Source organism: Flavobacterium sp., assembly GCF_043778725.1.
Taxonomy (GTDB): Bacteria; Bacteroidota; Bacteroidia; order Flavobacteriales; family Flavobacteriaceae; genus Flavobacterium.
This window is the reverse complement of the sequence record NZ_JAYWFT010000178.1, coordinates 1-57,671: the sequence shown is the minus strand read 5'-3', so window position 1 is coordinate 57,671 and position 57,671 is coordinate 1. Positions and strand designations below refer to the sequence as shown.

Below are 57,671 nucleotides of genomic sequence, written 5' to 3'. Positions count from 1 at the left end.
AATCTATGTGAATTTAAAAAAAGCCATTCAGTATATTATTTCCATTCACATTCCTATCATTTTGGTGGTGTTTATTCCGTTGGCTTTGGGCTGGATATTTCCAAATATTTTTACGCCAGTTCATATAATCTTTTTAGAAATAATTATGGGTCCAACATGTTCTATTATTTATGAAAACGAACCTATGGAAAGTAATTTAATGCTAGAAAAACCAAGACCTTTAACGAATACTTTTTTCAATTTGAAAGAAATTACCATTAGCATTATTCAAGGATTGGTAATTACTTTGGGATTGCTGTTTATGTATCAATATTGTGTTGAAAATAATTTTTCGGAAACCTATACACGAACTTCAATTTTTCTGACGTTGATTGCTTCAAACATCTTTCTTACATTGGAAAATCGTTCGTTTTATTATTCGATTTTTACTACAATTCGTTATAAAAACAATTTGGTTTTATTGATTATTGGGGTTACAATTGCCGTTACTTCGCTCCTACTGTTTGTTCCTGTATTCTCTAAATTCTTTTTGTTTGAAATGGTTGATTATACTCAAATTGGATTGAGTATTTTAATTGCATTTATATCTGTGATGTGGATTGAAATTTACAAGATATTTAAAAGACGTTGATTTTTTTTGGACACGTATTTTTTTTGCCACTAATTTCACGAATTTGCACGAATTAGATTGCTTTAAGATTACACGAATTTTAAAAACTTAGCTTTGAATATTTTACACGAATTTCACGAATTTGCACGAATTAATTTGCTTTAAGATTACACGAATTTTACTTACTGAACACTAATTACTAAACACTGAACACTAATTTCTAAAGACTGAACATTCATTACTAAACACTGATCACTACTAAATAGCCCAGATAGCAATGGAAAGCATTTTATTAAAGAATTCTATTTTTTGTTGTGCTAAAAAAGCGACCAACGGAAGCTCTTTTTAGTGCTTGCAAAAAAAGAATTGTTGATAAAATCTTGGAATGGATAGCTGGAAATAGCTCTTAGTGAAACTCTCCAAACAAGCGAGAAGCCACATTATAAGCGCTTTCAAAACTCATTGGACTTGTGTTGGTATTGGCTTTTTGTTGGGTGAAATAAGACAGCATTTTTTCGGTTGGCATGTTGCCTGTTAAATCGTCTTTTGCCATTGGACAACCGCCAAAACCCTGAATGGCACCATCATAACGACGGCAACCAGCTTTGTAAGCGGCATCGATTTTTTCATGCCATTTGTCGGGCGTTGTGTGAAGATGTGCTCCGAATTCGACGTTCGGGTATTTCGGAATTAAATTCGAAAATAGATAGTCAATTACTTCTGGAGTTGAACTTCCAACAGTATCCGAAAGTGACAGAATTTTAACACCCATATTCGCCAATTTTTCGGTCCATTCACCCACAATTTCTACGTTCCACGGATCGCCATACGGATTTCCGAAACCCATTGAAATATAGGTTACGACTTCTTTATTGGACTTATCTGCAATGTTTAAAATCTCTTGTAAAGTGATTAAACTCTCGGCAATGGTTTTGTGGGTATTTCGCATTTGGAAATTCTCTGAAATAGAAAATGGAAAACCCAAATATTGAATTTCCTTATGTACTGAAGCCAATTCTGCACCTTGTGTATTAGCAATAATTGCAAGTAATTTACTGGAAGTTTGCGACAAATCGAGTTGTGCTAAAACCTCAGCAGTATCGACCATTTGCGGAATCGCTTTGGGCGAAACAAAACTCCCGAAATCAATGGTATCAAAACCTACGCGAAGTAACGATTGAATATAATCTACTTTTCGGTCGGTTGGAATAAACGGCTTGATGCCTTGCATGGCATCGCGCGGACATTCTATGATTTTGATTTTTTCCATTGGAAGCCAAAGATACTAAAGAAATCGTTTTCGTAAAACTTATTTTACAATTTTAGCTTTTAATATTTCCTGATTAATTTCCTTCACTAATTGTGGTCCTTCGTAAATAAAACCTGTGTAAAGCTGAATCAAACTTGCTCCTGCTTCCAATTTTTCAATGGCATCTTGAGCAGAATGGATTCCGCCAACACCAATAATTGGGAACGATTTATTACTTTTTTCAGATAAAAATCGGATGACTTCTGTAGAACGATTGGCTAATGGTTTGCCTGATAATCCGCCCATTTCTGACTTGTTTTCTGATTGTAAATCTTCTCTTGAAAGTGTTGTATTGGTTGCAATTACACCTGCAATTTTGGTTTCGTTTACAATATCTATAATGTCTAAAAGTTGTGAATCGGTTAAATCTGGTGCTATTTTAAGAAGAATTGGTTTCTTAGTTGCGTGTTTCGAGTTTCGGGTTTCGAGTGTTGTTAAAAGTTCGGTTAACGGCTTTTTATCTTGAAGTTCTCGAAGATTTGGTGTGTTTGGCGAACTTACATTTACTACAAAATAATCGACATAATCAAAAAGTGCTTCGAAGCAAATTTCATAATCTTGCGTGGCATTTTCATTTGGCGTAAGCTTATTTTTTCCAATGTTTCCGCCGATTAAAACATTTTTATTTTTCTTTAAACGTTCGACAGCAGCTTGAACACCTTCGTTATTGAATCCCATTCTGTTGATGATTGCAGAATCTTCTTTTAATCGGAACAATCGTTTTTTGGGATTTCCATCTTGACCAACTGGCGTTAGTGTTCCGATTTCAATAAAACCAAAACCGAAGTTGGAAAGTTCTTTATATAAAACGGCATTTTTATCGAAACCCGCAGCTAATCCAACTGGATTTGGGAATTTTAATCCGAAAACTTCTGTTTCTAATCGTTTGTCATTTACCAAATATAGTGATTTGAAAAGTGATGAAAACCCAGGTATTTTGGATAAAAAACGAATTAATGAAAAGGTAAAATAATGCACTTTTTCTGGATCAAACCAAAAAAGTATCGGACGAATTAGTAATTTGTACATAGTAGTTGTGTTGTTGTGCAAAAATAGAAAATACTTTGGAGTTGGAAGTTGGAAGTTGGAAGAAAATAGAAATCAATTTGTAAATTTGCCTCATTATATAAACTAAAAATGAACATTCGACTTCTAGCTATTGGTAAAACCGATAATAAATCGTTACAAATATTAATTGATGATTACACAAAACGATTGTCCTTTTATATAAAATTTGATTTGGAACTAATTCCAGATATTAAAAATGTAAAAAACTTATCGGAAGCGCAACAAAAAGAAAAAGAAGGCGAATTAATTTTATCAAAGTTATCGCCAACCGATCAATTGATTTTATTGGACGAAAACGGAAGTACTTTTTCGAGCGTAGGATTTTCGGATTATCTTCAAAAGAAAATGAATGCAGGCATCAAAACATTGGTTTTTGTAATTGGCGGACCTTATGGTTTTAGCGAAGAAGTTTATAAAAAATCACAAGGCAAAATTTCACTTTCGGCAATGACTTTTTCGCATCAAATGGTACGATTGTTTGTAATTGAACAATTGTATCGTGGGTTTACTATTTTAAGAAACGAACCTTATCATCATCAATAGAAGGTACGAGGTTGGAAATACGAAGTATGAGGTTGGAAATACGAGGTACGAGGTTGGAAATACGAGGTACGAGGTTGGAAATACGAAGTACGAAGTTTGGAATACCAATTATGAAGTTTGGAAGTTTTAGTAGATAAATTCTTCTGGTTGTATTACTTCAATTTCTAAACTTCTAATTGAAATTATATTTTTAATGTATCTATCATATGTATCATTTTTATCAAAACAAAAGTTGATAGTATGAAGTTTTACTTCTGACATTTTATTAAGATAATCTTCCAAAGAATCTCTTTTTACTTCAATATTATCTACCAGAATTTTATTGTTTTTAGAAAAATAAACAATTGTGCCTGATTTTGGCTTTCCAATAACATATTTCACTTTTGTAAACGGTAAAAAAGCCATAGTTTTCTTCACATCATTAGCATACGAAAAATAGTTTTCGGCAGCTTCGTTTTTGTGCATGCTTTTATCTTTTTTGGCTTGTAACTTTATTATTTCTGGAACAATCAATTTAAGTGGTAAACGCTTATCAATATTGAAAATCCAATTGGTTGATACTATCGAATTTTTTCTGTTTACATCGGCAATAGTATCTTTTCCTTCCACTTTGAAAAATATGTAAATTGGTGAATGTTCTTGCACATCGGCAATTATTGTTGAAGCAGCTTTTGGGAGTTCAATTTCTTTTTTGCCTTCGCAAGAAAATAAAACTAAAGCTAGTAGGAATCCTAAATATTTTTTCATGTTAATTGATTGTATAATTTCACACATTCTACGGCTTCTTTTACATCGTGAACACGCAAGATTTTTGCGCCTTTAAGTAATGAAATAGTATTCAATGAAGTAGTTCCGTTTAATGCAAATTCAGCTGTTGTTTCTAAAGTTTTATATATCATTGATTTTCTTGAAACTCCAGCAAGTAATGGCAATTCCAACATTTGAAATAACTCAAATTTACTTAAAACTTCAAAATTTTGTTCCAAAGTTTTTGCAAAGCCAAATCCTGGATCGATGATTAAATCGTTAATTCCTAAACTTCTTGCATGTGCTACTTTTTCTGAAAAATAAAACACCATTTCTTTTACAATATTTTCATACTGTGCGAGCGTTTGCATGGTTTGTGGCGTTCCTTTCATGTGCATCATAATATAAGTAACTTGCAGTTGTGCAATTGTTTGCAACATTTTATCATCTAAATTTCCTGCCGAAATATCATTGATTATTGCTGCTCCATTTTCGATAGTTTCTTTGGCTACTTTACTTCTAAAAGTATCTATTGAAATAATTGCTTCTGGAAATTCTTGAACTACTTTTTGAACCACAGGAAGTAGTCGTTGTAATTCTTCCTCTTCCGAAACAAATTCGGCACTTGGTTTGCTTGAATAACCACCAATATCTATGAAGGTTGCTCCATCTAAAAGCATTTTTTCAACCTGTATTAAAATTGCTTTTTCATCAGAATGTTTTCCTCCATCAAAAAAAGAATTGGGCGTTACATTAAGTATACCCATCACTTTAGGCGAAGATAAATCGATAAGTTTTCCGTTGCAATTGATTGTCATAATTTAGCTTTAAGCTTTAGGCAATATCCTTTAAGCGAAACCAGCATAAGGCTTATTGCTTATTGCTTATTTTTTATTTACTTTTGAAAAAAATTCATACAAAGATACCATTAATGAAGAATACTTCACAAGAATACGACAAAGTAATTGGCATTTGCCGTGATTTATTTAGTAAAAAAATGACCGATTATGGAAGTGCATGGCGCATTTTACGTTTGCCATCGCTAACCGATCAAATTTTTATTAAAGCGCAACGCATTAGAAGTTTGCAAGAAAATGAAGTTAGAAAAGTTGACGAAGACGAAACTGGCGAATTTATAGGAATCATCAATTATTGTATTATGGCATTGATTCAGTTGGAGTTAGGCGTTGTTGATCAACCTGATTTGAATACAGAACAAGCTGTGAAATTTTATGATGAAAAAATTGCAGTAACCAAAGAATTAATGGAAAACAAAAACCATGATTATGGTGAAGCTTGGCGCGAAATGCGTGTAAGTTCGTTAACCGATTTAATTCTTCAAAAGTTACTTCGTGTAAAACAAATTGAAGATAATAAAGGAAAAACATTAGTGTCTGAAGGTATTGATGCTAATTATCAAGACATGATAAACTATTCGGTTTTTGCCCTAATATTGATGAAATTCGGACAATAACAATTCGTTAACAACTCACTACAAAAAGCCTTTTTACATTTGTAAAAACAAAAATATGGAATCTAAAAAAAACTATATCGGTTGGACAATTAGAATAATAATTTCTTTCTTATTTATTATTTCTGCTATTGCCAAAATGTATCCGTCGCCTTATTTTGCTATTTCAACTTTTGAAGTGAAACAACTTTATACATTAGGTTTTTCTGAACATATAGCGCCTTATTTTTCAAGAACACTTATTGGCATTGAGCTTGCATTAGGCTTTTTATTATTGCAAAACAATTGGTTAAAACGCTTTATAATACCAATGACTATTTTGCTTTTGGCAGTTTTTGTTGGCCATTTAACTTATGTTACTTTTTTAAGTGGCGGAAATTCTGGAAACTGTGGTTGTTTTGGTGAGTTGCTTCCAATGACACCTATTGAGGCTATTATCAAAAATATTGTAGCAATCGGATTGCTTGGTTATTTGTATTATTTGCTTCCAAAAGAAACTCAAAAACACAATTTTTGGATTTTAACAACCGTACTTTTTGCTACAATTTTAGGAATTTATATGATTGCTCCAATTCAGCCAGCAGCAGCAAATTTTGTAAATGCTCCAATTGAAGAAATCCAACAAGATACTATTACTGAAGCTACCACTTCTATTGACACCATAAAATCTGAAACTCCAGTTATTGAAGTCAAAAAAGATTCTATCAAAAAAGTTAAAGTTGAAGCAGAAAATCCAAACGAACCTAAAAAAATAAAATCGGGTAATGCCGCATTTTTTCCAAGTATTGATAAAGGTAAAAAACTACTTTGTTTTTTTGTTCCTGGTTGCGATCATTGTAGATTAGCTGCAAAAGAATTGACCGAAATGAGAAAAAAAGATGCAAGTTTACCACCACTTTCTATCATTTTCATGAACGAAGAAGCCGATTTGATTCCAGCGTTTTTCAAAGAAGCTGGCGCAACTTATCCTTATAAAATTATTGAAATTATTCCGTTTTGGACAACTCTTGGAAGCGGAAAAGATACGCCAGGAGTAAAATATTTATGGAATGGAAACGAAATAAAATACTATTGGGGAATTGATGGTAATAAATTTAATGGAGAAGATTTAAATGTTTATTTGCATAAATCTTATGAAGATTTGAAAAAATAATTGCTTGATTAAAAATAGTTAATTCATTTTTATCATTAAAATAGATTTACATTTAAACACTAAAAAAATCATAATTTCAACTTAAAAACTCATTTTATATGTAAAACAAAGATGTGCTTTGTTTAACTTTGTTAAAAAAAATAAATTTATGAAAAAAATAATAATGTTATTTGCAGTAATCATGGCTTCTATATCTTGCAGCAATGCACAAAAAAAAGAATTTTCTAAAGAAGCACTTGAAGGAAAATTGACAACTATAGAAGGTAGCGAAATTAGCTTTAAAGAAGTTCTTGAAAAGTACAAAGGAAAAACTATTGTTGTAGAAATTTGGGCTTCATGGTGCGGCGATTGTGTAAAAGCAATGCCAAAAGTAAAAGAGCTACAAGCAGCAAATCCTGATGTTGTTTATGTTTTTATTTCTATGGATAAAGCAATGGACAAATGGAAAACTGGTATAGAAAAACACGAATTAAAAGGAGATCATTATTGGGTAAATGATGAGAAAGGAATGAAAGGTGCTTTTGGAAAATCTATAGATTTAGATTGGATTCCAAGATATATTGTAGTTGACAAAAAAGGAAAAGTAGCACTTTACAGAGCCATTGAAACTGATTTTGAAAAAATAGATAAAGAATTAAAACGATAAATATGAGAACAAAGATTGTTGCAGGTAACTGGAAAATGAATAAAAACAGTGAAGAAACAGAAGATTTATTAAACGATTTAATAGATAAATTGCCAGAAGACAAGGATGTTCAAGTAATTGTAGCTCCTACTTTTGTAAATTTAGCTTCTGCAGTTGATCACTTAGAGTTTACAAAAATTACAGTTGCAGCACAAAACATGCATCAATCAGAAAGTGGTGCTTACACTGGAGAAATTTCGGCTGATATGTTAAAAAGTATTGGTGTAAATACAGTAATCTTGGGACACTCGGAGCGTCGTGCTATTTTTAAAGAAACAGATGCAATCATTGCTAATAAAGTTGACACTGCTTTAAAGCATGATATGACCGTTATTTTTTGCTTTGGTGAAGAATTAAAAGACCGTCAAAATGAGCAACACTTTAATGTAGTTGAAAACCAATTGCGCGATGGATTATTTCATTTAGATAAACAAGCTTGGGAAGATATTATTTTGGCTTACGAGCCAGTTTGGGCAATTGGAACAGGAGAAACTGCTAGTCCTGACCAAGCACAAGAAATGCATGCTTTTATTAGAGAAACAGTAAGACATACCTACGGAAGTGACGTTGCCGAAGATGTTTCTATCCTTTATGGAGGAAGTGTAAAGCCAGATAACGCAAAAGAAATATTTGGAAAACCAGATGTTGATGGCGGATTAATTGGTGGTGCTGCGCTAAAAGCAGATGATTTTGTAGCCATAATAAACGGAATATAAATTTCTGATTTAAATAATAAAATCCCCAATTGTAAAAACAGTTAGGGATTTTTTTTAGTAAATAAAAAGTTATAAAACATAAAATTATAATTCATCTGGGAAAATTTTTCCTGGATTTAGAATATTGTTGGGATCAAAAACATATTTAATACGTTCCATCAATTCTAAATGTACTTTTGAAAAAGCTATATTCATAAAGTTTTTCTGCACAAACCCTATTCCATGTTCACCAGAGAGCGTTCCTTTTAAAGCAACTGTTAATTCAAATATTTCACGAATTCCTTTTGGTACTTCACGTTCCCAATTGTCATCACTCATTTCTCCTTTTATAATATTTACATGAAGATTTCCATCGCCTGCATGTCCATAACAAATTGATTTAAAACCATATTTAGAACCAATTTTTTTAATACCATTTAGTAATTCTGGCAAAACATATCTTGGTACAACCGTATCTTCTTCTTTATAAATTGAGTTAGATTTTACTGCTTCGGCAACCGAACGTCTCATTTTCCATAAAGCATTTTTTTGATCATCGGTATCAGCAAATAAAACCTCATCAATTTCAAATTGCTCAATAACTGACATTATTTTCTCGGCTTCAAGCATCAAAATTTCAGGATAATTTCCATCAACTTCAATTAGTAAATGCGCTTGCACTTTGTCATTAACATTGATATTGATGTTGTCATTGTACTTTAAAGTCCAATCTATAGCATCACGTTCCATAAACTCTAAAGCACTTGGAATAATTCCAGCTCTAAAAATAGCAGAAACAGCTTCGCAAGCCTGACTGGCTTTATAAAACGGAACCAACATTAAAACATTATGTGTGTTTATTGGCAAAAGTTTTAAAACTACTTTGGTAATTACACCCAATGTACCTTCGCTACCAACCATTAATTGTGTCAAATTATAACCTGTTGAATTTTTTAAGGTATTGGCACCAGTCCAAATAATCTCACCATTGGGTAAAACCACTTCTAAATTCAATACATAATCTTTGGTAACACCATATTTTACAGCTCTTGCACCACCAGAATTTTCGGCTACATTACCTCCAATCCAGCAACTTCCTTGACTGCTTGGATCTACTGGATAAAACAATCCTTTATCGGCAACAGCTTCTCTCAAGACTTGAGTAATAACTGCTGGTTCAACAGTTACTTGAAGATTTTGCTCGTCAATGTCTAAAATTTTATTGAGCCGTTCCAATGAAAGTCCGATACCTTGATAAATACTTAATGCACCACCACTCAAACCTGTCCTTGCTCCTATTGGTGTCGTGGGAATTTTAAACTCATTGGCAACTTTTAAAATTTCGGAAATTTCTAAAGCATTTGCTGGTTTTAAAACTACGCTTGGAGGAAAAACATAATCCTCAGTTTCGTCATGACCATAATGATTTCTTGTTTCTTGGTCTAAAAAAATAAACGACTGTCCAACTATTTTTTCTAGTTGAGCAATCGCTTCATGTGATATTTGATTTTGTGACATAGCTTTTTGAAATAGATTTAGTTTTAAAACTATGCTTCAAAAATACTATTTATTTGGTTGCGGATTCATTCTTAAACACTTTTTATTAATTGAAATTAAAATAGTATTACAAACTTAAAACTTACTACCAAATTAAAATAATTCATTCTAAAAAAATAAATAGAAAGGTTTAGAAATTATTTAAGAATAAAATACCAAATTGTTGTAGTTATTAATGAAACTGGAATTCCAATACCAACCATCATGCTACTCAATTTAGGTTTTAATCCATAATTACTTGCTAAAATTGCACCTGTAATCATTGGTGCCATTGCCGATTCCATTATAGAAACATCAATATTTAAACCTTTTGCTCCTAAAATTATTCTGTAAAACAAGAAGAAAAAAGCTGGCATTAAAAATAACTTAAAAAATAATCCTAAAGTTAAAAAAGACCAATGCCTACTCTTGGTGTCAATTTTTAATTGCAAGCCAACAGCAACAAGTGCAACTGGTGTTACTGTATTTCCTATTCGTAAGAAAGCATTTTGTAACGCATTTGGAAATTGAAAAGAAGAAAAAGTGCACAACAAAGCTATTGCAAAAGCAATAAAAGGTGGAAATTTTATAATTTTCATAGCAATTTCGGAAACACTTAAATTACCTCTCGAAAAACTTGCAGCAACCAAAATTCCTAATGTTGTCACCACTACAAACGAACCTGGTTGATCAACTATAATTGCGGTTTTCAATCCTTCCGAACCATATAATGCTTCAATAATTGGAAATCCTACAAAAGAAGTATTTCCCAATCCGCTAGTTAAAACCAAGCATCCAATTAATTTTTTAGACCATTTTAAATAACTACCTAAAGCATAAAAAAATATAAAAGACAAACCAAAACCAAGCCAAGCAATTCCAATCGGATACAATAATGAAAGTGATAATGTAATTTTAGGAATGTAATACAATGCCAATGCTGGTAGTGAAACATAAATTACATATTGGTTTAAACTCTGATGTGCATTTACAGGAAATTGCTTTACTTTTTGCAATAAAACACCCAAAAGTAAACACAGAAATAAAAGAATTATATTTTCCATACCATAAAAATAGAGTACAAAAATACCGCTATAAACTTTCAAAGATAACTTTTAACATATTTTTTTATGTTTGAATTAAAAAACATTATAAATTTGTAATATATTTTATTACAGTATGATTTCAGGTAAATTTGCTATTACAACTCACATTCTAACCTTGCTTTCTAAATTTCCTGGAGAATTTTTATCTTCAGAATTTATTGCGAGTAGTATGAATTTACATCCGGTTTTGGTAAGAAAAGAAATAGCAAACTTGAAAAAAAAATTTATTGTAGAAAGTAAAGAAGGAAAAAATGGAGGAACAAGATTGTTAAAATCACCATCAGAAATATCGCTAGATGACATTTTTAAATTGACTTTTGACGAAGTAACATTGGGGTATTCAAAGAATGAACCCAATCCAAAATGTCCTGTTGGGAAACAAATGAATGCTAATTTAGAAGCACTTTATAAAGATGTGAATTCTACTATTAGTAAGCAATTGCAAGCTATTACATTGGAAGATTTTTCAAATAAATTCTAACTATTTTTTTAAATTAAACTGTAACATTTTTTATTACTTTTAAATATTTATATTATGAAAATTGCAATTATTGGCGCCACTGGATTTGTTGGCACAAACATTTTGAATGAATTATCAAATCGTAATCACGAAATTACTGCGATTGCTAGAAATCCGAAAGACCAAGTAAAATCTAACATCAATTGGGTAAAAGCCGACATTAATAATGTTGAAGAATTATCTAAAATTCTATCAGGAAATGATGTTGTTATTAGCGCTTTCAATCCGGGTTGGACAAACCCAAACATCTATGAGGAATTTTTAGCTGGCGCAAAGAAAATTCAAGAAGCTGTAAAACTTTCTGGCGTAAAAAGATACATCACTATTGGTGGTGGTGGAAGTTTATTCGTAGCTCCAAATTTACAAGCTGTTGATACGCCAGATTTTCCAAAAGAAATTTATCCTGGTGCATCCGCAGCTAGAGATTATCTAAACCTTATTAAAGAAGAAAAAGAATTGGATTGGGCATTTTTCAGTCCGGCGTTTGAAATGCATCAAGGAATTACAACTGGAAGAACAGGAAAATACAGATTGGGGTTAGAAAATCCAGTATTTGATGAAAATCAAAGAAGTATTCTTTCTGGAGAAGATTTGGCAGTAGTTATTGCCGATGAAGCTGAAAATCCGAAACACCACCAAGTGCGATTTACAGCGGCTTACTAATTATTGAAAAAATAATTATTGAAAATGTTCAGTAATCAGTACACAAAGAAGTATTGAAAACTGAACATTTTTATTTAATTTTACTACATCAAATTGTAAAAGTGAAGCCATCCAAAATTTCAATTTCTGCACTTCATGAAAAAGAAGGTATTGAACAACCTGATATTTTCAGTAAAACTTCTGTGGAACAAATTGTTCTTAAACGAAAAATTCAACCGTCTGCAAATGATTTAATTACAAGAATATTAAACCAAGACAAAGTTGCTTTGAGCCGAGCAATAACTTTGGTAGAAAGTACTAATCCAGATCATTTATCTAAAGCTAGTGAAGTTATAAATGGTTGTTTACCGTTTGCAAATAAATCTATTAGAATAGGAATTACTGGTGTTCCAGGCGTTGGAAAAAGTACGTTTATTGAAGCATTTGGTAAGCACTTAACTTCTTTAGGTAAAAAAGTTGCTGTTTTAGCTGTTGATCCAAGCAGTACTATTTCTCACGGAAGTATTCTTGGTGATAAAACTAGAATGGAAGAATTGGTAAAAGACGAAAATGCCTTTATTAGACCATCAGCATCTGGTGAAACTCTTGGTGGCGTTGCAAGAAAAACGCGAGAAACAATAATACTTTGCGAGGCTTGCGGATTTGACACCATTATTATAGAAACGGTTGGCGTTGGGCAAAGCGAAACTGCCGTTCACAGTATGGTAGATTTCTTTTTATTGCTTAAAATTTCTGGTGCTGGCGATGAATTGCAAGGCATAAAACGAGGCATTATGGAAATGGCAGATGCAATAGTAATTAATAAAGCTGATGGCGATAACATCAATAAAGCTAAATTAGCCAAAACCGAATTTAACCGAGCGTTGCATTTATTTCCTGCTAAAAAATCGGGTTGGATTCCTACTGCTTTTACTTGTAGTTCTTATACTAAAGAAGGAATAGACGATGTTTGGAAAACAATTTCAGATTATTTAGAATTGGTTAAAAGCAACCATTATTTTGAAGAAAAAAGAAAAGATCAAAACCAATTTTGGATGATGGAAACCATCAATGAACAATTGAAAAATAATTTCTACAATCATCCTGAAATTATAAAGCAATTGGAAACAAACAAAAAAGCAGTGCAAAACGATGAAATTTCACCTTTTGCAGCTGCTATGAATTTGTTAGGAAACTATTTTAAATAAATTATTCTTCGTAAAGTTTTATTTCTTTGTCATAAAATTCTCCAGCGATGGTAATTAAATGTTCCATTTCTGCTTCTAGTTCGGTTTCATCTTCACCTTCTAGGTCTTCTAGAAACTCAACTTCATCGTCTTTTAGGTTGATTATAAATCTAGGAAAGTCTAAATGGATAATAAAAATATCATCTGGAAAATCAGAATTGTCTGCTAGAACGAATTTTGGTAATTGCATAGTTTTTTTGTTTTTACCACTTATTAAGCAGCAATTTTTATTTAATTATTAAACTTTAATATGACCCCAATTTTCACCGGTTCTTATTCGGTATAATTGTTGGGTTGTAATATTGAATTGCTTGGCAATCATTACCAAACGTGTTTTATTGTCTGGTCTTTGCAGCATTTTTTTAATTCTAATAACTTGGGTCGACGTTAATTTACGACCATCGGCTTTGATATTTATTTCAATAATTTTTGCTTTTCCAGCAATAACTAAAGGATTTTTAGAATGGTGTTCGGTTAATTCTTTTTGATTGGCCCATTTTAAATTTTCTAATCTGTCGTTTACCTTATCAAAATCTAGATGTAAAACAAAATTTCTATCGTCACCATCTTTTGCAAGAAAATATTCGGCAACCAGTCTATAGAATAAAAAATGTTTACATTTTCGTTTGCCATCAACATTTACATTGTATTTAAAAACCTTGTATCCTTCAACCATTCCGCCTCTAAGTTCGTTTCCTTCCTTAAAGTTTTCTTTATAACTTATCAATCTTCCTTGATTGGAAATTGCATAGTTTAACTGCAAAGATTCATCAATACGTATTTGTTTAAACTCTTCGCCTCTATTAAATTGTATCATTGTGAGTTCTATTTGTTCTATTATTCAAAATTAATGATTTTGTAATGAAATGAAAGCGAATATACAAAAATAATGCTGCTGCTGATAATCCTGCGAGTAATCCTATCCAAACACCCACAGCTTTTAGTGCTGTATATTCGCCAAGATAATAAGAAATGGGAAATCCAATAATCCAATAGGCTACAAAAGTTATGTACATTGGAATTTTAACGTCTTGCAATCCGCGCAAAGCACCAAGAACAACGACTTGAATACCGTCAGAGATTTGAAAAACTGCTGCAACCAACAATAATTTTCCAGCAATTATAACGACTTCTTTATTGTCTAATAGTTGTGCTTCATTGTTCATGTCTAAAAATAATGGTGGTACTATTTGATGTAAAACAACAAACAAGACAGCAAACACTATTTCGATTATAATGGCTAATAAAAAGATAGATCGAGCAACTACAACCAATTGTTTATAATCGTTTAATCCTTTTTGGTGGCTTATTCTAATCATTGAAACAACACTCAATCCCATGGCAAACATAAAAGTCATTGATGCCAAGCTAAGAGCAATTTGATTGGCTGCTTGACTGGTTTTTCCTATGTTTCCGCAAAGCCAAATTGCAGCTGTAAACAATACTACTTCGAACAGCATTTGCATTGCAGAGGGAAATCCTAAGTTAACAATTTTTTTAATTGTGGCTTTTTTAATTTCATCAAAACTAAAATTCTTGAAATATGGTCGCAACTTTTTATGATTAATTAGAATAAAATGCATAAAAATTACCATTGCAATTCTTGAAATTACAGTTCCCAATCCGGCTCCAAGAATTCCCATTTTAGGAAAAATCCAAAAACCATAAATTAAACAATAGTTTATTATTACATGAAGAATATTTGCCATGATTATAGCATACATAGAGTATTTAGTCATAGAAAGTCCATCGGCAAACTGTTTGTAAACCTTGATAAATAATTAAAGGTACAAGTGAAAAAGCAACCCAGTCTAAATAGGGTTTTGCTAGCGAGATTACTTCTTGTGGCTGGTGAAGCAATTCCATTATAGGCTTAGCAAGCACCACGGCTAGAAACAATAGAAAGCCAAGAATAATACACAAAAACAAACCATGGTGAAAAGCCGAACGAATTTTATCGTTATCAGCCTCAGCATCTGCTTCTGCAACTATTGGTGTTAGTGCAGTAGAAAACCCAATTCCTATAGACATTGCGATAAATATAATACTGTTTCCAAGTGATACAGCTGCAAGTTCAGTAGAACCCAGTTTTCCTACCATGATATTATCTACAATTCCTATCAATGTATGACCAAGCATGCCTAGAATTACTGGATATGCCAATTGTAGATTGTATTGAAACTCCTTAGTATATTGTGATAAATTCAATTTTTCTTTTTTTAAGTTAACAAAGATAATTAGAACCTTTAGATTGCCTTGCAATTATTAAATAATTATCGATTTTTTTTTAAGATCTATAATTATGTAACAATTATCAAAAAAACTATAACATCGCCAATTCATTGACCTTCTATCTTTGTAAAAGTTATTTGAAAGGAAAAATAACGATCAATATTAATTTAAAAAAACTAATTATGTCTAGTACAAAAAAAATCAAATTTGCAATCGCATTACTTGTTGTATCATTTTTTTCAACAACCGCAATTGCACAAGAAGTAAAAACGCAAGATAAAAACACTAATTATGACCAAGGATTTAAACTAGGATTTGGAATAAATGGTGGATTACCAACAGACAATGCCTACGATTTCTCTCTTGGTGCCGATGTAAGACTTCAATATGATTTATCTCAAAGAACATCTGTAACATTAACAACTGGTTTTACCAATTTATTTATTGGTGACAATGCTAAAGATTTAGGATTTATTCCAGCAAAAGCAGGATTCAAAGCCTTTGTGTGGGAAAACAGATTTTATGTTCTTGGTGAGGTTGGAGCTGGATTTGCAGTTACAAACGGATACAATGACACCACTTTTTTATGGGCACCGGGAGTTGGCTATGCCAATAAATATTTTGACGTAAGTTTACGCTACGAAGATTATGACAAGTTTAAAACCAACCAAGTTGCATTGCGATTGGCTTACGGCTTTAAACTATAACAATAGAGGTTAAATAAATTGGTTAAAAAGGCACAAAAGAGTAAAATCTTCTTGTGCCTTTTTTAATTATCCTTTTAACTGTTGCCTGTATACATCAAGATTAGCCTTTACCTTTTCATCCAATTCGGGTTCTTTTATATCCGTTAATTTTTGAATTTCTTCCCATATTATTTTAGCAACAATATAACGAGACATTTCTTTATCATCGGCCGGAATTACATACCACGGTGCATTTTCTGTAGAAGTTTTTTCAATTGCCTCTTCATAATACTTCATGTATTCATCCCAATGCTCACGCTCTTTTAAATCGCCAACAGAAAATTTCCAGTTGTCCTCACCATTTTCCAATCTATTCAGCAACCGCTTGCGTTGCTCCTCTTTACTCATGTGCAAATAAAATTTTAAAACAATTGTGCCATTAGCCACAATATGCTTCTCAAAGTTATTTATTTGCTCAAATCTTTTCTCCCAAAAATCTGGTGTAATATCCTCTACTTTAGTTATTGCTGGTAGATTCTCGAACAAAATATATTCAGGATGAACACGCGTAACAAGCACGTTTTCATAATGCGTTCTATTAAAAACACCAAACTTTCCTTTCTCTGGCAAAGCCAAATAATGACGCCATAAATAATCGTGCTCCAACTCACTAGAATTTGGAGTTTTAAAACTATGCACCACAACACCACGCGTATTAAATTCCTTAAAAACCTCTCTAATCAAGCTGTCTTTACCGCTAGTATCCATGCCTTGCAAACAAATTAAAAAAGCATATTTATTATGAGCATACATCTCATCTTGCTTTTTACTCAGTTTTTTTTGCACCTTTAGTAACTTCTTCTCCTTTGTTTCATCATCAGCCTTAACGTCCAACAATGTCTTGATTTTAGACAAATTAATGCTTCCAATCACTTTAAAATCATCTGGATTAATTGAGTTCATAGTAAATATTTTATATTTGTAAAAATAATAATTTGAAGCTATTTCCAGCTATTCGTTGCAATCTTTTCCTTTTTAAAGAAAAAAGAAAAAGGATTTTCACTACTATCTGGGCTAAACTTACCTGCTAACTTATGGAAAAATTTCAACTTTCGCTACTCTTTAAAATCATCGGTCTTGGCTCGGCATCAGGATTAATATACAACGACAATACAATAATAGCCATTGGCGACAACAGCTCTTACCTATATGAATATCAACTTCAAACCAATACACTAGAACGTCACGCCTTGGCAGAAAATGCGCAAGAAAATAGTCCTAAAAAATTAAAACCCGATTTTGAAGCCATAACCCAATACCAAGACAGTCTCTACATTTTTGGTTCAGGATCTACAGAAAATCGTAATGTGATGGTTCAAGTTAATGCCAAAACTAAAACTGTAATTGCTAGCAACGATTTGTCCAATTTGTATCTTGCCATGCAATCATTTGGCGAAATAAAGCCAGAAGATTTCAATCTAGAAGGCGCAATTTTTAACGGCGAAACCTGGTTTCTATTCAATAGAGGAAACGGAAAAACCAATAAAAATATAGTTTTTACCATTGATGCAAAAAATTTAACCAACGAATTCAGAATTTTATCCAACGCATTCAAACTTCCCAAAATAAAAGGAATTCGCACCAGTTTTACCGATGCAATTCTTGTTGACGATAAAATATATTTCCTTGCAACTGCCGAAAAAACAGAATCTACCTATGATGATGGTGAAATTCTAGGAAGTATTATTGGCAGAATTGATGTTACAAAAATGAAAATCGATTTCACTCAGAAAATTACCGACACCCATAAATTTGAAGGAATAACACTTTTCAAAAAATCAGAAAAAGAAATAGAATTCCTTTTGTGTGAAGATAATGATACCGAAATTCTAGAATCGAATATATTTAAGTTGAAATTAGATTTAGAAATTAAGAATTAGGATATAAATAAAGCTTCTTTCTATTATCCGAAAACTTTTTTCAAATCGTTCCCAACCTTTTTAATAAAAAAGTCCTCTTTACAATAAAGACATTAATTGTGATAAACGAAACTATACTAATAGCGTGCAGAAAAATGCAGCGAGAAGCGCAAAGGCAAGTGTATGACTACATGTCGCCTAAGTTGTATCGCACCTGCAAACGCTACCTAAAAAAAGAAGAAGAAATAGAAGAAGTGTTGGCAGATGCTTTCTATACTATTTTCACCAAACTGGAACAACTCAAAGAACTCGGAGCTTTTGAAGCTTGGGCTCGAAAAATTACTGTAAATCAATGCCTTCATCAATTAAAACGTAAGGTAAACTTCAATCTATATTTAGAAGACACAAGTCATTATTTACAACCAGAAACTTTGCCCGAAACCAATCTTGAAGAAGAAGATTTGCTCAACTTGCTCAATTTTATTCCAGAAGGATGCAAAACTATTTTTAACCTCTTTGTGATTGAAGGTTACGCTCACAAAGAAATAGCTAGCATGCTTCAAATATCGGAAGGAACGTCTAAATCACAATTGAATGTGGCTAAAACCAAATTAAAAGAACTAGTCAACAATCATTATTATCAAAAAGTAAAATAAGTCATGGACAATCAAGATAAATTATTTAATCAAATCAAATCGGCTGCCCAAAATGCCGAAACCAAAGACTTCGCGTCAATGGACAAAGTTTGGAACAGAGTTGAAGAGAAACTAGACAAAAAAGTTTTAAAAAAAGAAACCAAACTCTGGAAGAAAATTGCCGTTGCAGCATCTGTTTTATTAGTAGTTTCTTTAGGATATCAATTATTTAAAGACACTAAAACTATAACTAATCAAGAAAACGAAATTGTATCAAACGATTCCTTAAAAATTGTAACACCTAACCAATTTGAAAAACAAAATGCTATTGTAGAAAGTGAAAATGTAAATACGTACATCAAGAAAGATGCTGCAGCAATTTTAGAAAAACAAATTACAACTCAAACTCAAATTGTAAGCAACGAATACAGCTTAACTACTTCAGAATCTATCATTACCGATTCTATTACAGAAAAGCAAAAAGGTTCTTTCAATGTCACTTCAGCTAAAAAAGCTAGCAATACATGGCATGATACTAAAAAATTTGAGTCAAGAGGAGTTGAATATGAAGATGATGCTCTTGCCAAAGAGGAAGTTAGAAATGAAAAACAAGATAAAGAAAAGAAACAAGATCCATTACTTGTCATTGATGGTAAAGTATCTAACAAATCAATGTCTAATCTTGATGAAAACGAACTAGAATCTATAATAGAATTAAAAGAACCCTTGTACATAATTAATAGTGTTTACTATACAGAAAAAGATTTATTTGGACCCAATCCAACAAGTCCTTATGCTCCATTAAACAAACAAAAAATTGAAACAATTTCTATTTTACAACCAGAAAAAGCAACAACAATTTATGGAGAAAAAGGCAAAAAAGGAATTGTAATTGTAACTACTAAAGACGGAAAACCTTTATCTATAAAAGAATAAAAAACCAATTTAATTAAATAATCAACAGTATGAAAAGTATAAAACTTATTTCATTAGCCATAACTATGTTTATTTTCTTTACCGGATTTGGACAAGAAAGAATAATAAAAGGAACCGTTTCAGATAAAAATGAAGCAATTCCATTTGTTAAAATAGTAATTAAAGGAACTAAAATAGAAACTCAAACAGATTTTGACGGCAACTTTTCTATTAATGTTAAAAGAGGAGACAAACTAATTTTTAGTTACATTGGATATGAAAATTTTGAATTAAAAATTAAAGAAGAAGTTTCAGAATATTTTATAAAACTTAAAACTAGTGCCGTTTTATTAGAAGAAACTTATGGCGATCCAATACCAAGAGTAAGAAAAAAAGAAACATATTCAACACTAATAATTAAGGAAGAAGAGGTAAAAAATCTAAAAAAAGAAAAATCAGAAACTATAATAATAGATGAAAAAGATTTAAAATTAAACGACATTCAAGAAAATAAAGAAACTCAAATTATTAAACGACCTTTTCACAGAACTACCAATTCTTATAATGAACCACTGTATGTAATTGATGGTTTTATAATTAGTGCTAAAAAATTACAAAAGATAAATTCTAATAATATAAAATCTATAAAAGTACTTAAAGGTGAAGCTGCAACAATAATTTATGGAAATAAAGCAATAAATGGAGCAATAATTATTGAATCTCAAAATCTTACTAGAAGAGAAATTAAAAAATTAAAAGAAAATGAAATTTAAGAGAACATAAAAAATAGCATATTAAAAATAGTTAGTTTCATTGATGGTCGCGAATATATAATTTATTTACCAGCTTTAAAAAGAAACTCTTTCTCTTCTGCTGTCAATGCATCATAACCTGATTGACCTATTTTATCAAGAATTTCGTCTATTTGTTGTTGTGTTTTATCTTTAACTACTATTTTACTTTGACTCTTAACCTCAGGCTTTTTAGGGTTAACATGCACTTTTCTGAAAGGTTTAGAACTTTTGGGTTTAAATAGATTAACAAAAAAATCTATTATTGAAGTTATTACAGTACTTAAATCGGTTCCGTTTTGTAAAATTTTGATGTAACCAAACCCAAATAAAGCGCCAGCTAAGTGAGCAATGTGTCCTCCAGTATTGTCTGTTAGAATTTGCATAGCATCTAATACAATTATAACTGCTGTTAAATGCCAAAGTTTTACGTTTCCTAAAAACATCAATCTAACTTCCATTAAAGGCTGATAAGTTGTTGTTGCAAATAAAATCGCCATGATAGCTGCTGATGCACCAACAATATTAGAAGATATTCCTAAAATATAATAACAAATAACAAAAGCTAAACCTGCAAAAATGGCACTCAAGATATACAGTCCAAGAAATTGTTTCTGGGTAAAGAACGTTAGAAATAATCTGCTTGAAAAATTTAAAATCATCATATTAAAAAACAAATGCCAAAATCCCGAATGAAGGAAAGCATATGAAATTAATGTCCATGAGAAAAACAATACATTTCTAGGATTGGAAGAAAGTGAAATCCAAGTTGGAAACTCAAAATATCCTTCTTTAAACTGATAGAAAAATAGTAATGAAATAATAAATGAAGCCACATTCCAATAGATAATTCTATTAGAAACACCACCTATTTTATACTGTAGTTTTAAATCTTCTAGTACTGTCATATTAATTCCAACGTTTGTGATTAAACTGATTTTTCTTCCAAAACCACATCATTATAAATCCGGTTATCGCACCGCCAATGTGGGCAAAATGAGCAATTCCTGTGCTTCCAGCTCCAAAGATAGAACTACCTCTAAAACCAAGAACTAAATCAACTGCAATTAATCCAGGAACAAAATATTTTGCTTTTATTGGAATAGGAATAAACATAAATCCCAATTCGGCATTTGGTACCATAAAAGCAAAGGCAACTAATAAACCGTAAATTGCTCCTGAAGCACCAACAGCTGGAGTCATATAAGAACTTGCAAGAGAATCTACTCCACTTTGTCCAAGAATATCTACCCATCGTTTATCAAACATTTTATCATTTAACAAATTAAAAATATCTGTTTCTTTAAATCCTGATTGAACCAATGCATCAAATTCATACTTAAACTGAAAGTAATTAACCATTGAGTGTAATAAAGCAGCACCTAATCCGCAAGAAATGTAAAAAAACAAGAATTTTTTTTCACCCCAAAAATGCTCTAAAGCACTTCCAAAAGAATACAGGGCAAACATGTTAAAGAAAATATGCATTAGGTTGGCGTGCATAAACATATGCGTAAGCGGTTGCCAAAATTTAAACATAGGGTTTTGAAAATAATACAATGCAAAATAGCTTTCAGCAACAGGAACAAATTGACTTCCTATAAAAAAAATAATATTAAGTATCAATAGTTGTTTTACAACTGGTGTGATGTTATTCATCATAAGGCAAATCGTTTATCAATATCTTCAACACGCATTGTGATGAAAGTTGGTTTTTGAAATGGTGAAACATTTGGGTCTTTGCAAGCAAAAAGATTATTAACTAAGTTTTCTTGCTCTTTTTCTGTTAAATAAGTTCCGGTTTTAACCGACAAACTTTTGGCCATCGACTTGGCAATGGTATCGTTCTGACTGAAACTGCTCTCTGGAATTCCGTCTTGTAAATCGGATATTAAATGTTCTAAAACCAGCGAAACCTCACTTTCGGTAGTATTTATTGGAATACCCGAAATGTGAATGGCATCGTCGTCTATTGCTTCAAAAACAAATCCTGTATTCTCTAAAGACGGTTGTAATTCGGCTATCAATTTCATTTCATTATGAGAAAAATGCAACTGCAACGGAAACAATAACTGCTGACTAGAAGCTTGATGAACCGTCATGTTGGTCAAAAATTGTTCGTACAAAACGCGTTGGTGCGCTCTGTTTTGATCCATAATAACCATTCCCGATTTTATTGGACTTACGATGTATTTTTTGTGAATTTGATAGGTTCTTTTTATTGTTTGTTCTTCTTCTTTTTCATCAAATAAGGAAGCTGTTACTTCTTCATTTTCAAAAGAAAACGATTCTACCTCGGTTGTATCTTGCTTTAAACCAACATACAAGCTTTCCCAATTTTGCTGCTTTTCGGAAGTTTTATAAGATGTATTTCCTGCATTTCCAGAAAATGACTTGTTTGGTAATTCTTCTGCAAAAGGATTGTAACTTCTATCAACTTGAACAGTTGGATATTGTGCATTTTTATTTTGATATTCATAAGGTGTATCCAAATTTGGATCGCGATCAAAATCTAAAGCTGGTACAACATTAAATTGTCCCAAACTGTGCTTGATTGCCGAACGCAAAATAGAATATAAGGCATGTTCGTCATCAAATTTAATTTCAGTCTTTGTTGGATGAATGTTGATATCAATAGTGTTTGGTGGCACATTCAAATATAAAAAATAACTTGGCTGCGCACCATTGGGCAGCAATCCTTCATAAGCATTCATAACAGCATGATGCAAATACCCACTTTTTATGTACCTATCGTTGACAAAGAAAAATTGTTCACCACGATTTTTTTTAGCAAATTCGGGTTTTCCAACAAATCCTTGAATGGATAAAATTTCGGTTTCTTCTTGAACAGGAACTAATTTTTCATTGGTTTTACCCGAAAAAATATTTACAATACGCTGTCTGTAATTTGATTGCGGCAAATTAAACATTTCACTTCCGTTGTGGTACATTGTGAAATAAATATTTGGATGTGCTAAGGCTACACGTTGAAATTCATCAATAACATGACGCAATTCTACAGTTTCCGATTTAAGAAAATTTCTTCGAGCCGGAATATTATAAAACAAGTTTTTAACCGAAAACGAAGTGCCTTTTGGCAAAACTGCTGGTTCTTGTGACACAAATTTACTGCCTTCAATAACAATATGGTTTCCTAATTCTTCCTGATCTTGCTTGGTTTTCATTTCTACGTGAGCAATCGCAGCAATTGATGCCAAAGCTTCACCACGAAAACCTTTAGTATGTAACGAAAATAAATCTTCCGCTTGACGAATTTTGGATGTTGCATGGCGCTCAAAACACAAACGTGCATCGGTAACACTCATTCCTACTCCATTGTCAATAACCTGAACCAATGCTTTTCCTGCATCTTTTATAATTAATTTTATATCTGTTGCTTTTGCATCAACAGCATTTTCTAGCAATTCTTTTACTACAGACGCTGGTCGTTGCACCACTTCACCAGCAGCAATTTGGTTGGCAACATGATCGGGAAGTAATTGAATTATGCTTGACATTTTTTTATTTAGTGTTCAGTTATTAGTAATAGGCAAAAATTCGCTTAAAAACCAAAGTTAGCAAATTTAAGGAAAATCTATTGGTTATTATAGTTAACAAGTTACTAAAAAAGAAAAAACCTACTCTTCAACAAAGTAGGTTTCTATTCTATTTTTTAAAAGTAATTTTAAAACTATTTAATCTCAGAAACTCTTCTCAATTCGGCCATTTTTATTGCGGCAATTGCAGCTTCTGTTCCTTTATTTCCGTGAATTCCTCCACTTCTATCGATAGATTGTTGTTCGTTATTATCTGTAAGCAAACAAAAAATTACTGGAACATCCGTTTGGACATTTAAATCTTTTATTCCTTGTGTTACGCCTTCGCAAACAAATTCGAAATGCATTGTTTCACCTTTTATAACACAACCAATTGTGATAACCACGTCAACTTCTTGCGTAACTATCATTCTTTGAGCACCATAAACAAGTTCAAAACTTCCTGGAACATTCCAACGGATGATATTCTTTTGAAGAGCACCACAATCTAAAAGTGCGTCAATAACTCCTTTATAAAGTCCTTCTGTTATGTGATCATTCCATTCTGAAACAACAATCCCAAATCGAAAATTTTTCGTGTTTGGCAATTTACTTTTATCGTATTGTGAAAGATTTTTATTTGCTGTTGCCATTTTTTAGTGTTTTAAAAAATTTAAATAAATTGTAAAAAAAAACGAATCAAAAATTGATGACAATTCTTAATTCGTAATTTTTGATTCGTAATTAAATTATTGAGCCATTCCAATCAAAGCATCAATTTGTTGCGCTTCTGGTGTATCTTGGTACTTTTCTTTAATTTCTGTAAAATATTTCAATGCCTCAGCTTTGTTACCCAATGCCATTGCAGTTTGACCTGCTTTGTATAAATATCTTGGTGTTGTAAATTCATTTACATTTTGATGTGCCGCTTTTTCATAAAGTTCTAATGCTTTTTTTGCATCATTTTTTTCTGAATAAGCATCACCTAAAGCTCCAGTAGCAACTGGTCCTGTGAAAGCATCTTTAGCCGAATATTTTTCTAAATATTTGATAGCTTCATCATATTTTTTCAAATATAAATTAGAAATTCCTGCATAATAATTAGCTAAATTTCCAGAATCTGTTCCAGAAAATTGATCGGCAATTCCTGCTGCACCTTGTTTTCCATCAGCACCTTTCAATACTAAATTGAATAATGAATCTTGCGTTTTAGCAACAGTTGCATCTGTAGCCAATTGAAAATTTTGTTGTGCAACAAATAAATCCTCAGTAGCTGTAATTTCTTTAGGCTCAACGATATACTTTTGATAAGCCAAGTAACCAATAGTTACTAATGCTACAGCACCCAATAAACCTAATATATATTTTTGGTTCTTAGCAATCCAATCTTCAGTTCTTGAAGCTGTTTCATCTAAAGTGTCAAATGCTTTTGCAGTAGCACTATCTTTTGAATCTACATTTGGTGTATCTTCAATAAAATTAGCATCTAATTTTTCTTCTTTTTCTTTTGGTGCTTTGTAACCTCTCTTATTATAAGTTGCCATCTAGTTTTAATTTAGTGTGCGCAAAAATAAAATTTTTATTCTAATTTGAAAGTCATTTTGTCGATAATTTTCAATAATTTGCACCCACTTAAAAAAAAACACTCACAAAGTCGCTGATAATAGTGTTTTCAAGCCATTACAAATGTTTTTAAAAAAGATTTCTTTATACAATTATAAAAATTTTTCGGAAGCTTCCTTCGAATTTGATGTAAAAATCAATTGTTTCGTCGGAAAAAACGGCATTGGAAAGACTAATGTGCTCGATGCAATCTATCATTTGGCAATTGGAAAAAGCTATTTTAATCCGTTGGCAGTTCAAAATATAAAACACAACGAAGAGTTTTTTGTCATTGATGGCGAATTTGAAAAAGCAGCTCGAAGTGAGCAAATTATTAGTAGCTTTAAAAAAGGACAAAAGAAAATCTTAAAACGAAACGGAAAGCAATACGAAAAATTCTCTGACCACATTGGATTTATTCCGTTAGTAATAATTTCGCCTGCCGATAACGACCTTATTATTGAAGGAAGTGAAACCAGACGAAAATTTATTGATAGTGTTATTTCGCAATTAGATTCTAACTATTTACAAGAATTAATTCAATATCAAAAAATCATTAGTCAACGCAATGCTCTATTAAAGTATTTTGCTTTAAATCATGTTTTTGAAGCAGATACATTATCTATTTATAACGAACAATTGGATGGTTTAGGTCAAAATATTTTTGAAAAACGTAAGAATTTTATTGAAGAATTTCTACCAATTTTCAACAAACACCATCAAGCAATTACTGGATCGGAAGAAACGGTTCAATTAGTCTATGAAAGTCATTTATTTGAAGGTTCAACTTTGGCTTTACTAGAAAAAAATTTGGCGAAAGACCGAGCTTTACAATATACTTCAATTGGCATTCACAAAGATGATTTGGCGTTTCAAATTGATCACTATCCTATAAAGAAGTTTGGCTCACAAGGTCAACAAAAGTCGTTTTTAATAGCTTTAAAACTGGCGCAATTTGAATTTGTAAAAAAACAGTCTGGTGAAAAACCAATCTTATTATTTGATGATATTTTTGATAAATTAGACGAAACTCGCGTTAGTAAAATTGTAGAAATGGTCAATCAGGAAGAATTTGGACAATTATTTATTTCCGATACACATCCCGAGCGCACCGAAAACATTGTAAAAACCACACATCAAAGTTATAAAATATTTAACTTGTAACATTTGCTACTTTGTTCTATTTTTACTTTATTATTTTTGATAAAAAATTATTATGAAAAAACTCCTATCTCTTCTATCAATAACAATTTTTCTAGTTAGTTGTCAAGGTAAAACAAGTAAATCTGATGCAAATTTAGAAGCCAATCAACCGATACAAACTATTTCAGGAATTGATTATGAGGCAAAACTATTATCCCTAAAAAATCCGCAATTAATAGACGTTAGAACTCCAGAAGAATATGCTGTTGAGCATTTACAAAACGCTACAAATATTGACTGGAATGGAAATGATTTTACTGCAAAAGTTGAAAAATTAGACAAATCAAAACCTGTTTTTGTGTATTGCAAAGTTGGCGGAAGAAGCAGTCAAGCTGCAGACAAATTATTGGAATTAGGATTCAAAGAAATTTACAATCTTGATGGTGGAATTATGAAATGGAAAGGCAAAAAAACTGCAAATTCAGATGTAATTCCAACAGGATTATCGGTTTCTGAATATGATAAATTAATTAATTCTGACAAAAAAGTTATAATTAATTTTTCTGCAAAATGGTGTGCTCCATGTAAAAAAATGGAACCTTATTTATTGAAAATGCAGGAAGAATTAAAAGGCAAAATCTCCTTAATTCGATTGGATGCCGATGAAAACAAATCGCTTTTAGAATCGATGAAAATAGATGGTTTACCCGTAATTTTAATTTATGAAAACGGTAAAGAAACTTGGAGACATTTAGGTTATTTACCAGAAGAAGATTTGAGAGAAAAAATATAAAAGACAAGGTTATAAAAAATAATTTAGGACAAATGATAACAGAAGAAGCCTTACAATTTCTTGCCGATTTAATTGCGAATAACAATACCGAATGGATGCACGCCAATAAAAAACGGTATGAAAATTATAAAAAAGACTATCATAATTATATAGCATCCATTTTGGCAGAAATGAAACCTTTGGACAAATCATTAGAGCCATTGGAAGTAAAAAACTGTACATTTCGCATCAATCGTGATATTCGTTTTAGCAAAGATAAATCACCTTATAAAACCAATATGGGTGTTTGGTTTTCACAGAATAAAAATCGTAAAAATAGTCCAGGATATTACATTCATTTTGAATCAGGAAATTCGTTTATCGCTGGTGGAGTTTGGTGTCCCGAACCAAGTGAACTAAAATTAATTCGCAAAGAAATTGAATTTTTTCACGACGATTTGGAAACTATTGTAAACGATAAAAAGTTCAAAAATGAGTTCAAAGAACTTGACAAATCGGAAGGAAACATGCTAAAAAAAGCACCTAAAGATTTTGATCCAAATCATCCAGCAATTGAATTTTTGAAATTAAAAAGTTTTACAGCATCTGAAAAAATTGACGATAAATTATTTATGCAACCCGATTTTAGTAAAAAAATTGCTCAGAAATTAATTGCGTTAAAACCAATGAATGACTTTTTGAGACGCGCTTTAGAAACGGAAGAATAAATTGGACGTACGAGGTACAAAATACGAAGTACGAAGTTATGAGATAATTAAAAAACGTCTTTTTTATATTTCTATAATTTCTGAAATCTGTGTTATAAAAATCAATTACAACATCAATAAAATGCAAATTCAAACTAACTTTTCACTAAAAAAATACAACACTTTTGGAATTGAAGCCAAAGCAAAACAATTTGTTGCGGTTCATTCTAACGATGAATTAAAATCTATTTTAGAACATTATTCTTCTGATAAAAAATTTATTCTTGGTGGCGGAAGCAATATGTTGTTAACGCAAGATATTGACGCACTTGTAATTCACATCGATTTAAAAGGAAAAAAAATCATTAAAGAAGACGACGATTTTGTTTGGGTTGAAAGTCAGGCTGGCGAAGTTTGGCACGAATTTGTTCTTTGGACTATCGAACAAAATTTTGGTGGATTAGAAAATATGTCGCTTATTCCAGGCAATGTTGGCACAACTCCTGTTCAGAATATTGGCGCTTATGGAACCGAAATTAAAGACACCTTTGTTTCGTGTGAAGCTATGAATATTGCAACTCAAGAATTAAAAGTTTTCACCAAAGAAGAATGTAATTTTGGTTACAGAGAAAGTATTTTTAAGCACGAAGCCAAAGATAAATTTGTGATAACTTCTGTGGTTTTCAAACTCACAAAACGCAATCATAAAATCAATACTTCATATGGAGATATTACTAAAGAATTAGAAAATAAAAATGTCATAATTGCAACATTAAAAGATGTTTCTAATGCTGTAATTGTGATTCGCCAAAGTAAATTACCCGATCCAAAAGAGTTGGGAAACAGCGGAAGTTTCTTTAAAAATCCAATTATTTCCAAATCAGAATTTGAAAAAGTACACGCTTTACATCCTGAAATGCCACATTATGTAATTTCAGAAACCGAAGTTAAAATTCCTGCTGGTTGGCTTATTGAAAAGGCTGGTTTTAAAGGAAAACGTTTTGGTGATGCTGGAATTCATAAAAATCAAGCTTTGGTTTTAGTAAATTATGGCAACGCAACTGGACAAGAAATTTTAGCGGTTTCTCGCGACGTTCAAGCGACGGTTTTAAAGGAGTTTGGAATTGCTATTGAAGCTGAAGTTAATGTTATTTAATATTGAAATTTTGACATTAGAAATAAAAAAAATATAACTACATTTGTTTAAATAAAAAAAATATGAGCATCAATTTCAATGATATAATTGAAACGGTACGAATTAAAGAAAGTTCAATTTCTATTAAAGCTATTGTTGCAACTGGTAAAGAAGGCGAGCATTTTGTTGCAATTTCTCCAGCAATATTAGTTAGTGGTTATGGGAATTCAAAAGAAGAAGCGCATCAATCTTTTCAAGAAAATCTTAGACTTTTTTGTGAGGATTTAATGAAATTAACCAATGAACTAAGGGAAATTGAATTAACAAAACTTGGATTTGCCAAAGTAAAATACCACAATAAAAATTATTCAAAATCTTATGTTGATGAAAATGGCGTTTTACAGGGTTTTGAACCTGGAACTCTAAAAACATCAATGCTAGAAGCTACTGTTTAATTTTTGTAAATGGGAAATAACAGACCAGTTAAGACTAAAGATTGGATTGCTTTTCTTAAAGCAAATAAATGTTATTATATAAGAACCAACGCATCACACGATCATTATAAATGTCCCGATTGTTTTAGAACAATTACACATCGAGAAAAAGATAAAGATATTCCAGCCATGCACTTAAAAACTAATTTGGCTACTATGGGAAAAACTTTGAACGAATTATACGATTGGATTGAGAAAAATTGTTAGAAATTAAAGATGTACATCCCGAACCTATACAAAAACGAAAATCAATCCGAAATCAAGAATTTCATTCATGAAAACGGATTTGCAATTCTAGTAAATCAAACCAATGGAAAACTTTGGGCAACTCATATACCGTTGTTTTTGGATATAAATAAATTAGGTAACGAAGTTCTGGTTGGTCATGTTTCTCTAGAAAATCCACAAGCCGAAAGTTTTAAAGACAATCATGATGTTTTAGCCATTTTTTCGGGTGCACATTCCTACATTTCTTCCTCCTGGTACGATCATGAAAATGTACCAACATGGAATTATATCGCAGTTCATGTTTACGGAAAAGTTACAATTTTAAAATACGACGAAGCCGTTTTATCGCTTAAAAAATTAGTCGATAAATACGAAACCAAATCTGAAAATCCTGTAAAAATTGAAGAATTATCTAAAGAAACAATCCGCCAAGCAAGAGGAATTGTAGCATTTGAAATAGAAATAACATCAATTGAAGCCATAAAAAAAATGTCTCAAAATAGAGATGACAAAAATTACAAAAACATCATTTCAGAATTAGAAAAAACTCATGATAATCAATCTATTGAAGTAGCCAATGAAATGAAAAAATGTCAGCGATAATTTTTTTAAAAAATCCAAAACCAACTCTTAATATCTAATTTTCATTTAGTACTTTTGCAACCGATTAAAAACCCATTATGTTACTAATTTTACTTTGTTTATTTGTTGCTGTTGTACTAGTTCAATTCCTATATTATGTAGTGTTTTTTGGTAAATTTTCTTTTGCTAAACCGCAAACGGCAACACCAAAAAGAGTTCCAATTTCAGTAATTGTTTGTGCTAAAAATGAAGAAGAAAACGTAAAAAACTTTGTGCCTTTATTAGCGCAACAAAATTATCCGGACTACGAAATTGTCTTAATTGACGATGCCTCAAGCGATGAAACATTAGAAGTTTTTGAAGCATTTGAAAAACAATTTTCCAATGTTAAATTAGTAAAAGTAGAAAACATTGAAGCCTTTTGGGGAAACAAAAAATTTGCTCTAACTCTTGGTATCAAAGCCGCTACAAACGAATATCTATTATTTACAGACGCCGATTGCTATCCAACTTCAACCGAATGGATTAAAGAAATGTCGGCACAATTCACCAAAGAAAAAACCATCGTTTTAGGTTATGGTGCTTACGAAAAAATTAAAAATTCGTTCCTAAATAAAATCATCCGTTTTGAAACTTTATTAACGGCAACGCAATATTTTTCATGGGCAAAATTAGGCAAGCCTTACATGGGCGTTGGTCGCAACATGGCATACAAACGCGAAGAATTTTTTAAAACCAACGGATTTATAGAACACATGAAAATCCGTTCTGGAGACGACGATTTGTTTATCAACCAAGCTGCAAATTCTAAAAATACAGCCGTTTGTTACACACCAGACAGTTTTACTTTTTCTAAACCAAAAACCACGTTTAAAGATTGGTTTACCCAAAAAAGAAGACACGTCGCAACCGCTAAACACTATAAATCATTCGACAGAAGTCAGTTAGCCGTTTTTTACGCATCTCAATTATTATTCCTTATCTTGCCAATAATTTTATTAGCCTTTCAATTTCAATGGATAATTGTACTAAGTTTGATTACTTTTCGTTATCTATTTGCATGGCTATCATTAGGTTTTGCCGCAGGAAAATTAAAAGAAAAAGATGTAATGTACTGGTTTCCAATTATCGAAATCACACTTATTGTCACTCAATTAAACATTTTTATCACCAATACATTCTCTAAACCAGTACATTGGAAATAAATCCTCACATAGAAAAAGCTAAAAAAGGCGACCAAGTTGCCTTCACTTACCTACTCGACCATTATTGGAACGAAGTCTATGGTTTTATGCTAAAACGTACCGAAAACGAAACCGATGCCGAAGATATTACTATAGAAACCTTCTCGAAAGCATTCGATAAATTATCCACTTACAATCCTGAATTTCAATTCAATACATGGTTAATTGCCATTGCAAAAAATGTTCATATTGATTTACTCCGCAAAAAAAAATCTACGCTTTTTGTAGAAATCACCGACGAAGAAGACCAACAAGCCTACAACATTGCAGACACTTCACCATCGGCAGAAGACGAACTAATAACCGAGCAAAACTTATCGCAATTACTGCAATTTATCAAAGAATTAAAACCTCATTATCAAGAAGTTATACAACTTCGTTACTTTCAAGAAATGAGTTATCAAGAAATTGCCGAACAACTTGAAGAACCATTGAGCAACGTAAAAATCAAATTACTTCGCGCCAAAAAATTATTGGCAGAAATCATTCAAACCAAACGATAATCAGCTTTTTTTTCTAGGAACGAATCGATAGTACCTTTTTGGTTTCCCTATTCCTGCCTTACATTCCAATCTTTTCTTTTGCTGCCTTCGAGTAACCTCAGGCAACAAAAGAAAAGGATTTCCATTGCAGTCAGGGTTACTTAGTTTTTGTATTGAATAGAGTTTCAAATTCTAAGAATAAATCATTATAAAATCTGCTATAAAAACAATACTTTAATAAATTTTAATTTTTTATACAAAATTCACACAATATTGGAATAATCTTTGCGTTATTAAAGAAAGAGAACACATCAAAGTCTATTTTCTAAAAAAACAGCTTATGTAACATTGATACTTAACATTAAAACTATAAATTATGTCAAACAACAGTATCTTTGGAAAAAATTGGTTAGACCTTGTATTTGAAGGAAAAAACCAAAAATATGGCGCCTATCAATTGCGTCGTGATAGTTCAAAAACAACTTTAATGGCCTTTTTCGTTTCGGTAACATTCATAGCATTAGTCTCTGGAACAGGATTACTTCTTAGTTCATTTGGTTCCAAACCAATGCCAAAACCTCTAGTTACAATAAACGATTCTATTGTTGTAACTCCATACGTAGCACGACCTGTTGAGAAAAAAAAGGAAGCAGTTGTAAAGCCTAAAGTTAAAACACCAGAAGTTAAAATTCCTGTAATTAAAATTGAAAACAGAAACTTTAAAGTAGCGCCAACAGAAGAATCTAAAACTCCAATAACGTCAAATGTAGAAGTACCAATAATAAACGCTCCAGGAATAATAACCGATGGACCAGGAACAAAAGGAACACCTACACCAATAAATACTGGAGGAACAACTACTGGAACCGAACCAATAAAAAATAATGGTCCAGTAAATGCTAAAGAACTAGATACACAACCTGCTTTTCCTGGAGGAATGAAAAACTTTTATCAATATGTAGGAAATAATTTTGATAAAGATAATCTTGAAGAAGGAGAAACAATTAGAGTAAAAGTTTCGTTTGTAATTGAAAAAAATGGGGCAATGACCGACATTGAAGTTCTAGAAAAAACTAATGAAACTGTCGATAAAGAAGCTGTTAGAGTTTTGAAATCACTAAAAACCAAATGGACACCAGGAATTAAAGATGGCGCACCTGTGAGAACTAGATATACTTTACCAATAACGGTAGTTTTATAATAAAACTTAATTGCTCACTAGATACTAAATAACACTTGTCTCGTTTCAAAAAAATGAGACAAGTTTTTTGTGTTTTTTTTGTAAATAGATAGAAAAAGTAAAATCTAATAACACAAATCTAAAATCTACATTCGTATCTTTGCGCATCTAAAATTGCAAGTATGGAATCGGTTGTAGAAAACACATTGCCTATTGGTAAACCCAAATGGCTAAAAGTAAAATTACCAATTGGACAAAAATATACTGAACTTCGTGGTTTAGTAGACAAATACAAATTGAATACTATCTGTACCTCAGGAAGTTGCCCAAATATGGGTGAATGTTGGGGCGAAGGAACGGCAACATTTATGATTTTAGGAAATGTTTGTACACGTTCTTGCGGATTTTGTGGTGTAAAAACTGGTCGTCCAGAAACTGTAGATTGGGACGAACCAGAAAAAGTAGCTCGTTCTATTAAAATCATGAAAATCAAACACGCCGTTATTACAAGTGTTGATAGAGATGATTTGAAAGATATGGGATCAATTATTTGGTTAGAAACTGTTCAAGCCATTCGCCGAATGAATCCAGAAACTACTTTAGAAACCTTAATTCCAGATTTTCAAGGAAATACAAGAAATATTGACCGAATTGTAGAAGCCAATCCAGAAGTTGTTTCGCACAATGTTGAAACCGTTCGTAGATTAACTCGCGAAGTGCGCATACAAGCTAAATATGATAAAAGTTTGGAGGTTTTAAGATATTTAAAAGAAAAAGGTATAAAAAGAACCAAATCGGGAATCATGCTTGGACTAGGTGAAACTGAGGAAGAAGTGATTCAAACAATGCAAGATTTGAGAGATAATAATGTTGATATTGTTACTATTGGTCAGTATTTGCAACCAAGTAAAAAACATTTACCAGTAAAGTTTTTTGTAACACCAGAGCAATTTGAAAAATACGAAAAAATCGGTAAAGAAATGGGCTTTCGTCATGTAGAAAGTGGCGCTTTAGTTCGTTCTAGTTATCATGCCGCAAAACACATTTTATAATTATAAATGTCAAAAAGTAGTACCAACGAGCAAACGGCAATTAACGCTACCTATTTTAGTTTAATTGGAAATGCAACTTTAGCAATAATTAAAGGATTGGCAGGTTTTTTTGGAAATTCCTATGCTTTAATTGCTGATGCTATAGAATCTACAACCGACATTTTTTCTTCCTTTTTAGTACTTTTTGGAATAAAATATTCTAATAAACCAGCCGATGAAAATCATCCTTATGGACATGGTCGAGCAGAACCTTTAGTAACCTTTTTAGTTGTTGGATTTCTTATTACTTCTGCAACAATAATAGCATATGAAAGTATTTTAAATATTGGAACGCCTCATGAATTGCCAAAATCGTGGACTTTAATAATATTGGCAATAATCATTGTTTGGAAAGAAATATCTTTTAGATTGGTCATGAAAAGAAGTATTGAAACCAATAGTTCATCATTGAAAGCCGATGCTTGGCACCATAGAAGTGACGCAATAACATCTATAGCAGCTTTTATTGGTATTTCAATAGCGCTTTTTTTAGGAAAAGGATATGAATCTGCCGATGATTGGGCTGCTCTTTTCGCATCAGGATTTATACTTTATAACAGTTATTTAATCTTTAGACCAGCACTTGGTGAAATTATGGATGAACACCTTTATGATGATTTAGTTGATGAAATTAGAGTTGTATCTCACAAGGTTGAAGGCGTAATTGATACCGAAAAATGTTTTATTAGAAAAGCAGGAATGAAATACCATGTAGATCTTCATGCAATTGTTAACGCTAGCATTTCTGTAAAAGAAGGACATGATATTTCACACAAATTAAAAGACACATTACAAGTTGAAATCCCAGAATTAGGTCACGTATTGATACATATTGAACCCAATGAATAAAACAAAAATTGCCATTAACGGATTTGGAAGAATTGGAAGAAATCTTTTTAGATTGCTTATCAACCATCCATCTATTGAAGTTGTTGCCATAAATGATATTGCCGACAATAGAACAATGGCACACTTAATAAAATATGATAGTATTCATGGTGTTTTGCCATTAGAAGTTACATATGATGAAAATGCCATAATTATCGATAAAAAATCCTATTTATTTTTTCACGAAAAAGAAATTAATAATCTCAATTGGAAAGACCTTACTATAGATATTGTTATTGAATCTACAGGAAAATACAAGACATATGAAGACATCAACAAACATATTATAGCTGGAGCCAAAAAAGTAATTTTATCAGCACCATCTGAAGTTGATACTATAAAAACGGTTGTTCTTGGTGTAAATGATGGTATTCTTGATGGCACTGAAAAAATTATTTCTAATGCAAGCTGTACTACTAATAATGCTGCACCAATGATGAAAGTCATTAACGATTTGTGTGGAATTGAGCAAGCTTACATAACAACAATTCATTCGTACACTACAGATCAAAGTTTGCACGACCAACCACACAAAGATTTACGACGTGCTCGTGGCGCAAGTCAATCTATTGTTCCTACAACTACTGGAGCAGCCAAAGCATTAACTAAAATATTTCCAGAAATGGAAGGTAAAATTGGAGGTTGCGGTATTCGTGTTCCTGTTCCTGATGGTTCACTTACCGATATAACATTTAATGTAAAAAGAGCCGTATCAATAGAAGATATTAACTTGGCATTTAAAAAAGCATCCGAAACAAATCTTAAAGGAATTTTAGATTATACAGAAGATCCTATAGTTTCGGTAGATATAATTGGAAATCGCAATTCGTGTCTTTTTGATGCACAATTAACATCGGTAATTGACAAAATGGTTAAAGTTGTTGGTTGGTATGACAATGAAATAGGTTATTCGTCGAGAATAATCGACTTAATAGAACATATTCAAAAATAATTTCTTTACTTTAGACCACTAATCACAAGATTACTTCAACTATGAGGCATCTTTTACTATTTATTATTTTATTGCCTTCACTACTATTCTCTCAAAACAAACAAGTTGAGAAAACAGACAGTACGGTATATTATATTGATTTGGTTAAATATAATAAGGCACTCAATAATTATAAAAACAGTCTAAATTATTCTCAAAAAGCAATAGATTATTCAAACAGAACTAACAATCAAAAATCTATAGCCGATAGTTATTCAAATCTTGGAATTATTTATCTAGAGTTAAATAAAATTGACGATGCAATTGATGTATTTATCAAGAGTATTGCTGTGTATTCTACCTTATCTTTTTCGTCGGAACAGGCTTTTACACATTACAGTTTGGGCGTTTGTTACTTAGAGAAGAATAAATTAACGATGGCAGAAAAAAATTTCAATGCTGCAGGAGTTATTTATGAAAAAATAAAAATTCCTAGCGCAATTGAAATGCTAACGCTCCAAAAAGGGATTCTTTTTAAGGAAAAAGGAAGAATTGATTTGGCAATGCCTTTATTTGAGAAAATTATAAGCAAGCAAGACACGTCTGATGTTTATAAAACTAGATCCGAAGCATTGTATCAAATAGGCATAATAGAGTTTAACAAAAAACGTTATAACCTTTCTATAAATTATTTAAATCGTGCATTGGCTGCCAACAAAGATAATTTAGAACAGAAATCTAACATAATTTTGGCATTGAGTGAATCATTTGAAAAATCAATGGATATAGATAAATCGCATCTTTTACTAAAAAAATATTTAAAACTTAAAGACAGCATTATATATTTAAATAATAAAAAAATTGGTTTTGAAGACTTTTCTTCTTTTAAAGATTCAGAAAAACTAAAATTAATTGAACAAGCAGATAAGGAAAACAAGAGTCAGGAAAAAGCCAATACTTTTGCAAAGTTAATAAGTATTCTAGCTATAGCATTAATTTCTATATTATCACTTTTAAGTTTATCGCTTTACAAAAATAATATTCTAAGAACACAGTCAAATTTATTATTAAAAGAAAAAAATAACGAATTATTAATAGCCAAAGAAAATGCCGAAAAAGCATCTAAAGCTAGATCAGAATTTCTTTCTACCGTAAGTCACGAATTAAGAACGCCTTTAAATGCGATAAATGGTCTTACCCATTTGTTACTTGAAGAAAATCCAAAAGACAGTCAGTTGAGTTACTTAAATTCATTGAAATTTTCTGGAAATTACTTGCTTACATTTATAAACGATATTTTAGAAATTAACAGAATTGAATCGGAAAATGTTCCTGTAGAACAAATTAATTGCAACTTAAAAGTTCAATTAATAAACATTCAAAACTCATTTAAGGAAATAGCTCAAGAAAATAATAATACTTTTATTCTAGATATAGACGAGACTATTCCTGATAATTTAATTTGTGATCCTACCAAGTTATCCCAAATATTTATTAATCTAGTAAACAATTCATTGAAATTTACTAAGAACGGTTATGTAAAGTTAATTGCTAAAATAGTAAATACAGAAGGTTCTAAAATACAAATTTTATTTAAAGTTTCTGACAATGGTATAGGAATTCCAGAAGATAAACAAACAGCAGTTTTTGATAGTTTTTCTCAAGGATCAATAGAAGTTAATAGAAAATATGGAGGTACAGGTCTTGGCCTATCTATTGTAAAAAGATTGATTGAACTTTTGGGCGGAAACATCCAGTTAAATAGTAAAGTTGGACTAGGTACTACGTTTACATTTGCGCTTCCGTTTGAAATAAGTGACGAAACTATTGTCGCAAAGAAAATACAAACGATAGATATAAACGCGGTAAAAAACAAAAAAATTCTTTTAGTAGAGGACAATAAAATCAATCAAATGATTACCAAAAAAATGCTCGAAAATAAAGGAATGTCTTGTTTAATTGTTGATAATGGAGAAGACTCTGTACTATTATTAAAAGAAAAACATGAATTTGATTTAGTGTTAATGGATGTTCATTTACCAGGAATAAACGGAACAATTGCAACACAACAAATTAGAGAATTTAATGAATTAACACCCATTATAGCACTTACGGCAATTTCTCTTAATGAGAATAGAGAAATGTTACTTTCCTACGGAATGACAGATGTTATTACAAAACCATTTGAACCCGAAAATTTTTATAAAATTATTGCAGAAAATTTAGTGTAAAAAAAAAGACGTTTTAATAAAAACGTCTTTTTTTTTAGTATTTCTTAATCAATTCTTTAATAAGTAATCTAACACTTGGTTCGGCTTTTTCGGCAGCTTTAAGAACTTCTTCATGATTAACTTCTTCAATATTTTCTTCATCACCCATGTCTGTTATTACCGATAATCCAAAAGTTTCTAATTCCATGTGGCGTGCAACAATCACTTCTGGAACTGTTGACATTCCTACACAATCGGCACCAATATTCTTTACCATTTTGTATTCTGATAACGTTTCAAATGTTGGTCCTTGCAATCCCATATAAACACCGTCTGCCACTTCAATATTTAATGATTTTGCAATTTCTTTGGCTTTTAACCTCATTGCTTTACTGTAAGGTTCACTCATATTTACAAATCGTGGACCAAATCGTTCATCATTTTTCCCTCGCAAAGGATGTTCGGGCATCATGTTAATATGATCTTTAATAATAACAATTGTTCCTACTTCATAATTTGGATTTACTCCTCCAGAGGCATTAGAAACTATCAATTTAGTAACTCCCAAATATTTCATAACTCTTACAGGAAAAGTTACCTGTTTCATGTCGTAACCTTCATAAAAATGAAAACGACCTTGCATGGCAACTACTTTTTTAGTTCCAATGGTTCCAAAAACCAGTGCGCCCTTATGACCTTGAACCGTCGAAACTGGAAAATTTGGAATTTCTGAATAAGGTAATGTAAATTCAACCTGAATATCATCTGTAAAACTACCCAATCCAGAACCTAAAATTACTCCGTATTCTGGTGTGAAACCTGTTTTATCTTTAATAAATTTTACCGTTTCTTGAACTTCTTCCCACATTTTTTTTTATATGTTATTTACTTTCATAAACTAAAATTATATCTAATTTCAATAAAATTAAGTAGCGATTGTTATTTATAGTATTTGTAAATTTAAGTTCAAATATAATCAAAAATCATCGCTAGTACGATACCAAATTACAATCGGGAAAAACAAAATCTTGAGGTAAAAATTCTATTTGATGAAATTTCAATACACTATTCACTCATAATTGATAGAGAAACAGTTGCTTGGCTGCAATTACTTGGATTAGATATTTGACAAATTTGATAAGTTAATGTATAAGCACCAGAAGGTATGCCAGAAGCAATTACAACATTAGTTCCAGAAAGTCTAATTCCGTCATTGGTAGCACTAATAAAAGTTAAACGCACATCTGATGCTACAACAGCAACTCCATTAAGAGTATCATTGACCAAAACATTTATTAAATTATCTCTTGAAGAGTTTCCGAAAATTGGTATTGAAACATCATTTGTTGCGGCAATAACATTAGATGGAGAAACAAAACAAAGTGTGTTTGTGTAAATAACTCCTGTACTAAAACCAATAGCGCCTTCTGTAGAAAGCATACGTCCTTCTAAATTTCCGTTGGCACCCATTGTATTGGCGCCATTGTGAGCAATAAGAGTTCCTTTCATAAAAGTAAAAGTTCCCATAGAAACGGCACCTTCGGCTACCCAAAAAACATTGCAACGACGAGTACCATTGGCTAAAATAACTTTAGATTGAGCCGCAGTTGTAAAAGCTCCGTCAAATTTAAAAAGAAAAAAAGCATCTGGATTTCCTTGTGCATCTAATGTAATTGTACCTGCTAGTGAACCTGCTGCTGCAATATAATAAACACCTGCATGCAAAGTTTCTCCGCTTCCAAATGCTGGAGTATGAGAAGTAACTGTCGCTGGAATATTGTGAAGTTGAACATATGCAGCTTGCAAATCAATTTTGGCTTGAGCCGTTACTCCATCAACATGATAAAAAGAACCCGCAACTGTTGAACTTGTAAAGCCACTAATAGCTCCAGTATCTGACCCAATATCACCAATTATTCCTGATGTTGCAGCATTTGCAACAGCTCCAATACTTGTGAAAAGCGCAAAATTTGATGCTGTACCTAAGATATTATTGTTACAAGTATTTACGCAACTAATTGGTATCGTAATTGGTCCTGCTGGAAGAAATGCTAAACCTGGTCCAAAAGTAATGGCACCTTCAGACGAAAGCATTCTACCTTCAAAATTACCACTAGCTCCAATTGTAATTGCTCCAGGATGAGCAAGAAGTGTACCTTTAGTAACACTTGATGCACCAATAGAAATGGCACCTTCGGCAATCCAAAAAACATTACACGCACGAGTTCCATTGGCTAAAACTACTGTTGAACTTGCTCCAGCAGAAAATCCTCCTTCAAATTTTATTACAAATGCTGCATTTGGATTTCCTTGTCCGTCAAGAATTACTGTTCCTGCTAGTGAACCTGCGCCAGCAATAGAGTAAACACCTGGAAAGATTGTTTCACCACTACCAAATGCCGCTGCATGGGTTGTATTGGTTACAAATAAATCACTAAGATGTATGTAAACCCTAAGCAAATCTATTTTTGCTTGAGTAGTTGTAGCATCGGCATTGTACAAAGAACCATTTAATGTAGATGGTAATCCAAAACCACTTATTGCACCAACATTGGTCCCAATATCTCCTGTAAGTACTGAAGTGCCAGTATTAGAAACTGCGCCAGTACCAGAATAAGCCGCAAAATTTGTAAGTGTACCCAAATTTAGTACTTGTCCGAAATTTTTGTTCGGAAAACACAATAGAGCGATAGCTATTATACTATATAATACTTTTTTTTTCATGGGAAATTAAATAAAATGGGATGGTTTGTTTAGTTTTGTTAATGCTTTCAAGGAGAATCCTAAAAATACATTTTATGCGGAACATTCAATAATCAACTTTCCATTATGGGCGATTATGAATTAAACAATTGTTAACATTGTAAATGTAGACTAAACATGGTCTGCAAAAATTTATTACTGCTAATTATCTTCACATAACCAATATAACTGCTGAAATACATCTATTTAGAAAAAGTCAAAATTTATAACACAAAAAAAAAGAGTTAAAATTCAATTCTAACTCTTTTTTATCAATATCTATTTATATAATTTATTTGAACTTCATATTTATAAAACTTAAAATAGTTTCGTCAAAATTATTTTTTTTATCAATGAAACTACTTTTAATTGGTAAGTAAAATAATGATTTCAAATCACTATCTTTTAATCTAACATAGTCTTTTTCTGTTGTGACAATTATATTATTCATTGCTGAATATTTAATTGATTTTATATCTATTTCAGAAAAATGATGATGGTCTGGAAATTGCAAAGTTATATCATTATCATTTTCTAAATAATTAAAGAAAGATTCAGGTTTTGCAATTCCGGCAAGAAGTAGTTTTTCGCTATTTTTTATTTCATCAACATTTTTAGAATCAGTTTCATTGTAAATCTTGTCATCATAATCTATATAACTGAAAAATATTGGTTTATCGATGCCTATTTTTCTACTAATATTTTGTTGTTCAGTTTGAGATAAATCTTTAGGACATTTAGTGATAATTATTATATCTGCTCTTTTTGCTCCACTTCTACTCTCACGAAGATTTCCTGTTGGAAGCATAAAATCATTGCAAAATAAATCGTCATATGCCGAAAGTAAAATGTAAAATCCGGCTTTGACTTTCCTATGTTGAAAAGCATCGTCTAATAAAATTACATTTGGTTTGTCTTTTAGTTTTAACAATTGTTCAATGCCGTTTTTTCTGTTGGCATCAACTGCAACTTTTATATTTGGGAATTTTTGATGTATTTGAAACGGTTCGTCACCAAGTATTTCGGCATTAGAAGTTTCGTCTGCCAAGATAAAACCTTCCGATTTTCGTTTGTAGCCGCGACTTAGAGTAGCAATTTTATAATTTGGCGAAAGCAATCGAATTAAATATTCAATTTGAGGTGTTTTTCCTGTACCGCCAACGCTTAGATTTCCAACAGCAATTACAGGAACATTAAAGGAATAGGATTTTAAGATTCCAATATCAAAAAAGAAATTTCTGATAGAAGTTATTATTCCATATAAAATGGCAAAAGGAAAGAGAATTATACGTAGAAACTTCATTTACTTATCAGAATAATGTCCCATTGCAGAAACAACATAGACAGTTATGGTTTCATCCTCTAAATAATAAATCATTCTGTCTTTTTTATTTATTTTTCTAGACCAATAACCTGAATATTCATATTTCAATGGTTCTGGCTTACCGATTCCTTCAAATGGAGTTTCTGATAATTCGATTAAAATTAATCCAATATTTTTAATTACTAATTTGTTTCTAGATTTTAAATGAATAGCAATATCTTTCTGAGCATTCTTGGTTACTTTAACCCTAAACTTCCCCATATATCATCTGGATTTAGGATAAAAACTTCACCGTTTTTAATATTTTCTTCCGATATTTTTATTTTTGCAATAAATTCCTTGCTGTAAATACTTTCATCTTTCTTATTTTTCAAATCAGACTCAATAATTTCAATATCGTTTCCTTTTTCGAAAAAAGTTTTTGCAAACTCAAGAAAAGCTTTGCCTTTTTTGGAACGCTCGTTAATTTTGATGGTTAAAGTAGTCATAACATTAGATATTTGAAATACAAATATACAAAAATCGTGCTATTTTAGTTTATTAAAAATAGTTCACTATTTAAAGTAACATTTTTTTATCTTTGAATTGAAAATAATTTGAAGAATGAAATTTGATTTTAAATTAATTATAGCTTTTATATTTTGTTTCCAAATGGGATTTTCTCAAGAGAATCAAGACACGGCTATTCTTAAGATTTTATTGAGCAAGTATTATCAAAACGAAAAAGTGATTGTAAAAAATCGTTTGCAACTTTTAAGTTTTTATTGCTCTAAAGCTCCAAATAATGAAGAAACGCTTGAGGTAATTAGCAAAAGTGAATTGTTGAAACAAAATTCAGCCGAAATTAAAAAACAGATTAACAATCAATTACAAGAAGATTGGTCTAAAGAATATTCATCTTTATTTTCAAATCAAAATCAATATTTAAAAAGCAAAGTCAACAATTGTTTATCAATAGACGAGTTTCATAAAGTTTCTATTCGCTTTAATGACAACAACCAACGTCTAATGATTGTGAGTAAACCAATGTATTTTGCAAAGAAATATTGTTTGGTAAAAGTGGCATTTTATAGAAATATAGAACACAATTCGGGCAGTTTCTTTCTAATTGAAAATCTCAATGGAGAATGGACAGTTAGGGAAGTATTGAATGAGTGGGAAACATAATTTTTTTAAAAATTAAAACATCATAAATTATATATGAAAATAAAAGAAATACTTACAATATTAGAAGAAATGGCACCATTGGCGTATGCCGAAGATTTTGACAACGTAGGATTATTGATAGGAAATCAAGACGATGATGCCACTGGAATATTGGTTTGTCATGATGCATTAGAAAATGTTATAGATGAAGCTATTGCTAAAAAATGTAACTTGGTAGTATGCTTCCATCCTATTTTATTTTCTGGATTGAAGAAAATTACTGGAAAAAATTATGTAGAACGTTCTGTTTTAAAAGCCATTAAAAATGATATTGCAATTTATGCCGTTCATACTGCCTTAGACAATCATAAGAATGGGGTTAATAAAATTTTCTGTGATGCATTGGGATTAAAGAATACTAAAATTCTGGTTCCAAAACAAAACTTTATTCAGAAATTAATAACTTATACAATTCCAGAAAATGTAGAGCAAGTTCGCAATGCGTTATTCGATGCAGGTGCTGGGAAAATTGGCAATTATGACGATTGCAGTTTTACCTCACAAGGAATTGGAACTTACATAGGAAATGAAGATAGTAATCCAGAAATTGGCGAACGGTTTGAATTTGTTGAAACTGCAGAAATAAAAATTGAAGTTACATTTGAAAAACATTTGCAAAGTAAAATTTTGAAAGCGTTATTTTCAAATCATGTTTATGAGGAAGTTGCTTACGAAATTTATGAATTACAAAACATACATCAAAACATTGGATTGGGAATGGTAGGCGAACTGGAACGTCCAATGAGTGAAATTGATTTTTTATTGTTTGTAAAAGATAAAATGCAATGTGGTTCAATTCGACATACAGAGTTGTTAGGAAAAGAAGTTTCTACCGTTGCGGTTCTTGGTGGTTCGGGAAGTTTTGCCATTAAAAATGCTATTCAAGCAGGTGTTGACGTTTTTTTAACATCCGATATGAAATATCACAACTTTTATGAGTCTGAAAATCAGATAGTTTTAGCAGACATTGGCCACTTTGAAAGCGAAAGATATACAAAAAATTATATTGTTGAATTTCTTAAGGAAAAAATTAGTAATTTTGCACCTAATTTGTCGGAAGACAGAATAGTTTTATCAGAAGAAAATACAAATCCAGTTAAGTACTTATAGAATATGGCTACTACAAAAGAATTGAGCGTTGAAGAAAAATTAAGAGCGCTTTACGATTTACAAATAATCGATACCAGAATTGACGAAATTAGAAACGTAAGAGGTGAATTGCCTCTAGAAGTGGAAGATCTTGAAGATGAAGTAGCTGGTTTAACTACACGTTTAGAGAAATTACAAAGTGATTTAGTTTCAATTGAAGACACTATCAAGGCAAAAAAAGCGGCTATTGAAAATCATCAAGTTGCAATAAAAAAATATACTGAACAACAAAAGGACGTTCGTAATAATAGAGAATTTAACTCTTTAACTAAAGAAGTTGAATTTCAAGAACTTGAAATTCAATTGGCAGAGAAACAAATTAAAGAATTAAAAGCTTCTACTGAGCATAAAAAAGAAGTTGTTTCTAACTCTAAAGAAAGATTAGAACAAAAATCAACACATTTAAAACATAAAAAAGCAGAATTAAGCGATATCATGTCGGAAACTCAAAAAGAAGAAAGCTTCTTGACTGAGAAATCTGCCGAGTATGAAGGGCAAATAGAAGACAGATTGCTTGCAGCTTACAAAAGAATTCGCTCTAGCGTAAGAAACGGCTTAGCTGTAGTTTCTATTGAGCGTGGTGCTTCTGCTGGATCATTTTTTACTATTCCTCCACAAATTCAAGTAGAGATAGCGGCTAGAAAAAAAATAATTACTGATGAACATTCAGGAAGAATATTAGTTGATGCTGGTCTTGCCGATGAGGAAAGAGAAAAAATGGAAAAAATATTTGCAAAAATGTAATAGTAAGAAAGTCTCAAAATTATTTTGAGACTTTTTTTTTATCCTTTTGATAACTGTAAATTTGTGTTATATTTTTTAGATGGATTTAATTTTATTTAAATTTTTGTTTTAACAGTATAATAAAAGTCATTTATGTTTGAAAAAATTTCTCAATTACTTCTTGTAAAAACTGTAGGATGTTATGTAAACATCATGAGTTTTATTGCTCCCGAAAAATCGTTTGCATTGGCCTATAAACTTTTTAGTGAACCTAGAAAAGGAAGATTAAAGAAAGTGCTGCTTCCAAAAACTCTTTTAGATGCCGATTTTAAAACGCATATTTATGAAGATCATGAATTTCAAACCTACACTTGGACTCCTGATAAAACCCAACAGAGCGAAAATAAAGGAAATGACGAAATAATATTATTAATTCATGGATGGGAAAGTAACGCATCGCGATGGAAAAAATTATTAAAACATTTAAAAAAAACCAAAAAAACGATTATTGCAATTGATGGTCCGGCACATGGATTAACAAGCGGAAAAGAATTTAATGTTCCTCAATATGCAAAATATATAAATCTAATAGTTCAAGAATACAATCCAAGTATTGCTATTGGACACTCTATTGGTGGCAATGCATTAGCTTATTATCAAGCGCATTATAAGCACAATATAAATAAAATGGTATTGCTTGGTGCGCCATCCGATTTTGAAATAATATTAAAAAACTACGTTCGTCTTTTAAGTTTAAATTCTCGTGTTCATCAATCCCTTATAGCTTTCACAAAGAAAAAATTTAATATTACTGTAAGTGAATTTTCTGCTGCAAAATTTCTAGAAAACTCAACAATAAACGGAATTGTTGCTCACGATCAAGATGATAAAGTAGTTTTATTTGAAGAAGGAAAAAAAATTTCAAATGCTTGGAAAACTTCTCAATTTATAGAAACCAAAGGACTTGGTCATAGTTTACACGATGCCTATTTATACCAAACAATAGTTGACTTTATAGAAAAATAGTATTAAATAATGCTATAATTTTCAAAACTTGAAAATAGAAACCTGCCTTCTAATTTCTTATATTTGCATCATGGAAGAAAATCTTACAAGAATCAATAAATTTTTATCGGAAACTGGCTTTTGCTCTCGCCGTGAAGCGGATAAATTGATTGAACAAGGAAAAGTAACTATAAATGGAGTTGTTCCAGAAATGGGAACTAAAATAAGTTCTAGTGATGAAGTGCGAGTTGATGGGAAATTAATAAGAGAAAAAAGAGAGAAACGCATTTACCTTGCTTTCAATAAACCTATTGGAATAGAATGTACTACCAATCTTGATGTGAGAGATAATATTGTAGATTACATTAACTATCCCGAACGAATTTTTCCTATAGGACGTCTTGACAAATATAGTGAAGGATTGATATTTATGACCAATGATGGCGATATAGTAAACAAAATTCTAAGAGCAAGGAATAACCACGAAAAAGAATATATTGTTACTGTAAATAGACCAATTACAGATAGATTTATAGAACGAATGGCTAACGGAATTCCTATTTTAGAGACTATTACAAGAAAATGTAAGGTAGAACAAGTTAGTAAATATGTTTTTAGAATAATTTTAACTCAGGGTTTAAACCGACAAATTCGTAGAATGTGTGAGCACTTAGACTATGAAGTTACTGCACTAAAGAGAACAAGAATAATAAATATTTCACTAGATGTACCACTTGGTAGATACCGCGATTTAACCGATGGAGAAATCACTGAATTGAACCAGCTAATTGAACCATCAAGCAAAACTGAAGAAGCAAGCTTTCCTAAGGTAATTCCTAGAGTTGCAATAACTCCAAGAAGAGATGTTAGAAATCGTTAGTTGGTATTTATGCTATTTTGATATAAGCATGTACGATTATAATTTACATGCTTACATAAAAATAGATTTTCTATCCTAAAATTTGTTTAGTGTGTTCTTTGGTTTTTACTGCTGATATTACTTCTTCAATAGTACCATTTTCATCAATAACAAAAGTAGTTCTGTGAATACCATCGTAGTCTTTTCCCATAAATTTTTTTGGTCCCCAAATTCCAAAAGCTTGTATTACAGATTTATCTTCGTCTGCCAATAATGGAAAAGGTAAATCATATTTATTTTTAAAATTACTTTGCGCTTTAGCATTGTCTGCACTTACTCCTAAAAGCTCATAATTATTGGCTTTAAATCTTTCGTAATTATCTCTTAAATCGCAAGCTTCTGTTGTACAACCTGGAGTATTTGCTTTTGGATAAAAGAAAATAACTAATTTTTTTCCGATATATTGTGATAATGAATGAGAGTTTCCATCTTGATCCTTTCCAGAAAAATTGGGTGCTTTATCACCTTTTACAAGTGTTGTCATTTTTTAAATATTAGAAGTTTTGAAATTGTCATTGAAATTGACTTATTTTTACAAATCAAATTTAGTTAAAAATGACAAAGAAAGAGCGTGCAACGTATGTTATAAATACGTTAAAAGAATTATACCCAACCATTCCTATTCCTCTAGACCACAAAGATGCATATACTTTATTGATTGCAGTTTTACTTTCGGCACAATGCACAGATGTAAGGGTTAATAAGATTACACCTTTATTATTTGCTAAGGCAGACAACCCTTATGAAATGATAAAGATGAGTATTGAAGAAATTAAGGAAATCATTCGTCCTTGTGGTTTATCACCTATGAAATCTAAAGGAATTCATGGATTGTCACATATTTTAATTGACAAATATAATGGTGAAGTACCCCAAAGTTTTGAAGCATTAGAGTCGTTGCCAGCAGTTGGTCATAAAACGGCTAGCGTTGTTATGAGTCAGGCATTTGGTGTTCCTGCATTTCCAGTTGACACACATATCCATAGACTGATGTACCGATGGAATTTAACATCTGGAAAAAATGTTGTTCAAACAGAAAAAGATGCCAAGGCAATTTTTCCTATAGAAACCTGGAATGAATTACACTTACAAATCATTTGGTACGGACGAGAATATTCTCCTGCACGAGGATGGGATTTAGAAAAAGATATTATCACCAAAACAATTGGTAGAAAAGATATTTTGAAAGAATATTATAAAAAAAATATCTCGTCACTTTAAATAAGTGTGACGAGATATTTATTAATTAGCAATAATTTCTATGATGATGTTACCTACTTTAAAACTGTTTAAAGCTTTAGAATAATTAAGAATAAAATTAATTGTTTCTTTTTTTGGTGACATTTTTGTATTTGCTAATGCTTTTTTAGAGTAAATTTTTGCCATAGATAGATTTAAATTATATATCTATAACGATTTAGCAACACGTTTATTGTTTAATTGGTTAAAATAATTTGATTTTTTTCAATTACCTTTCTCAAATTCATTAATGCATAACGCATTCTACCAAGTGCTGTATTAATACTAACATTGGTAAGCTCTGCAATTTCATTAAAACTTAGATCTTGATAGATACGCATCATTAATACTTCTTTTTGATCTGCAGGAAGTTCTGACACAATTTTTCTTAGGTCTTTTTCTATGCTATCGGTGATAATTCGACCTTCAACATTTAGAGAATTATCTGTTAATATAGAGAATATAGAAAACTCTTCGGTTTCTCTAAGCATAGGCATTTTTTTATTTTTTCTAAAATGATCAACTATTAAGTTATGAGCAATTCTCATAACCCACGGTAAAAACTTACCTTCTTCGTTGTAAGAATTAGATTTTAAAGTTTTTATAACCTTGATAAAAGTATCTTGAAAAATATCGTCGGCAACATCACGGTCTGGCATTTTGGAATATATAAATCCATAAATTTTAGACTGATGTCTTTTTATTAATACAGCTAGAGCATTTTCATCTCCGGCAATATAATTTTTTACCAATAAAGCGTCTGGGATTTGAATAGTAGCCATAAAATTACCTTTTAGTTTTGGGTTAAAAAATCGTAAAGTTTTTTCTAAAAGTAATTTTATTCTATAGGCGACTGTTAAATTTTGATTAAATTATAGCCAAATGTAACATAAACTTTTCTTAATAAACAAATAAAACTAAAAAATTTAACATTTACAATGCAATAAATTTTAAATTAGGGTATACAATTTATAAAAAAAGACCCAAATCTAGAAGAAATGGATCTTTCAAATTATTAAACTAAAAAAACTATTGATAAACTTTAATGTAATCTACGATAAATTGTTGCGGAAATATGGTATCATCTACATCTGGTCCGCCAAAGTTACCACCAACAGCCATATTTAAAATTATATAAAATTTATGATCAAATGGCCAAATATTTTCATTTTTTTCTTGAGGTTGAAATGTATAAACTGAAATATTGTCTACAAGAAATTCAATTTTATCTTTAGTCCAATCAATTGCATATACATGAAAACCTTCTTCAATTTCTGGAAAAGTAGTAATTTTAGTATTAATAGAATTTCCGTGACTGTCTTGTGTGTGTAATGTAGTGTATACTAAATGTGGATTTTTACCTACATATTCTAGTATATCAATTTCACCACATTTAGGCCAAGCAACAGTTTTAATAGAAGAACCAAGCATCCAAAAAGCAGGCCATATTCCTTTTCCTATAGGAAGTTTTGCTCTTGCTTCTATGCGACCATACATAAATTCTTTTTTTCCTAAAGTTGTGATTCTTGTTGATGTATAAATAGAATCCTCTTTTTGAGCGGTAATTATTAACGTTCCATTTTTTAATGTATGATTGGTTTTTGTGTATAATTGACGCTCATTGTTGCCCCAACCACAATTAGGACAGCCATTTCCAAGCTCAAAATTCCAATTTTTTTGGTTTAATTCTTTGCCGTCAAAATTTTCTTGCCATACAAGTTTTCTTTCATTTTTTTGAGCAAAAGAAACCGCTACTACAAGTATTAATAGAATATATTTTTTCATTTAATTAGCCTCTTTATATTGGAAATTAGTTTCTAAAGTTTGAGAAGAGTTACCACCAACAAAAACTTTAAAATCACCAGCTTCTGCTTCCCATCTAGAATTGGCAGTATAAAATTCTATTGTTTTAGCATCAATTGTAAAGGTTATAGTTTTGGTTTCATTGGCATTTAGTTGTACCATTTCAAATCCTTTTAATTCTTTTACAGGACGAGTAATACTTCCTATTAAATCACGAATGTATAATTGAACTACCTCTTTACCTGGTACATTACTATTATTTTTTAATTGAACCGAGACTTCAATTTTTTCGTTTTTGGTAAAAGAATTGGAAGACAATTTTAAATTAGAATATTCAAATTTGGAATAACTCAATCCGTATCCAAAAGGATAAAGAGGTGTGTTTTTTTCATCGGTATAATGTGACCAAAAAACACTATCAGGTTCATTCATTGTTGGCCTTCCAGTATTTTTATAATTATAGTATATTGGAATTTGACCCACATTTCTAGGAAAAGTCATTGGTAATTTTCCGCTAGGATTATAATCACCGTATAAAACTTGCGCAATTGCATTACCGCTTTGTGTGCCTAGCTGCCAAGCTTCTACAATTGATGAGATATTTTGATCTGCCCAATTGATTGTTAAGGGTCGTCCGTTATTTAAAACTAAAACGATATTTTTATTTACTTTATATATTTCTTCTAATAACTCTTGTTGAACTCCTGGCAAACCAATATCTGTTCTACTTCTTCCTTCACCTGTTTGTAACCCATGTTCTCCCAAAACCATTACAACTACATCCGATTTTTTTGCTAATTCTATTGCCTCTTGAAATTCTGATTTATCGGTTTCATTGATTTTAGTTTCCCATACAAATTGTGTTCTTCCAATGCTAACATCTGCACCTTTAGCATAAGTAAGTTGATTTTCGGTATATTTTTTCATTCCTTCAAGTACCGAAACTGCTGTATTATCGTCTGCAGCGATGCGCCAGCTTCCTAACGGACTTGTTTTATCGTTTGCCAAAGCGCCAATTAAAGCAATTTTTTGTCCCGATTTTTTTAACGGTAAAAGTTGATTAGAATTTTTGAGTAGCACTATAGATTTTTTTGCAACATCAAGAACTCCTTCTTGAAATTCAATTTTTCCAACGGTTTCTTTTTCATATTTTTCATCACAATATTTGTATGGATTATCAAAAAGTCCTAATTCAAATTTAGTTTTTAAAATACGTCGTGCTGCATCGTTGATATCAAGTTCTTTTACTTTTCCTTCACTAACTAATTTTTCTAAGTATTCTACATACACATAAGATTCCATGTCCATATCTGAACCTGCGTTTAAGGAAACTTCTGCTGCTTGTTTACCGTCTTTTACATATCCATGATTGACCATTTCGTTCATTGAACCCCAATCTGAAACTATAAATCCGTCAAATTTCCATTCTCCTTTTAAGATCGTTCTTTGCAAATATTTATTTCCAGTTGCAGGAATTCCGTTTAGTTCATTGAAAGAATTCATAAATGTTCGAACACCAGCAGCAACGGCAGCTTTAAATGGAGGAAAAATAGTGTTTTGAAGTGTTTGATCGCTTACATCAACTGTATTATAATCTTTACCCGACTCGGCAAAACCATATCCTGCGAAATGCTTAGCGCAAGCTAAGATAGTTTTATTGGAACTAAGATCTGTTCCCTGAAAACCGTGAATTCTAGCTTCGGCGATTTTACTGCCTAGGTATGGATCTTCTCCTGCTCCTTCCATCACTCTTCCCCAACGCGCATCTCGTGTAATGTCTATCATTGGAGCAAAAGTCCAGTTAATTCCTACAGCAGCCGATTCTTCTGCAGCAATTTCTGCCGATTTTTTAATGGCATCCAAATCCCAACTTGCGGCTTCTGCTAGCGGAATTGGACTTATAGTTTTATATCCATGAATTACATCAAATCCGAATAGTAAAGGAATACCCAATCGCGTTTGTTCTACAGCTATTTTTTGTAAAGCTCTAACATCTTTTACACCTTTTACGTTCAGCATTGATCCAACTAATCCTTTTTTAAGATGCTCATATTTTTTGGCAGCTTGACCTTCTTTGGGTGTTGGTCCTGTAATTTCCCAAAAACCATTATATTGATTGAGCTGACCTATTTTTTCTTGCAAAGTCATTAGCTTTAAAACAGAATCTACTTTTTTATCAATTGTACTTTTGCTTTCATAGTTGACAGTATTATTCTTGGAAGAACTACAACTTAAAAGAAATAAAAAAGCTACTGTTGATGTGCCTAATAATTTATAATATTTCATCCTCAATTTTGAATGGTTTATAAAAACAATATACAAGAAGGCAAATAATGGTTATACCTTCTTGTAATTGATACTAATTTATTTTATTGTTATTGATATACTCTCACGTAGTCAATTTCCATTGAAGATTGAGCAAAACTAGAATCTATTGCACCTCCAAAAGATCCTCCCATAGCCACATTCAAAATTAGGAAAAAGTCACTATTGAACGGAGTTGTACCTGTGTTTGTAAATGAATGAAAAAGGACATCATCAATATAAAATTTTATAGAGTTTGGACTCCAAATGGTTTTATAAACGTGAAACTGAGATGAAACTCCGCTAGAAGTAGTTGTGTTAGTAACACCGTTTCCTCCAGAATGTCCCGGATAATGTAATGTTGCATGAATAATATTTGGAAAATTTCCTTTATGTTCCATCATGTCAATTTCGCCACACGCAGGCCAAGTATTAGTAGCATAATTCTGACCTAGCATCCATATTGCAGGCCAAGTTCCACCACCAGTTGGTAATTTTGCCCTTACTTCTACTTTACCATAAGTAAATTCAAATTTATTTTCAGATTTTAACCTGGCTGATGTATAATTAGAACCACCTAAATTTTCTGCTTTTGCAGTTATTTTCAAATTTCCACCTTGAACGATAACATTGTTAGCACTATTGGTATAGTATTGTGCCTCACTATTTCCCCAACCGCCAGCACCTAAATCATAACCCCATTTAGAGGCATCAGGTGCGCCGTCTGTATTAAATTCATCCGACCATAATAAATTAGTATAATCGGTAATTGGATCTTGAACTGGAGCAATGGTTGTAAAAATATGATACCAAGCAAGTGCAGGGTTTCCGCCCATTACAGCTCTTACTACCATTCTATTATCAGTAATTGAAATAATTTCATAAGAACTTTGACCAATATAATAACCCATAAATCCTCCATCAGCTATATTTAGCATTGTACCTCTAGTTTGTCCAGGAATATTATTAGCCGCAACAACAGATTGAGAAGGACTAAGACTTACAGATTTAATTCCACCAGCATTATAACTATAACAATAATCATAACCAGCTGTTCCTCCTACAACATTTTGAAATGCAGCATTGAAGAACGTATTTCCACCATTATCTAGTTGGTATTTCAATTGACCACCAACAAGAGAGAAAGTCATAATATTTTGATACAAACAACTGCTTTCTGTGCTTGCTGCTTTTTCAAATGGTGCTGCTTGATAATAATTGGCATAATAATTTTTGGTTGCATCGTTATCATTTTGACCAACACCTAGATGACCTGCTTCTGAAGCAGACCAATACCATTGTTTTTGAGAACCACCAGTTAAAAATTGAACCGCTGGATCATCGTTAAAGTCGCTTCTTACATCTAATGTTATTGTTGTATTGGTAGAAAGTCCGCCTTTACCAGACGCAATGACATTTACAGTATAAGTATTTACACCAGTCAATGTAAAACGTTTTTCAAGAATCCCAGAAGGAGAATTTTCTGAAGTTCCATCACTAAAAACGTATTTATATGAAATAGCATTGGTTGCCGTTGTAGTAAATTTTACTTTACCAGAGCCATCACCATTGGGATTGGTTGTAGATTGTCCTTGAACATCTGCTGTTATGGCTAAATTTGTTGGAGCATTTAAATCGCCAAAACCTTTATCGTCTTCTTGACAACCCAACATTAAAAGAAGAACAAAAACTGAAACTATTTTTATTATTTTATTATTCATGATCCTTTTATTTATTTGATACTTAAATTATTATGTTAATTTTTAATTTGATAATTTGATGTCATCAAAATAATAGGAACTGCCTGTACCTGCAACGCCAAAATTAAAAAACACTACTACACGTTGATAGTTATTAGAGTTCACAATTCCTGTAAAGTTATAGGTTAGTTCTTCCCAACCGTTTGCAACTGTTGTAGTTGCATCAAGCTCTGTGTTTATTGCAGAATTCCCTAAGTTTTCAAGTTTCATTTTAACAATAATACCTGCTTGTGGAGACCAAACTTTCATTTTAATTTTTTGCTGGGTTGCAAAGTTAATTGGGGTTCCTAGTTCTATAAAAGATCCTGCCCACACTTGTGATGCATTTCCTTTTATTAATTTACCAACTTTTGCGCTCGTATTTAATCCGGTTGCATCTGGATTATTTGCAACAGATGCCGTTGCTCCTCCAAAATCTGTGAATGTATAGGTAAGTGCAGAAGATTCAAACGTTAAAGGTAATGTTACTATGGGCAATCCACTTGTAAGTTGAATATCATCAAAATAGTAATTTAAACCAGTTCCTGAGTTTCCAAAATTGAAAAATACAACAACCCTTTGATAATTATTAGCATTATTAACACCTGTAAAATCGAATGTTACTTCTTCCCAGTTATTAGCAACAGTATTAGTTACATCTACTTCGGTATTTATATTAGAATTTGTTAAATTTTCTAATTTCATCTTTATAGTAATTCCAGCCTGTGGAGAAAACACTTTCATTTTGATTTTCTTTAATGTAGAAAAATCTATTGGTACACCAAGCTCTAGAAAAGAACCTGCCCAAACTTCTGAACCACTATTTTTAGTTAGTCTAGCTACTTTAGCGCTTGTATTACTTGCACCAACAGCAGGATTGTTAGCAACAACAGTATTGGCACCACCAAAATTACTGAAAGCATAGTTAAGCGTAGCCGATTCAAAATCTACTGGTAAAAGTATTGGATTGCTTATAGTTACAGATTGTGTTGTTTGTGTTGTTGCAGCGCCACCACTTAATGCAACAATTATTACTTGATATGTTCCTGTGGCAGCATAAGTATGTGTAATAACTTCACCTTGCATAAAATTAGTTGGAACTTCGTTGGGTACATCACCAAAATAAACTTGAAAATAAGTTTCTAGATTTGCTGATGCTTGAACCGTAATTGCCATGTTATTTCCTGGCACTTGAGCAATAGTTGGTACTAAGTCGGTTGGAGCAAGATAGGAAACAGTTAACGGTTGTATCGTTTCAGATCTTTTACCGTTTAGTGTAACACCTACAATTTTTACTTGATAAACACCTTCTGCATAATTGTGATCTATCGTTTCGCCTGGGTTTACAAAAGCTGGACTTGTTGTAGTGTCTCCAAAATAGATTTCATACTGAGTTATGCCTTCTCCTCTAGGTAAAATAGTTACTTTACCCGTATTATCTTGCTTTATCGTCATTAAAGCTGAGATATTAGTTGGATTATCAATGGCATCTAGGTTGATGTCATTATTATCATTAGAACATCCAAAGATGAATGTTAGAACAAAAAGACTAAGAATTAATTGTACTTTTTTCATATTTATTTTTTTTAATAGCCAGAGTTTTGTTGCCAATTGCCAGAAGAGAATTGAATTTCTTCAAATGGAATTGGGAATATTTCATTTTTATTTGGTGTAAAACCAGTTATTGATAACGCTGCTTTACCAGTTCTAACAAGATCAAAAAAGCGATGACCTTCACCCATTAATTCTACCTTTCTTTCTGCCCAGATAAAATCTGTAAGTGCAGATCCAGAGGCAGTAATATCATGATTTAAATCACCAAAAGCTCTTCTTCTAACTAGGTTTAAGTAAGTTCTACCTTTTACATCGTTTCCTGCTCTAGAAAAAGATTCGGCAGCCATTAATAGCACATCCGCATAACGAATTGAGCGGTAGTTGTTAGGATTAGTTAAATTTTGATCTCCAATATTAGCATCACCTTTTCTTGCTATGTATTTTCTATTAAAGAAACCTGTGTGCTTGTAACCAGTACCATAGCTTGCATTATTGGCTGTTGCCCATGCGGCAATATCTAGAATAGCAACATTTCTTCTGTTGTCACCTACTTCGTAAACATCATAAGAAGCCTGTGTTGGCACATTAAAACTATATCCACCGTCAAAAGTTGGTCCGTTATAATTTCTTATTCCATTAAATCCTACTGCAACATTTCCTTCACTACATTGAAGACAATCAAAACTTGCACCTTGAGCATCAGTATATTGAATTTCAAAAACCGATTCTGAATTGTTTTCATTATTATTTTCAAAAATTGTGCTGTAGTTAGTTACTAAAGAATAAGAGTTAGAATTAATAACTTGTTCTAATACAACAGATGCTTGAGAAAATTTATTTTGGTATAAATAAGCTTTTCCTAATAAGGCTTGGGCAGCACCTTTAGTAGCTCTTCCTGTTTGTGATGGTGTTGCACTTAAATTATCTACAGCATATATTAAATCTGCTTCGATAGAAGCATAAACATCGGCAACAGATGCTCTTGGTATAGATTTTTCATCATCTACATTAAATCTTTTATCGCCATTTAATGGAATTCCGCCAAACCATTTTACCAATTCAAAATGATAGTAAGCACGAAGAAAACGAGTTTCTGCAATAAGTTGTTCCTTACCTGTAAAATCTGTTTTGTCTTTAAACTCCATGATATAATTGCAACGTTGCACTCCTGCAAACATCCAATCCCAAATGTTTTTTAGGTTTGCATTTACTGGTGTATGAGTCATTTC

60 protein-coding genes and 1 pseudogene (1 of these 61 running past the window's edge) are annotated in these 57,671 nt (G+C 31.6%); 33 read left to right on the top strand and 28 right to left on the bottom strand.

The genetic code is table 11. The features are described from left to right. Positions 1–631, top strand: the 3' portion of a protein-coding gene (locus tag ACH2CG_RS16280) for a cation-translocating P-type ATPase (RefSeq protein WP_395067112.1). Its footprint begins 1,862 nt before the window's first position; the window shows 631 of its 2,493 coding nt (coding positions 1,863–2,493); its start codon lies beyond the left edge, outside the window; the stop codon is at positions 629–631. A gap of 385 nt (positions 632–1,016) precedes the next feature. Here the strand turns inward: ACH2CG_RS16280 and ACH2CG_RS16275 are convergent, their stop codons facing one another. Together ACH2CG_RS16275 and ACH2CG_RS16270 are read right to left on the bottom strand one after the other, a co-directional pair. Next, entirely contained in the window at positions 1,017–1,880 is an 864-nt protein-coding gene (locus ACH2CG_RS16275; protein WP_395067110.1) for a hydroxymethylglutaryl-CoA lyase, read from the bottom strand. A 39-nt stretch (positions 1,881–1,919) separates the two neighbouring features. Continuing rightward, positions 1,920–2,948 (bottom strand): quinone-dependent dihydroorotate dehydrogenase, encoded by a 1,029-nt coding sequence (locus ACH2CG_RS16270; RefSeq protein WP_395067108.1) that lies wholly within the window; start codon positions 2,946–2,948, stop codon positions 1,920–1,922. 108 nt (positions 2,949–3,056) lie between these two features. On the opposite strand from ACH2CG_RS16270, the gene rlmH reads away from it, so the two are divergent. After that, positions 3,057–3,530 (top strand): 23S rRNA (pseudouridine(1915)-N(3))-methyltransferase RlmH, encoded by a 474-nt coding sequence (rlmH, locus tag ACH2CG_RS16265; RefSeq protein ID WP_395067106.1) that lies wholly within the window; start codon positions 3,057–3,059, stop codon positions 3,528–3,530. Positions 3,531–3,656: 126 nt separating this feature from the next. On the opposite strand, the gene ACH2CG_RS16260 is transcribed toward rlmH, so the two are convergent. Both ACH2CG_RS16260 and folP read right to left on the bottom strand, forming a co-directional pair. Then, on the bottom strand, positions 3,657–4,277 hold the full coding sequence (locus ACH2CG_RS16260) for a hypothetical protein (protein ID WP_395067104.1): 621 nt from the start codon (positions 4,275–4,277) through the stop codon (positions 3,657–3,659). Continuing rightward, on the bottom strand, positions 4,274–5,095 hold the full coding sequence (folP, locus tag ACH2CG_RS16255) for a dihydropteroate synthase (RefSeq protein WP_395067102.1): 822 nt from the start codon (positions 5,093–5,095) through the stop codon (positions 4,274–4,276). The genes ACH2CG_RS16260 and folP overlap by 4 nt, the downstream gene beginning before the upstream one ends. 113 nt (positions 5,096–5,208) lie before the next feature. Here folP and ACH2CG_RS16250 point away from each other — a divergent pair, with 113 nt between their 5' ends. From ACH2CG_RS16250 to tpiA, 4 genes are all read left to right on the top strand, one after another. Further along, positions 5,209–5,751 (top strand): DUF1599 domain-containing protein, encoded by a 543-nt coding sequence (locus ACH2CG_RS16250; protein WP_395067100.1) that lies wholly within the window; start codon positions 5,209–5,211, stop codon positions 5,749–5,751. 55 nt (positions 5,752–5,806) lie between these two features. Beyond that, positions 5,807–6,901 carry a MauE/DoxX family redox-associated membrane protein gene (locus ACH2CG_RS16245; RefSeq protein ID WP_395067098.1) on the top strand — a complete coding sequence of 365 codons (1,095 nt, stop codon included), beginning with the start codon at positions 5,807–5,809 and terminating at the stop codon, positions 6,899–6,901. Between the two features lie 148 nt (positions 6,902–7,049). Then, positions 7,050–7,547 (top strand): TlpA family protein disulfide reductase, encoded by a 498-nt coding sequence (locus ACH2CG_RS16240; protein ID WP_395067096.1) that lies wholly within the window; start codon positions 7,050–7,052, stop codon positions 7,545–7,547. A 2-nt stretch (positions 7,548–7,549) separates the two neighbouring features. Then, positions 7,550–8,302, top strand: a complete 753-nt coding sequence (tpiA, locus tag ACH2CG_RS16235; protein WP_395067094.1) for a triose-phosphate isomerase — start codon at positions 7,550–7,552, stop codon at positions 8,300–8,302. Between the two features lie 84 nt (positions 8,303–8,386). Here the strand turns inward: tpiA and ACH2CG_RS16230 are convergent, their stop codons facing one another. Both ACH2CG_RS16230 and ACH2CG_RS16225 read right to left on the bottom strand, forming a co-directional pair. Next, positions 8,387–9,799, bottom strand: coding sequence for an FAD-binding oxidoreductase (locus ACH2CG_RS16230; RefSeq protein ID WP_395067092.1), 1,413 nt, complete (start codon positions 9,797–9,799; stop codon positions 8,387–8,389). Positions 9,800–9,975: 176 nt separating this feature from the next. Beyond that, positions 9,976–10,881: an AEC family transporter gene (locus ACH2CG_RS16225; RefSeq protein ID WP_395067090.1), complete on the bottom strand. Its 906-nt coding sequence runs from the start codon at positions 10,879–10,881 to the stop codon at positions 9,976–9,978. Positions 10,882–10,996: 115 nt separating this feature from the next. Here ACH2CG_RS16225 and ACH2CG_RS16220 point away from each other — a divergent pair, with 115 nt between their 5' ends. The 3 genes from ACH2CG_RS16220 to meaB all read left to right on the top strand — a co-directional run bounded on the left by ACH2CG_RS16220 (position 10,997) and on the right by meaB (position 13,293). Further along, complete coding sequence (locus tag ACH2CG_RS16220; protein WP_395067088.1) at positions 10,997–11,404, top strand: Rrf2 family transcriptional regulator; 408 nt, start codon at positions 10,997–10,999, stop codon at positions 11,402–11,404. Between the two features lie 54 nt (positions 11,405–11,458). Beyond that, positions 11,459–12,106 (top strand): NAD(P)-dependent oxidoreductase, encoded by a 648-nt coding sequence (locus ACH2CG_RS16215; RefSeq protein ID WP_395067086.1) that lies wholly within the window; start codon positions 11,459–11,461, stop codon positions 12,104–12,106. Between the two features lie 101 nt (positions 12,107–12,207). Further along, entirely contained in the window at positions 12,208–13,293 is a 1,086-nt protein-coding gene (meaB, locus tag ACH2CG_RS16210; protein ID WP_395067084.1) for a methylmalonyl Co-A mutase-associated GTPase MeaB, read from the top strand. Between the two features lies 1 nt (position 13,294). Here meaB and ACH2CG_RS16205 read toward each other — a convergent pair whose 3' ends face one another. The 3 genes and pseudogenes from ACH2CG_RS16205 to ACH2CG_RS16195 all read right to left on the bottom strand — a co-directional run bounded on the left by ACH2CG_RS16205 (position 13,295) and on the right by ACH2CG_RS16195 (position 15,540). Then, a complete protein-coding gene (locus ACH2CG_RS16205) occupies positions 13,295–13,522 on the bottom strand; it encodes a hypothetical protein (protein ID WP_395067082.1) in 228 nt (75 codons plus the stop codon). A gap of 48 nt (positions 13,523–13,570) precedes the next feature. After that, positions 13,571–14,149 (bottom strand): hypothetical protein, encoded by a 579-nt coding sequence (locus ACH2CG_RS16200; RefSeq protein WP_395067080.1) that lies wholly within the window; start codon positions 14,147–14,149, stop codon positions 13,571–13,573. Next, positions 14,136–15,540 (bottom strand): annotated as a pseudogene (locus ACH2CG_RS16195) (MATE family efflux transporter). The gene ACH2CG_RS16200 and the pseudogene ACH2CG_RS16195 overlap by 14 nt, the downstream one beginning before the upstream one ends. 206 nt (positions 15,541–15,746) lie before the next feature. Between ACH2CG_RS16195 and ACH2CG_RS16190 the strand changes: the two are divergent. After that, entirely contained in the window at positions 15,747–16,271 is a 525-nt protein-coding gene (locus ACH2CG_RS16190; protein ID WP_395067078.1) for a hypothetical protein, read from the top strand. A gap of 66 nt (positions 16,272–16,337) precedes the next feature. On the opposite strand, the gene ACH2CG_RS16185 is transcribed toward ACH2CG_RS16190, so the two are convergent. Further along, positions 16,338–17,213, bottom strand: a complete 876-nt coding sequence (locus tag ACH2CG_RS16185; protein ID WP_395067076.1) for a PPK2 family polyphosphate kinase — start codon at positions 17,211–17,213, stop codon at positions 16,338–16,340. A 131-nt stretch (positions 17,214–17,344) separates the two neighbouring features. Between ACH2CG_RS16185 and ACH2CG_RS16180 the strand changes: the two genes are divergently transcribed. The 3 genes from ACH2CG_RS16180 (at position 17,345) to ACH2CG_RS16170 (ending at position 20,492) form a co-directional block, all read left to right on the top strand. After that, positions 17,345–18,190 (top strand): DUF6929 family protein, encoded by an 846-nt coding sequence (locus tag ACH2CG_RS16180; protein ID WP_395067074.1) that lies wholly within the window; start codon positions 17,345–17,347, stop codon positions 18,188–18,190. Positions 18,191–18,324: 134 nt separating this feature from the next. After that, a complete protein-coding gene (locus ACH2CG_RS16175) occupies positions 18,325–18,825 on the top strand; it encodes an RNA polymerase sigma factor (RefSeq protein ID WP_395067072.1) in 501 nt (166 codons plus the stop codon). Positions 18,826–19,769: 944 nt separating this feature from the next. After that, positions 19,770–20,492, top strand: a complete 723-nt coding sequence (locus ACH2CG_RS16170) for a carboxypeptidase-like regulatory domain-containing protein (protein ID WP_395067070.1) — start codon at positions 19,770–19,772, stop codon at positions 20,490–20,492. Between the two features lie 62 nt (positions 20,493–20,554). Here ACH2CG_RS16170 and ACH2CG_RS16165 read toward each other — a convergent pair whose 3' ends face one another. The 5 genes from ACH2CG_RS16165 to ACH2CG_RS16145 all read right to left on the bottom strand — a co-directional run bounded on the left by ACH2CG_RS16165 (position 20,555) and on the right by ACH2CG_RS16145 (position 25,590). After that, entirely contained in the window at positions 20,555–21,418 is an 864-nt protein-coding gene (locus ACH2CG_RS16165; RefSeq protein ID WP_395067068.1) for a rhomboid family intramembrane serine protease, read from the bottom strand. Position 21,419: 1 nt separating this feature from the next. Next, a complete protein-coding gene (locus ACH2CG_RS16160; RefSeq protein WP_395067130.1) occupies positions 21,420–22,169 on the bottom strand; it encodes a rhomboid family intramembrane serine protease in 750 nt (249 codons plus the stop codon). Next, positions 22,169–24,028: a DNA mismatch repair endonuclease MutL gene (gene mutL / locus ACH2CG_RS16155; protein ID WP_395067066.1), complete on the bottom strand. Its 1,860-nt coding sequence runs from the start codon at positions 24,026–24,028 to the stop codon at positions 22,169–22,171. Before mutL ends, ACH2CG_RS16160 begins: the two co-directional genes overlap by 1 nt. 173 nt (positions 24,029–24,201) lie before the next feature. Next, entirely contained in the window at positions 24,202–24,699 is a 498-nt protein-coding gene (gene ribH / locus ACH2CG_RS16150) for a 6,7-dimethyl-8-ribityllumazine synthase (RefSeq protein ID WP_395067064.1), read from the bottom strand. Positions 24,700–24,795: 96 nt separating this feature from the next. Further along, entirely contained in the window at positions 24,796–25,590 is a 795-nt protein-coding gene (locus ACH2CG_RS16145) for a tol-pal system YbgF family protein (protein WP_395067062.1), read from the bottom strand. Between the two features lie 142 nt (positions 25,591–25,732). On the opposite strand from ACH2CG_RS16145, the gene recF reads away from it, so the two are divergent. From recF to ACH2CG_RS16075, 14 genes are all read left to right on the top strand, one after another. Continuing rightward, complete coding sequence (gene recF, locus ACH2CG_RS16140; protein WP_395067060.1) at positions 25,733–26,812, top strand: DNA replication/repair protein RecF; 1,080 nt, start codon at positions 25,733–25,735, stop codon at positions 26,810–26,812. Between the two features lie 52 nt (positions 26,813–26,864). Continuing rightward, the gene (locus ACH2CG_RS16135; RefSeq protein ID WP_395067058.1) at positions 26,865–27,584 is read left to right on the top strand and encodes a rhodanese-like domain-containing protein; all 720 of its coding nucleotides are present in this window, start codon (positions 26,865–26,867) and stop codon (positions 27,582–27,584) included. 32 nt (positions 27,585–27,616) lie between these two features. Continuing rightward, positions 27,617–28,291, top strand: a complete 675-nt coding sequence (locus tag ACH2CG_RS16130) for a DUF2461 domain-containing protein (protein ID WP_395067056.1) — start codon at positions 27,617–27,619, stop codon at positions 28,289–28,291. Between the two features lie 121 nt (positions 28,292–28,412). Then, positions 28,413–29,426, top strand: coding sequence for a UDP-N-acetylmuramate dehydrogenase (murB, locus tag ACH2CG_RS16125; protein ID WP_395067128.1), 1,014 nt, complete (start codon positions 28,413–28,415; stop codon positions 29,424–29,426). A gap of 62 nt (positions 29,427–29,488) precedes the next feature. Beyond that, positions 29,489–29,860, top strand: coding sequence for a hypothetical protein (locus tag ACH2CG_RS16120; RefSeq protein WP_395067054.1), 372 nt, complete (start codon positions 29,489–29,491; stop codon positions 29,858–29,860). Between the two features lie 9 nt (positions 29,861–29,869). Then, entirely contained in the window at positions 29,870–30,106 is a 237-nt protein-coding gene (locus tag ACH2CG_RS16115) for a type II toxin-antitoxin system HicA family toxin (protein WP_395067052.1), read from the top strand. Positions 30,107–30,115: 9 nt separating this feature from the next. Beyond that, positions 30,116–30,730, top strand: coding sequence for an FMN-binding negative transcriptional regulator (locus ACH2CG_RS16110; RefSeq protein ID WP_395067050.1), 615 nt, complete (start codon positions 30,116–30,118; stop codon positions 30,728–30,730). A gap of 77 nt (positions 30,731–30,807) precedes the next feature. Next, positions 30,808–31,914: a glycosyltransferase gene (locus tag ACH2CG_RS16105; protein ID WP_395067048.1), complete on the top strand. Its 1,107-nt coding sequence runs from the start codon at positions 30,808–30,810 to the stop codon at positions 31,912–31,914. Beyond that, positions 31,905–32,456, top strand: coding sequence for an RNA polymerase sigma factor (locus ACH2CG_RS16100; RefSeq protein WP_395067046.1), 552 nt, complete (start codon positions 31,905–31,907; stop codon positions 32,454–32,456). Before ACH2CG_RS16105 ends, ACH2CG_RS16100 begins: the two co-directional genes overlap by 10 nt. Before the next feature lie 355 nt (positions 32,457–32,811). After that, positions 32,812–33,636 carry an energy transducer TonB gene (locus ACH2CG_RS16095; protein WP_395067044.1) on the top strand — a complete coding sequence of 275 codons (825 nt, stop codon included), beginning with the start codon at positions 32,812–32,814 and terminating at the stop codon, positions 33,634–33,636. A gap of 161 nt (positions 33,637–33,797) precedes the next feature. Continuing rightward, positions 33,798–34,667: a lipoyl synthase gene (lipA, locus tag ACH2CG_RS16090; protein WP_395067042.1), complete on the top strand. Its 870-nt coding sequence runs from the start codon at positions 33,798–33,800 to the stop codon at positions 34,665–34,667. Positions 34,668–34,673: 6 nt separating this feature from the next. After that, positions 34,674–35,555, top strand: coding sequence for a cation diffusion facilitator family transporter (locus ACH2CG_RS16085; RefSeq protein WP_395067040.1), 882 nt, complete (start codon positions 34,674–34,676; stop codon positions 35,553–35,555). Next, positions 35,548–36,546 carry a type I glyceraldehyde-3-phosphate dehydrogenase gene (gene gap, locus ACH2CG_RS16080; protein ID WP_395067038.1) on the top strand — a complete coding sequence of 333 codons (999 nt, stop codon included), beginning with the start codon at positions 35,548–35,550 and terminating at the stop codon, positions 36,544–36,546. Before ACH2CG_RS16085 ends, gap begins: the two co-directional genes overlap by 8 nt. 41 nt (positions 36,547–36,587) lie before the next feature. Beyond that, positions 36,588–38,756, top strand: a complete 2,169-nt coding sequence (locus ACH2CG_RS16075) for an ATP-binding protein (RefSeq protein WP_395067036.1) — start codon at positions 36,588–36,590, stop codon at positions 38,754–38,756. A 34-nt stretch (positions 38,757–38,790) separates the two neighbouring features. Here the strand turns inward: ACH2CG_RS16075 and ACH2CG_RS16070 are convergent, their stop codons facing one another. The 5 genes from ACH2CG_RS16070 to ACH2CG_RS16050 form a co-directional block, all read right to left on the bottom strand. Continuing rightward, on the bottom strand, positions 38,791–39,603 hold the full coding sequence (locus ACH2CG_RS16070) for a purine-nucleoside phosphorylase (RefSeq protein ID WP_395067034.1): 813 nt from the start codon (positions 39,601–39,603) through the stop codon (positions 38,791–38,793). 197 nt (positions 39,604–39,800) lie between these two features. Continuing rightward, positions 39,801–41,459, bottom strand: a complete 1,659-nt coding sequence (locus ACH2CG_RS16065) for an ice-binding family protein (protein WP_395067032.1) — start codon at positions 41,457–41,459, stop codon at positions 39,801–39,803. A 310-nt stretch (positions 41,460–41,769) separates the two neighbouring features. Next, positions 41,770–42,780: a tetraacyldisaccharide 4'-kinase gene (gene lpxK / locus ACH2CG_RS16060; RefSeq protein WP_395067030.1), complete on the bottom strand. Its 1,011-nt coding sequence runs from the start codon at positions 42,778–42,780 to the stop codon at positions 41,770–41,772. Further along, a complete protein-coding gene (locus ACH2CG_RS16055; protein WP_395067028.1) occupies positions 42,781–43,062 on the bottom strand; it encodes a Txe/YoeB family addiction module toxin in 282 nt (93 codons plus the stop codon). Continuing rightward, the gene (locus ACH2CG_RS16050; protein WP_395067026.1) at positions 43,038–43,289 is read right to left on the bottom strand and encodes a DUF2683 family protein; all 252 of its coding nucleotides are present in this window, start codon (positions 43,287–43,289) and stop codon (positions 43,038–43,040) included. Before ACH2CG_RS16050 ends, ACH2CG_RS16055 begins: the two co-directional genes overlap by 25 nt. Before the next feature lie 115 nt (positions 43,290–43,404). On the opposite strand from ACH2CG_RS16050, the gene ACH2CG_RS16045 reads away from it, so the two are divergent. From ACH2CG_RS16045 to rluF, 5 genes are all read left to right on the top strand, one after another. Further along, on the top strand, positions 43,405–43,968 hold the full coding sequence (locus ACH2CG_RS16045; RefSeq protein WP_395067024.1) for a hypothetical protein: 564 nt from the start codon (positions 43,405–43,407) through the stop codon (positions 43,966–43,968). 33 nt (positions 43,969–44,001) lie between these two features. Next, positions 44,002–45,117 (top strand): Nif3-like dinuclear metal center hexameric protein, encoded by a 1,116-nt coding sequence (locus ACH2CG_RS16040; RefSeq protein WP_395067022.1) that lies wholly within the window; start codon positions 44,002–44,004, stop codon positions 45,115–45,117. 3 nt (positions 45,118–45,120) lie between these two features. Then, entirely contained in the window at positions 45,121–45,900 is a 780-nt protein-coding gene (locus ACH2CG_RS16035; protein ID WP_395067020.1) for a zinc ribbon domain-containing protein, read from the top strand. Between the two features lie 132 nt (positions 45,901–46,032). Further along, positions 46,033–46,905, top strand: coding sequence for an alpha/beta hydrolase (locus ACH2CG_RS16030; protein ID WP_395067018.1), 873 nt, complete (start codon positions 46,033–46,035; stop codon positions 46,903–46,905). 70 nt (positions 46,906–46,975) lie between these two features. After that, positions 46,976–47,764 (top strand): 23S rRNA pseudouridine(2604) synthase RluF, encoded by a 789-nt coding sequence (gene rluF, locus ACH2CG_RS16025; protein WP_395067126.1) that lies wholly within the window; start codon positions 46,976–46,978, stop codon positions 47,762–47,764. A gap of 70 nt (positions 47,765–47,834) precedes the next feature. On the opposite strand, the gene bcp is transcribed toward rluF, so the two are convergent. Further along, a complete protein-coding gene (gene bcp / locus ACH2CG_RS16020) occupies positions 47,835–48,287 on the bottom strand; it encodes a thioredoxin-dependent thiol peroxidase (protein ID WP_395067016.1) in 453 nt (150 codons plus the stop codon). A gap of 71 nt (positions 48,288–48,358) precedes the next feature. Here bcp and nth point away from each other — a divergent pair, with 71 nt between their 5' ends. Beyond that, positions 48,359–49,024, top strand: coding sequence for an endonuclease III domain-containing protein (nth, locus tag ACH2CG_RS16015; protein ID WP_395067014.1), 666 nt, complete (start codon positions 48,359–48,361; stop codon positions 49,022–49,024). Between the two features lie 21 nt (positions 49,025–49,045). Here the strand turns inward: nth and ACH2CG_RS16010 are convergent, their stop codons facing one another. The 7 genes from ACH2CG_RS16010 to ACH2CG_RS15980 all read right to left on the bottom strand — a co-directional run. Then, positions 49,046–49,189, bottom strand: a complete 144-nt coding sequence (locus ACH2CG_RS16010) for a hypothetical protein (protein ID WP_395067012.1) — start codon at positions 49,187–49,189, stop codon at positions 49,046–49,048. Between the two features lie 50 nt (positions 49,190–49,239). Beyond that, positions 49,240–49,824 (bottom strand): RNA polymerase sigma factor, encoded by a 585-nt coding sequence (locus ACH2CG_RS16005; protein ID WP_395067010.1) that lies wholly within the window; start codon positions 49,822–49,824, stop codon positions 49,240–49,242. 247 nt (positions 49,825–50,071) lie between these two features. Beyond that, the gene (locus ACH2CG_RS16000; protein ID WP_395067008.1) at positions 50,072–50,827 is read right to left on the bottom strand and encodes a family 16 glycosylhydrolase; all 756 of its coding nucleotides are present in this window, start codon (positions 50,825–50,827) and stop codon (positions 50,072–50,074) included. Continuing rightward, positions 50,828–53,131: a beta-glucosidase BglX gene (gene bglX / locus ACH2CG_RS15995; protein ID WP_395067006.1), complete on the bottom strand. Its 2,304-nt coding sequence runs from the start codon at positions 53,129–53,131 to the stop codon at positions 50,828–50,830. A gap of 89 nt (positions 53,132–53,220) precedes the next feature. After that, positions 53,221–54,870 carry a family 16 glycosylhydrolase gene (locus ACH2CG_RS15990; protein ID WP_395067004.1) on the bottom strand — a complete coding sequence of 550 codons (1,650 nt, stop codon included), beginning with the start codon at positions 54,868–54,870 and terminating at the stop codon, positions 53,221–53,223. A gap of 42 nt (positions 54,871–54,912) precedes the next feature. Then, positions 54,913–56,463, bottom strand: a complete 1,551-nt coding sequence (locus ACH2CG_RS15985; protein ID WP_395067002.1) for a hypothetical protein — start codon at positions 56,461–56,463, stop codon at positions 54,913–54,915. A gap of 11 nt (positions 56,464–56,474) precedes the next feature. Further along, on the bottom strand, positions 56,475–57,671 hold a 1,197-nt coding region (locus ACH2CG_RS15980), incomplete at its 5' end, for a RagB/SusD family nutrient uptake outer membrane protein (protein ID WP_395067000.1).

Coding starts and splice junctions, on each gene's coding strand:
- ACH2CG_RS16275 (WP_395067110.1), bottom strand. CDS start 1,880: ATGGAAAAAATCAAAATCATAGAATGTCCGCGCGATGCCATGCAAGGC.
- ACH2CG_RS16270 (WP_395067108.1), bottom strand. CDS start 2,948: ATGTACAAATTACTAATTCGTCCGATACTTTTTTGGTTTGATCCAGAA.
- rlmH (WP_395067106.1), top strand. CDS start 3,057: ATGAACATTCGACTTCTAGCTATTGGTAAAACCGATAATAAATCGTTA.
- ACH2CG_RS16260 (WP_395067104.1), bottom strand. CDS start 4,277: ATGAAAAAATATTTAGGATTCCTACTAGCTTTAGTTTTATTTTCTTGC.
- folP (WP_395067102.1), bottom strand. CDS start 5,095: ATGACAATCAATTGCAACGGAAAACTTATCGATTTATCTTCGCCTAAA.
- ACH2CG_RS16250 (WP_395067100.1), top strand. CDS start 5,209: ATGAAGAATACTTCACAAGAATACGACAAAGTAATTGGCATTTGCCGT.
- ACH2CG_RS16245 (WP_395067098.1), top strand. CDS start 5,807: ATGGAATCTAAAAAAAACTATATCGGTTGGACAATTAGAATAATAATT.
- ACH2CG_RS16240 (WP_395067096.1), top strand. CDS start 7,050: ATGAAAAAAATAATAATGTTATTTGCAGTAATCATGGCTTCTATATCT.
- tpiA (WP_395067094.1), top strand. CDS start 7,550: ATGAGAACAAAGATTGTTGCAGGTAACTGGAAAATGAATAAAAACAGT.
- ACH2CG_RS16230 (WP_395067092.1), bottom strand. CDS start 9,799: ATGTCACAAAATCAAATATCACATGAAGCGATTGCTCAACTAGAAAAA.
- ACH2CG_RS16225 (WP_395067090.1), bottom strand. CDS start 10,881: ATGGAAAATATAATTCTTTTATTTCTGTGTTTACTTTTGGGTGTTTTA.
- ACH2CG_RS16220 (WP_395067088.1), top strand. CDS start 10,997: ATGATTTCAGGTAAATTTGCTATTACAACTCACATTCTAACCTTGCTT.
- ACH2CG_RS16215 (WP_395067086.1), top strand. CDS start 11,459: ATGAAAATTGCAATTATTGGCGCCACTGGATTTGTTGGCACAAACATT.
- ACH2CG_RS16205 (WP_395067082.1), bottom strand. CDS start 13,522: ATGCAATTACCAAAATTCGTTCTAGCAGACAATTCTGATTTTCCAGAT.
- ACH2CG_RS16200 (WP_395067080.1), bottom strand. CDS start 14,149: ATGATACAATTTAATAGAGGCGAAGAGTTTAAACAAATACGTATTGAT.
- ACH2CG_RS16190 (WP_395067078.1), top strand. CDS start 15,747: ATGTCTAGTACAAAAAAAATCAAATTTGCAATCGCATTACTTGTTGTA.
- ACH2CG_RS16185 (WP_395067076.1), bottom strand. CDS start 17,213: ATGAACTCAATTAATCCAGATGATTTTAAAGTGATTGGAAGCATTAAT.
- ACH2CG_RS16180 (WP_395067074.1), top strand. CDS start 17,345: ATGGAAAAATTTCAACTTTCGCTACTCTTTAAAATCATCGGTCTTGGC.
- ACH2CG_RS16175 (WP_395067072.1), top strand. CDS start 18,325: ATGCAGCGAGAAGCGCAAAGGCAAGTGTATGACTACATGTCGCCTAAG.
- ACH2CG_RS16170 (WP_395067070.1), top strand. CDS start 19,770: ATGAAAAGTATAAAACTTATTTCATTAGCCATAACTATGTTTATTTTC.
- ACH2CG_RS16165 (WP_395067068.1), bottom strand. CDS start 21,418: ATGACAGTACTAGAAGATTTAAAACTACAGTATAAAATAGGTGGTGTT.
- ACH2CG_RS16160 (WP_395067130.1), bottom strand. CDS start 22,169: ATGAATAACATCACACCAGTTGTAAAACAACTATTGATACTTAATATT.
- mutL (WP_395067066.1), bottom strand. CDS start 24,028: ATGTCAAGCATAATTCAATTACTTCCCGATCATGTTGCCAACCAAATT.
- ribH (WP_395067064.1), bottom strand. CDS start 24,699: ATGGCAACAGCAAATAAAAATCTTTCACAATACGATAAAAGTAAATTG.
- ACH2CG_RS16145 (WP_395067062.1), bottom strand. CDS start 25,590: ATGGCAACTTATAATAAGAGAGGTTACAAAGCACCAAAAGAAAAAGAA.
- recF (WP_395067060.1), top strand. CDS start 25,733: ATGTTTTTAAAAAAGATTTCTTTATACAATTATAAAAATTTTTCGGAA.
- ACH2CG_RS16135 (WP_395067058.1), top strand. CDS start 26,865: ATGAAAAAACTCCTATCTCTTCTATCAATAACAATTTTTCTAGTTAGT.
- ACH2CG_RS16130 (WP_395067056.1), top strand. CDS start 27,617: ATGATAACAGAAGAAGCCTTACAATTTCTTGCCGATTTAATTGCGAAT.
- murB (WP_395067128.1), top strand. CDS start 28,413: ATGCAAATTCAAACTAACTTTTCACTAAAAAAATACAACACTTTTGGA.
- ACH2CG_RS16120 (WP_395067054.1), top strand. CDS start 29,489: ATGAGCATCAATTTCAATGATATAATTGAAACGGTACGAATTAAAGAA.
- ACH2CG_RS16115 (WP_395067052.1), top strand. CDS start 29,870: ATGGGAAATAACAGACCAGTTAAGACTAAAGATTGGATTGCTTTTCTT.
- ACH2CG_RS16110 (WP_395067050.1), top strand. CDS start 30,116: ATGTACATCCCGAACCTATACAAAAACGAAAATCAATCCGAAATCAAG.
- ACH2CG_RS16105 (WP_395067048.1), top strand. CDS start 30,808: ATGTTACTAATTTTACTTTGTTTATTTGTTGCTGTTGTACTAGTTCAA.
- ACH2CG_RS16095 (WP_395067044.1), top strand. CDS start 32,812: ATGTCAAACAACAGTATCTTTGGAAAAAATTGGTTAGACCTTGTATTT.
- lipA (WP_395067042.1), top strand. CDS start 33,798: ATGGAATCGGTTGTAGAAAACACATTGCCTATTGGTAAACCCAAATGG.
- ACH2CG_RS16085 (WP_395067040.1), top strand. CDS start 34,674: ATGTCAAAAAGTAGTACCAACGAGCAAACGGCAATTAACGCTACCTAT.
- gap (WP_395067038.1), top strand. CDS start 35,548: ATGAATAAAACAAAAATTGCCATTAACGGATTTGGAAGAATTGGAAGA.
- ACH2CG_RS16075 (WP_395067036.1), top strand. CDS start 36,588: ATGAGGCATCTTTTACTATTTATTATTTTATTGCCTTCACTACTATTC.
- ACH2CG_RS16070 (WP_395067034.1), bottom strand. CDS start 39,603: ATGTGGGAAGAAGTTCAAGAAACGGTAAAATTTATTAAAGATAAAACA.
- ACH2CG_RS16065 (WP_395067032.1), bottom strand. CDS start 41,459: ATGAAAAAAAAAGTATTATATAGTATAATAGCTATCGCTCTATTGTGT.
- lpxK (WP_395067030.1), bottom strand. CDS start 42,780: ATGAAGTTTCTACGTATAATTCTCTTTCCTTTTGCCATTTTATATGGA.
- ACH2CG_RS16055 (WP_395067028.1), bottom strand. CDS start 43,062: ATGGGGAAGTTTAGGGTTAAAGTAACCAAGAATGCTCAGAAAGATATT.
- ACH2CG_RS16050 (WP_395067026.1), bottom strand. CDS start 43,289: ATGACTACTTTAACCATCAAAATTAACGAGCGTTCCAAAAAAGGCAAA.
- ACH2CG_RS16045 (WP_395067024.1), top strand. CDS start 43,405: ATGAAATTTGATTTTAAATTAATTATAGCTTTTATATTTTGTTTCCAA.
- ACH2CG_RS16040 (WP_395067022.1), top strand. CDS start 44,002: ATGAAAATAAAAGAAATACTTACAATATTAGAAGAAATGGCACCATTG.
- ACH2CG_RS16035 (WP_395067020.1), top strand. CDS start 45,121: ATGGCTACTACAAAAGAATTGAGCGTTGAAGAAAAATTAAGAGCGCTT.
- ACH2CG_RS16030 (WP_395067018.1), top strand. CDS start 46,033: ATGTTTGAAAAAATTTCTCAATTACTTCTTGTAAAAACTGTAGGATGT.
- rluF (WP_395067126.1), top strand. CDS start 46,976: ATGGAAGAAAATCTTACAAGAATCAATAAATTTTTATCGGAAACTGGC.
- bcp (WP_395067016.1), bottom strand. CDS start 48,287: ATGACAACACTTGTAAAAGGTGATAAAGCACCCAATTTTTCTGGAAAG.
- nth (WP_395067014.1), top strand. CDS start 48,359: ATGACAAAGAAAGAGCGTGCAACGTATGTTATAAATACGTTAAAAGAA.
- ACH2CG_RS16010 (WP_395067012.1), bottom strand. CDS start 49,189: ATGGCAAAAATTTACTCTAAAAAAGCATTAGCAAATACAAAAATGTCA.
- ACH2CG_RS16005 (WP_395067010.1), bottom strand. CDS start 49,824: ATGGCTACTATTCAAATCCCAGACGCTTTATTGGTAAAAAATTATATT.
- ACH2CG_RS16000 (WP_395067008.1), bottom strand. CDS start 50,827: ATGAAAAAATATATTCTATTAATACTTGTAGTAGCGGTTTCTTTTGCT.
- bglX (WP_395067006.1), bottom strand. CDS start 53,131: ATGAAATATTATAAATTATTAGGCACATCAACAGTAGCTTTTTTATTT.
- ACH2CG_RS15990 (WP_395067004.1), bottom strand. CDS start 54,870: ATGAATAATAAAATAATAAAAATAGTTTCAGTTTTTGTTCTTCTTTTA.
- ACH2CG_RS15985 (WP_395067002.1), bottom strand. CDS start 56,463: ATGAAAAAAGTACAATTAATTCTTAGTCTTTTTGTTCTAACATTCATC.